General features: G+C 71.0%; 54 protein-coding genes (2 of these 54 running past the window's edge). 32 read left to right on the top strand and 22 right to left on the bottom strand.

From position 1 onward, the window contains the following. A protein-coding gene (locus tag F6J85_RS16890) for a response regulator (protein ID WP_150926862.1) crosses the window boundary here: on the bottom strand, positions 1-18 show its beginning. It extends 648 nt beyond the left edge of the window; the window shows 18 of its 666 coding nt (coding positions 1-18); it begins with the start codon at positions 16-18; its stop codon lies beyond the left edge, outside the window. Further along, complete coding sequence (locus F6J85_RS16885) at positions 11-1,258, bottom strand: sensor histidine kinase (protein WP_238706998.1); 1,248 nt, start codon at positions 1,256-1,258, stop codon at positions 11-13. The genes F6J85_RS16890 and F6J85_RS16885 overlap by 8 nt, the downstream gene beginning before the upstream one ends. A 140-nt stretch (positions 1,259-1,398) precedes the next feature. On the opposite strand from F6J85_RS16885, the gene F6J85_RS16880 reads away from it, so the two are divergent. Continuing rightward, on the top strand, positions 1,399-1,983 hold the full coding sequence (locus tag F6J85_RS16880) for an NADPH-dependent FMN reductase (protein WP_150926860.1): 585 nt from the start codon (positions 1,399-1,401) through the stop codon (positions 1,981-1,983). A gap of 158 nt (positions 1,984-2,141) precedes the next feature. Beyond that, positions 2,142-2,756 (top strand): dihydrofolate reductase family protein, encoded by a 615-nt coding sequence (locus F6J85_RS16875; protein WP_150926858.1) that lies wholly within the window; start codon positions 2,142-2,144, stop codon positions 2,754-2,756. Positions 2,757-2,765: 9 nt separating this feature from the next. Here the strand turns inward: F6J85_RS16875 and F6J85_RS16870 are convergent, their stop codons facing one another. Continuing rightward, positions 2,766-3,611, bottom strand: coding sequence for an exodeoxyribonuclease III (locus tag F6J85_RS16870; protein WP_150926856.1), 846 nt, complete (start codon positions 3,609-3,611; stop codon positions 2,766-2,768). Positions 3,612-3,832: 221 nt separating this feature from the next. Here F6J85_RS16870 and pyrE point away from each other — a divergent pair, with 221 nt between their 5' ends. Then, a complete protein-coding gene (gene pyrE, locus F6J85_RS16865; protein WP_150926854.1) occupies positions 3,833-4,411 on the top strand; it encodes an orotate phosphoribosyltransferase in 579 nt (192 codons plus the stop codon). Between the two features lie 243 nt (positions 4,412-4,654). Here the strand turns inward: pyrE and F6J85_RS16860 are convergent, their stop codons facing one another. From F6J85_RS16860 to F6J85_RS16850, 3 genes are read right to left on the bottom strand one after another with little or no spacing between them, the layout of a single operon-like run. Then, positions 4,655-5,227 carry a YdeI/OmpD-associated family protein gene (locus tag F6J85_RS16860; protein WP_150926852.1) on the bottom strand — a complete coding sequence of 191 codons (573 nt, stop codon included), beginning with the start codon at positions 5,225-5,227 and terminating at the stop codon, positions 4,655-4,657. Continuing rightward, a complete protein-coding gene (locus F6J85_RS16855) occupies positions 5,227-6,051 on the bottom strand; it encodes an HAD-IIA family hydrolase (RefSeq protein WP_150926850.1) in 825 nt (274 codons plus the stop codon). The genes F6J85_RS16860 and F6J85_RS16855 overlap by 1 nt, the downstream gene beginning before the upstream one ends. Before the next feature lie 41 nt (positions 6,052-6,092). Beyond that, positions 6,093-6,410 (bottom strand): hypothetical protein, encoded by a 318-nt coding sequence (locus F6J85_RS16850; RefSeq protein ID WP_150926848.1) that lies wholly within the window; start codon positions 6,408-6,410, stop codon positions 6,093-6,095. A gap of 78 nt (positions 6,411-6,488) precedes the next feature. Between F6J85_RS16850 and F6J85_RS16845 the strand changes: the two genes are divergently transcribed. Beyond that, positions 6,489-7,475 (top strand): SDR family NAD(P)-dependent oxidoreductase, encoded by a 987-nt coding sequence (locus F6J85_RS16845; protein WP_150926846.1) that lies wholly within the window; start codon positions 6,489-6,491, stop codon positions 7,473-7,475. On the opposite strand, the gene F6J85_RS16840 is transcribed toward F6J85_RS16845, so the two are convergent. Then, the gene (locus tag F6J85_RS16840) at positions 7,429-8,064 is read right to left on the bottom strand and encodes a metal-dependent transcriptional regulator (protein ID WP_150926844.1); all 636 of its coding nucleotides are present in this window, start codon (positions 8,062-8,064) and stop codon (positions 7,429-7,431) included. The genes F6J85_RS16845 and F6J85_RS16840 overlap by 47 nt on opposite strands. Positions 8,065-8,131: 67 nt before the next feature. On the opposite strand from F6J85_RS16840, the gene F6J85_RS16835 reads away from it, so the two are divergent. Then, positions 8,132-8,815 (top strand): TrmH family RNA methyltransferase, encoded by a 684-nt coding sequence (locus tag F6J85_RS16835; RefSeq protein ID WP_150920274.1) that lies wholly within the window; start codon positions 8,132-8,134, stop codon positions 8,813-8,815. Here the strand turns inward: F6J85_RS16835 and F6J85_RS16830 are convergent. After that, complete coding sequence (locus tag F6J85_RS16830) at positions 8,779-9,303, bottom strand: hypothetical protein (RefSeq protein WP_150926843.1); 525 nt, start codon at positions 9,301-9,303, stop codon at positions 8,779-8,781. The genes F6J85_RS16835 and F6J85_RS16830 overlap by 37 nt on opposite strands. A gap of 92 nt (positions 9,304-9,395) precedes the next feature. Here F6J85_RS16830 and F6J85_RS16825 point away from each other — a divergent pair, with 92 nt between their 5' ends. Beyond that, the gene (locus F6J85_RS16825; RefSeq protein ID WP_150926841.1) at positions 9,396-11,300 is read left to right on the top strand and encodes a heavy metal translocating P-type ATPase; all 1,905 of its coding nucleotides are present in this window, start codon (positions 9,396-9,398) and stop codon (positions 11,298-11,300) included. 6 nt (positions 11,301-11,306) lie between these two features. Here F6J85_RS16825 and F6J85_RS16820 read toward each other — a convergent pair whose 3' ends face one another. After that, positions 11,307-12,632, bottom strand: coding sequence for an MATE family efflux transporter (locus tag F6J85_RS16820; protein ID WP_150926839.1), 1,326 nt, complete (start codon positions 12,630-12,632; stop codon positions 11,307-11,309). Between the two features lie 73 nt (positions 12,633-12,705). Between F6J85_RS16820 and F6J85_RS16815 the strand changes: the two genes are divergently transcribed. From F6J85_RS16815 to F6J85_RS16770, 10 genes are all read left to right on the top strand, one after another. Further along, positions 12,706-14,670: a M13 family metallopeptidase gene (locus tag F6J85_RS16815; RefSeq protein ID WP_150926837.1), complete on the top strand. Its 1,965-nt coding sequence runs from the start codon at positions 12,706-12,708 to the stop codon at positions 14,668-14,670. 57 nt (positions 14,671-14,727) lie between these two features. After that, on the top strand, positions 14,728-15,651 hold the full coding sequence (locus tag F6J85_RS16810; protein WP_191906674.1) for a serine hydrolase: 924 nt from the start codon (positions 14,728-14,730) through the stop codon (positions 15,649-15,651). 137 nt (positions 15,652-15,788) lie between these two features. Then, the gene (locus F6J85_RS16805; RefSeq protein WP_150926833.1) at positions 15,789-16,694 is read left to right on the top strand and encodes a transporter substrate-binding domain-containing protein; all 906 of its coding nucleotides are present in this window, start codon (positions 15,789-15,791) and stop codon (positions 16,692-16,694) included. Between the two features lie 27 nt (positions 16,695-16,721). Continuing rightward, positions 16,722-17,633 (top strand): amino acid ABC transporter permease, encoded by a 912-nt coding sequence (locus tag F6J85_RS16800; protein ID WP_150926831.1) that lies wholly within the window; start codon positions 16,722-16,724, stop codon positions 17,631-17,633. After that, the gene (locus tag F6J85_RS16795; RefSeq protein ID WP_150926829.1) at positions 17,630-18,430 is read left to right on the top strand and encodes an amino acid ABC transporter ATP-binding protein; all 801 of its coding nucleotides are present in this window, start codon (positions 17,630-17,632) and stop codon (positions 18,428-18,430) included. Before F6J85_RS16800 ends, F6J85_RS16795 begins: the two co-directional genes overlap by 4 nt. Beyond that, positions 18,427-19,560, top strand: coding sequence for a CapA family protein (locus F6J85_RS16790; RefSeq protein ID WP_150926827.1), 1,134 nt, complete (start codon positions 18,427-18,429; stop codon positions 19,558-19,560). Before F6J85_RS16795 ends, F6J85_RS16790 begins: the two co-directional genes overlap by 4 nt. Then, positions 19,557-20,795, top strand: coding sequence for a CaiB/BaiF CoA transferase family protein (locus F6J85_RS16785; protein WP_150926825.1), 1,239 nt, complete (start codon positions 19,557-19,559; stop codon positions 20,793-20,795). Before F6J85_RS16790 ends, F6J85_RS16785 begins: the two co-directional genes overlap by 4 nt. Then, a complete protein-coding gene (locus F6J85_RS16780) occupies positions 20,792-21,844 on the top strand; it encodes a 2-hydroxyacyl-CoA dehydratase family protein (protein WP_150926823.1) in 1,053 nt (350 codons plus the stop codon). The genes F6J85_RS16785 and F6J85_RS16780 overlap by 4 nt, the downstream gene beginning before the upstream one ends. Further along, entirely contained in the window at positions 21,837-23,087 is a 1,251-nt protein-coding gene (locus tag F6J85_RS16775; protein ID WP_150926821.1) for a 2-hydroxyacyl-CoA dehydratase family protein, read from the top strand. Before F6J85_RS16780 ends, F6J85_RS16775 begins: the two co-directional genes overlap by 8 nt. A gap of 2 nt (positions 23,088-23,089) precedes the next feature. Continuing rightward, positions 23,090-24,277 carry an MFS transporter gene (locus tag F6J85_RS16770; RefSeq protein WP_238706997.1) on the top strand — a complete coding sequence of 396 codons (1,188 nt, stop codon included), beginning with the start codon at positions 23,090-23,092 and terminating at the stop codon, positions 24,275-24,277. An 11-nt stretch (positions 24,278-24,288) separates the two neighbouring features. Here F6J85_RS16770 and F6J85_RS16765 read toward each other — a convergent pair whose 3' ends face one another. After that, positions 24,289-24,831, bottom strand: coding sequence for a MarR family winged helix-turn-helix transcriptional regulator (locus F6J85_RS16765; protein WP_191906673.1), 543 nt, complete (start codon positions 24,829-24,831; stop codon positions 24,289-24,291). A gap of 109 nt (positions 24,832-24,940) precedes the next feature. Here F6J85_RS16765 and F6J85_RS16760 point away from each other — a divergent pair, with 109 nt between their 5' ends. From F6J85_RS16760 to F6J85_RS16750, 3 genes are all read left to right on the top strand, one after another. Continuing rightward, a complete protein-coding gene (locus F6J85_RS16760; protein ID WP_150926815.1) occupies positions 24,941-25,474 on the top strand; it encodes an HtaA domain-containing protein in 534 nt (177 codons plus the stop codon). Between the two features lies 1 nt (position 25,475). Further along, positions 25,476-26,456 carry a PaaX family transcriptional regulator gene (locus F6J85_RS16755; protein WP_191906672.1) on the top strand — a complete coding sequence of 327 codons (981 nt, stop codon included), beginning with the start codon at positions 25,476-25,478 and terminating at the stop codon, positions 26,454-26,456. A 119-nt stretch (positions 26,457-26,575) separates the two neighbouring features. After that, entirely contained in the window at positions 26,576-27,613 is a 1,038-nt protein-coding gene (locus tag F6J85_RS16750) for an ABC transporter substrate-binding protein (protein WP_191906671.1), read from the top strand. Between the two features lie 90 nt (positions 27,614-27,703). Here F6J85_RS16750 and F6J85_RS16745 read toward each other — a convergent pair whose 3' ends face one another. Further along, on the bottom strand, positions 27,704-29,893 hold the full coding sequence (locus F6J85_RS16745) for a cytochrome P450 (RefSeq protein WP_150926809.1): 2,190 nt from the start codon (positions 29,891-29,893) through the stop codon (positions 27,704-27,706). An 83-nt stretch (positions 29,894-29,976) separates the two neighbouring features. Between F6J85_RS16745 and F6J85_RS16740 the strand changes: the two genes are divergently transcribed. After that, positions 29,977-30,840 (top strand): PaaX family transcriptional regulator, encoded by an 864-nt coding sequence (locus tag F6J85_RS16740; RefSeq protein ID WP_191906670.1) that lies wholly within the window; start codon positions 29,977-29,979, stop codon positions 30,838-30,840. A 147-nt stretch (positions 30,841-30,987) separates the two neighbouring features. On the opposite strand, the gene F6J85_RS16735 is transcribed toward F6J85_RS16740, so the two are convergent. Genes F6J85_RS16735 through F6J85_RS16720 form a run of 4 tightly spaced genes read right to left on the bottom strand, consistent with a single transcriptional unit; the run spans position 30,988 to position 36,429 of the window. Then, complete coding sequence (locus tag F6J85_RS16735) at positions 30,988-32,217, bottom strand: cytochrome P450 (RefSeq protein WP_150926805.1); 1,230 nt, start codon at positions 32,215-32,217, stop codon at positions 30,988-30,990. After that, positions 32,214-33,392 (bottom strand): ABC transporter ATP-binding protein, encoded by a 1,179-nt coding sequence (locus tag F6J85_RS16730; RefSeq protein ID WP_150926803.1) that lies wholly within the window; start codon positions 33,390-33,392, stop codon positions 32,214-32,216. Before F6J85_RS16730 ends, F6J85_RS16735 begins: the two co-directional genes overlap by 4 nt. A 1-nt stretch (position 33,393) precedes the next feature. Continuing rightward, positions 33,394-35,169: an ABC transporter permease gene (locus F6J85_RS16725; protein ID WP_150926801.1), complete on the bottom strand. Its 1,776-nt coding sequence runs from the start codon at positions 35,167-35,169 to the stop codon at positions 33,394-33,396. A 57-nt stretch (positions 35,170-35,226) separates the two neighbouring features. Then, the gene (locus tag F6J85_RS16720) at positions 35,227-36,429 is read right to left on the bottom strand and encodes a cytochrome P450 (protein ID WP_150926799.1); all 1,203 of its coding nucleotides are present in this window, start codon (positions 36,427-36,429) and stop codon (positions 35,227-35,229) included. A 156-nt stretch (positions 36,430-36,585) separates the two neighbouring features. On the opposite strand from F6J85_RS16720, the gene F6J85_RS16715 reads away from it, so the two are divergent. Continuing rightward, on the top strand, positions 36,586-37,695 hold the full coding sequence (locus F6J85_RS16715) for a 5-methyltetrahydropteroyltriglutamate--homocysteine S-methyltransferase (RefSeq protein ID WP_150926796.1): 1,110 nt from the start codon (positions 36,586-36,588) through the stop codon (positions 37,693-37,695). 138 nt (positions 37,696-37,833) lie between these two features. Further along, positions 37,834-40,650 (top strand): DUF6351 family protein, encoded by a 2,817-nt coding sequence (locus F6J85_RS16710; protein ID WP_150926794.1) that lies wholly within the window; start codon positions 37,834-37,836, stop codon positions 40,648-40,650. A 77-nt stretch (positions 40,651-40,727) separates the two neighbouring features. On the opposite strand, the gene F6J85_RS16705 is transcribed toward F6J85_RS16710, so the two are convergent. From F6J85_RS16705 to F6J85_RS17840, 4 genes are read right to left on the bottom strand one after another with little or no spacing between them, the layout of a single operon-like run. Further along, on the bottom strand, positions 40,728-41,723 hold the full coding sequence (locus tag F6J85_RS16705; RefSeq protein ID WP_150926793.1) for a VOC family protein: 996 nt from the start codon (positions 41,721-41,723) through the stop codon (positions 40,728-40,730). Positions 41,724-41,747: 24 nt separating this feature from the next. Further along, a complete protein-coding gene (locus F6J85_RS16700; RefSeq protein ID WP_150926791.1) occupies positions 41,748-42,821 on the bottom strand; it encodes a 4-oxalomesaconate tautomerase in 1,074 nt (357 codons plus the stop codon). After that, the gene (locus F6J85_RS17845; RefSeq protein ID WP_202980850.1) at positions 42,808-43,518 is read right to left on the bottom strand and encodes a 4-carboxy-4-hydroxy-2-oxoadipate aldolase/oxaloacetate decarboxylase; all 711 of its coding nucleotides are present in this window, start codon (positions 43,516-43,518) and stop codon (positions 42,808-42,810) included. The genes F6J85_RS16700 and F6J85_RS17845 overlap by 14 nt, the downstream gene beginning before the upstream one ends. After that, entirely contained in the window at positions 43,515-44,264 is a 750-nt protein-coding gene (locus F6J85_RS17840; protein WP_202980849.1) for a PIG-L deacetylase family protein, read from the bottom strand. Before F6J85_RS17840 ends, F6J85_RS17845 begins: the two co-directional genes overlap by 4 nt. A 190-nt stretch (positions 44,265-44,454) precedes the next feature. Between F6J85_RS17840 and ligM the strand changes: the two genes are divergently transcribed. Then, entirely contained in the window at positions 44,455-45,861 is a 1,407-nt protein-coding gene (gene ligM / locus F6J85_RS16690; RefSeq protein WP_150926789.1) for a vanillate/3-O-methylgallate O-demethylase, read from the top strand. A 47-nt stretch (positions 45,862-45,908) separates the two neighbouring features. Here ligM and F6J85_RS16685 read toward each other — a convergent pair whose 3' ends face one another. Next, positions 45,909-46,340, bottom strand: a complete 432-nt coding sequence (locus F6J85_RS16685) for a MarR family winged helix-turn-helix transcriptional regulator (protein ID WP_150926787.1) — start codon at positions 46,338-46,340, stop codon at positions 45,909-45,911. A 202-nt stretch (positions 46,341-46,542) separates the two neighbouring features. On the opposite strand from F6J85_RS16685, the gene F6J85_RS16680 reads away from it, so the two are divergent. The 4 genes from F6J85_RS16680 (at position 46,543) to F6J85_RS16665 (ending at position 50,279) form a co-directional block, all read left to right on the top strand. Continuing rightward, positions 46,543-47,148: a hypothetical protein gene (locus tag F6J85_RS16680; RefSeq protein ID WP_150926785.1), complete on the top strand. Its 606-nt coding sequence runs from the start codon at positions 46,543-46,545 to the stop codon at positions 47,146-47,148. A gap of 79 nt (positions 47,149-47,227) precedes the next feature. Then, entirely contained in the window at positions 47,228-47,689 is a 462-nt protein-coding gene (locus tag F6J85_RS16675; protein WP_150926783.1) for a MaoC family dehydratase, read from the top strand. After that, a complete protein-coding gene (locus F6J85_RS16670) occupies positions 47,686-48,591 on the top strand; it encodes an SDR family NAD(P)-dependent oxidoreductase (protein ID WP_150926781.1) in 906 nt (301 codons plus the stop codon). The genes F6J85_RS16675 and F6J85_RS16670 overlap by 4 nt, the downstream gene beginning before the upstream one ends. A 2-nt stretch (positions 48,592-48,593) precedes the next feature. Beyond that, positions 48,594-50,279 (top strand): AMP-binding protein, encoded by a 1,686-nt coding sequence (locus tag F6J85_RS16665; protein WP_150926779.1) that lies wholly within the window; start codon positions 48,594-48,596, stop codon positions 50,277-50,279. On the opposite strand, the gene F6J85_RS16660 is transcribed toward F6J85_RS16665, so the two are convergent. Continuing rightward, the gene (locus F6J85_RS16660; protein ID WP_150926777.1) at positions 50,230-50,997 is read right to left on the bottom strand and encodes an NAD(P)-binding domain-containing protein; all 768 of its coding nucleotides are present in this window, start codon (positions 50,995-50,997) and stop codon (positions 50,230-50,232) included. The two genes, F6J85_RS16665 and F6J85_RS16660, sit on opposite strands and share 50 nt — an antisense overlap. 190 nt (positions 50,998-51,187) lie before the next feature. Here F6J85_RS16660 and F6J85_RS16655 point away from each other — a divergent pair, with 190 nt between their 5' ends. The 5 genes from F6J85_RS16655 to F6J85_RS16635 are packed head-to-tail and all read left to right on the top strand — an operon-like array spanning position 51,188 to position 55,871. Further along, complete coding sequence (locus tag F6J85_RS16655; protein ID WP_150918926.1) at positions 51,188-51,970, top strand: ABC transporter ATP-binding protein; 783 nt, start codon at positions 51,188-51,190, stop codon at positions 51,968-51,970. Further along, the gene (locus F6J85_RS16650; protein ID WP_150926775.1) at positions 51,957-52,667 is read left to right on the top strand and encodes an ABC transporter ATP-binding protein; all 711 of its coding nucleotides are present in this window, start codon (positions 51,957-51,959) and stop codon (positions 52,665-52,667) included. The genes F6J85_RS16655 and F6J85_RS16650 overlap by 14 nt, the downstream gene beginning before the upstream one ends. Positions 52,668-52,669: 2 nt before the next feature. Next, complete coding sequence (locus F6J85_RS16645) at positions 52,670-53,551, top strand: branched-chain amino acid ABC transporter permease (RefSeq protein WP_150926773.1); 882 nt, start codon at positions 52,670-52,672, stop codon at positions 53,549-53,551. Beyond that, positions 53,551-54,618: a branched-chain amino acid ABC transporter permease gene (locus F6J85_RS16640; protein ID WP_150926772.1), complete on the top strand. Its 1,068-nt coding sequence runs from the start codon at positions 53,551-53,553 to the stop codon at positions 54,616-54,618. Before F6J85_RS16645 ends, F6J85_RS16640 begins: the two co-directional genes overlap by 1 nt. Continuing rightward, positions 54,615-55,871, top strand: coding sequence for an ABC transporter substrate-binding protein (locus F6J85_RS16635; RefSeq protein WP_238706996.1), 1,257 nt, complete (start codon positions 54,615-54,617; stop codon positions 55,869-55,871). Before F6J85_RS16640 ends, F6J85_RS16635 begins: the two co-directional genes overlap by 4 nt. A 66-nt stretch (positions 55,872-55,937) precedes the next feature. On the opposite strand, the gene F6J85_RS16630 is transcribed toward F6J85_RS16635, so the two are convergent. After that, positions 55,938-56,402, bottom strand: partial view of a GntR family transcriptional regulator gene (locus F6J85_RS16630; RefSeq protein WP_150926770.1) — the 3' portion only. The gene runs 192 nt beyond the window's last position; 465 of the gene's 657 nt are visible here — the last part of the coding sequence; its start codon lies beyond the right edge, outside the window; it ends in the stop codon at positions 55,938-55,940.

The following is a 56,402-nucleotide window of genomic DNA, read 5'->3' as shown; positions in this document are numbered from 1 at the left end:
CACCCGGATCTCAGACATCCGCGCCCACCCGCCCGCTCAGCGGCACGCTCACCCGCACGAGATATCCCCCGCGCGCGCGGGGACCCATCTCGATCGTGCCCCCCGACGCCGCAGCGCGCTCGCGCATGCCGACCTGTCCCAGGCCGGGTTGCCCCGGCCGTCCCCGGCCGGTGTCGACGATCTCCAGTTCGAGCGTCTCGGCGCCGTAACGCAGCCGCACGTCGGCGGTGGCATCCGGGCCGGCATGACGCCGCGCGTTCGTGAGGGCCTCCTGCGCGATGCGGTACAGATTCAGCTGCACGAGATCCGGCACCTCCGCCTGCTCGCCGATGACGGTGAACGTGGCGTGGACCCCGGCAGCGGTCGTCTCCTCCACGAGCGCCGGCAGCCCCGCCAGCCCGCGGGTGGTGGGCCCGGTCTCGGGGTCGGGGTCGGTCCCCGGCGTGCGCAGGGTGGCCAGCAGCTGGCGCAGCTCTCCGAGCGACTCACGGGCCGCATCCTCGACGGCTTCGAGGATGCGGCGCGCCTCCTCGGGGTCGCGGCCCATCACGGCGCGCGCGGCGCCGGCCTGCACCCCCATGAGCGAGACGTGGTGGGCCACGACATCGTGCAGCTCGCGGGCGATGCGCACGCGATCGAGGGCGACCGCCTGCGCGGCGGTCACCTCGCGTTCCTGCTCGAGTTCCCGCGTGCGCTCCTCGAGTTCGCGGCGCTCGCGCATCTGGGCGTACGCGCGTTCGCCGAAGTAGTACGCGCCGCCGAAGTAGAGGACGTTGACCAGCACCGTCAGCAGCGTGAACGCGACGAACGGCGACAAGCTCCCCGCCTCCGCGAGTGCTTCCTCGGTCGCCGGTGAGGTGACGTCCTGGAAAGTCACCACGGCGAGCCACACGAACATCCCGGCGATGATGGCGATGCGCACGAGAGTGGCCCGCCGGCGGTTTCCCGACCAGGCACCCACCGTGAACAGGGCGATGAACACCGCGATGTTGCCGGCGTACAGCTCGGGGATGCGCAGGGTCACGGCGGCGAAGTACGCGACCGAGACGACCACGGCGACGATGGCGGGCCAGCGCCGCCGCACCGCGAGGGGCACGGCGAGGACGACGGCGTAGACGACGGCGAGGGCCATCTCCCCCTGCTCGTCGCCGTACAGGCCGGAGATCGACGACAGTACGGCGCTGAGGAGGGCGCCGAGGAACACCGCGACGGCGAGGATCACGTCGTTGCGCTGCTGCGCGGGGGTTATCGGGGTCACTCCTCCACCGTACGGGCGGCGTCGGCGGGCGACATCCGTCTGACGGGGGAGACGGCTGCGCGGGAATAGACCCGCCGGAGAACTACTTGCACTTGCATAGACCGCGGGAAATCCCGCAAGACCTCAACGGAAGGATCGTCGTGACCTCGTACACGATCGGCTACATCGTCGGCAGCATCTCCAGCACCTCCATCAACCGCCGCCTGGCGAAGGCACTGGAGTCCCTCGCTCCCGACAACGTGACCCTCGTGGAGATTCCGATCCAGGACCTCCCCTTCTACTCCACCGACTTCGACGCGGAGTTCCCGCAGGTCGCCACCGACTTCAAGCAGGCCATCAAGGACGTCGACGGCGTGCTCATCGTCACGCCCGAGTACAGCCGCTCCATCCCCGGCGTCCTCAAGAACGCGCTGGACTGGGCCGCGCGTCCGTACGGCGACGGCGCCCTCGACCACAAGCCCGTCGCCGTGATCGGCACCTCCGGCAGCCCGATCGGCACGGCCGCCGCCCAGCAGCACCTCAAGGCGATCCTGAGCCACCTCAACGCCCCCACCCTCGGCCAGCCGGAGGGCTTCATCCAGTCGCACCCGGGTCTGCTGACCGACGGCGGCGAGATCGCCGACGACACCACCGCCGGGTTCCTGCGCGGCTACCTGGAGGCGTTCACGGCGCTCGTGTCCCGCTACGCGGCGGGCGAGGAGCGCAGCGAGGCCCGCGCGGCCTGAGCCGCCGCATCCCGAGCCGCGAAGCCCGGAGGACCGTGTCGGTCCTCCGGGCTTCGTGCTGCCACGGGCGCTGTTGACAGGAGGGCGAGAGCTCGAACACCATCGGAGCGGGCCGTCGGATGCGTCGGCGCGCGCAATCCGACTGGAGTGAGAGCAGCATGGCCGGGACCATCCACATCGACCTGTTCAGCACCCTCGACGGGGTCATGCAGGCGCCCGGCGCGCGGGACGAGGATCCGGAGAACGGGTTCGCCTACGGCGGCTGGCAGGCGCCGATCGACGACGACGCCGTCGGGGAGGACGTCATGGCGGGCATCGAGCGCATGGACGCGCTGCTCCTCGGCCGCCGCACGTACGACATCTTCGCGGCGTACTGGCCGGTGTACGAGGGCCCGGGCTCGCAGATCGCGCGGAAGTTCAACGCGATCCCGAAGTACGTCGCATCCCGCGGTACCCCCGCCCTGGACTGGGAGGGATCGCAGCTGCTGGGCCCAGACCTCGCTTCGGCGGTGGCGGAGCTGCGGGAGCGTCACGACGAGGTGCATGTGGTCGGCAGCGTCGACTTCGCCCGCACGCTCGTGGCGGAGGGGCTGTTCGACGTGCTGCACCTGTGGGTGTACCCGATCGTCCTGGGCACGGGCAAGCGGCTCTTCCCCGAGAACGGGCCCGCGCGCGGGCTCCGGCTGCTCGAGCCGCCCGTGGCCGGTCCGCAGGGCGCGCTCCTCCTGCGCTACGGACCCGGCGGCGAGGTGGCCACCGCCGACATGGGGTGAGCTCCGGGCTCAGCCGAAGATCATCGGACGGTCATCGTCCGCCTCGGGCCCGGTGAGGTCGAGGTCGACGACGACGGGGACGTGGTCGCTGGGCACTTCGCCCTTGCGCTCGTTGCGGTGGATCTGAGCGCCGGTGACGGCCTGCGCGAACGCGTGCGACCCCAGGATGAAGTCGATGCGCAGCCCCTCGTTGCGGGGGAAGCGCAGCTGCTTGTAGTCCCAGTACGTGTAGCCGGTGGGCACGAGCGGGCGCACGACGTCGGTCACCCCGGCCGCCTCCAGAGCCGCGAAGGCCTCCCGCTCGGGCGGGGAGACGTGCGTCGTCACACCCTCGATGACGGTCGGGTCGCCGTTGTCGGCGTCGGTGGGGGCGATGTTGAAGTCGCCCGTCAGGGCGAAGGCGAGGTCGGGCGTGCGGGAGAGGGTGGCCGACGTGTACTCCTGCAGCGCGCTCAGCCAGTCGAGCTTGTAGACGTAGTGCGGGTCGCCGAGCGACCGGCCGTTGGGCACGTACAGGCTCCACACCTTGACCCCGCCGACGGTCGCGCCGATCGCGCGCGCCTCCTGCGGAGCATCCGGGCCCTCGTGCCCCTTGGCGAAGCCGGGCATGCCGGGGAAGCCGATCTCGACGTCCTCCAGCGGCTCGCGGCTCGCGATCGCGACGCCGTTCCACTGGTTCAGCCCGTGCGCGGCGATGTGGTAGCCGGCCTCCTCGAACGCCTCGTACGGGAACTGTTCGGTCTTGCACTTGATCTCCTGCATCGCCAGCACGTCGATGTGCTCGCGCACCGCGAAGTCGACGATGCGGGGGAGGCGGGCGCGGATCGAGTTGACGTTCCAAGTGGCCAGGCGCATGCATCCACCCTATGGTCGCCCGCCGACGCGCTGCAGGCGCCGGCCTGTCCCCGCCTGGCCCTGCCCACCTGCGTGGCACAACTGCGGGGATGCTGCGCGACGCGCCGGTCCGTGGCCGTGTGTGGCGGCGTGTCGCGGACGATCTCCGCCGTTGTGCGCCGCGGCATTCCGCGCTTGTGCCCGGCCGGGGAGGGGGATGCGGCGCCCATAGACTCGGGAGCATGACCGCCGCCTCCACGCCCGAGATCGAAGCCGACCGCCAGGACCTCATCCGGCTCATTTCGGACGAGGCGGTCTTCCACGGCGACTTCACGCTCTCCAGCGGCAAGCAGGCGACGTACTACGTCGACATGCGCAAGCTCACGCTCGACCATCGGGCCGCCCCCGCGATCGGGCGCATCATGCTCGACCTCATCCGCGACCTCGACGGCATCGCCGCCGTGGGCGGCCTGACACTCGGCGCCGACCCCATCGCCAACGCCGTGCTGCACGAGTCGGTGCGCGCCGGGCGCCCTCTCGACGCGTTCGTCGTGCGCAAGGAGCCGAAGGACCACGGTCGCGGCCGACAGATCGAGGGTGCGGATGTCGCGGGCAAGCGCGTCGTCGTCGTCGAAGACACCTCGACCACGGGTCAGTCCGCGCTCAAGGCCGTGGAAGCGCTGCGGCGCGAAGGCGCCGACGTGGTCGCGGTGGCCGTGATCGTCGACCGGAAGACCGGCGCCCAGGCCGCTGTCGAGGCGGCCGGCCTGCAGTGGCTCGCCGCGATCGACCTCGACGACCTCGGCCTCCAGCCCCAGTAGCCCGCGCACGCCGCCCGTCGCACGTCGCGCATGCCGAGAGTGCATCACCTCGGCGAATCCGCACCGAATCCGGTGCACTTTCGCCGGGTTGATGCACTTTCGGCGAAGCGGGGGTCGGCGAAGCGGGCGCGGGGCGTCAGTCGCGGTCGCGGCGGCGGAAGCGGATGAACTGCAGGATCACGACGACGAGGGATCCCGACACGGTCACCAGCGCGACGAGCAGGAGGAGCGTACGGTCGTCCATCAGGGTCTGCGTCCTTCCACGGCATCCGCCACCAGTTTCGCGATGCGTGCGGCGCGCGTCTCGGGCCGGCGCGCCGTGTCGACGGTCGTGATGCCGAGCTTGCGCGTCGAGGGCGGGAACGCGTCCCACGCGGCGCGTGCCTCCGGCGCCGCATCCAGTGCGGCGGCGAGGTCGTCGGGCTCGCGCAGCGCCTCCGCGTTGTCCAGGACGCTCCACGAGCCGTTCGCCTGGGCGATCGCGATGGCACGGATGCCGGCCTCCGCGAGGAGTCCGGCCGCCTCCAGTCGGGCGACCCGGGCCTTGTTGGTCGCCGCCCACCCGCTCGAGGGGCGCCGCGGCGCGAACCACAGCCCCCCGCGCTGCGCATCGAAGGTGCGCACGGGGCCGTCGATCCATCCGAAGCACAGCGCGTGCAGGATCGCGTCCTCGTAGCCGACGAGCTGCAGGCCCGACCCGGGGCGCGGACGGATCAGCCACGCACCCTTCGAGGTCGCGTGGTTCTCGGCCAGCCACGCGCGCCACACGTCGGCATCGGGCGCCTCGACGCGCTCGCCGTCATCGAGTGCACCCATCACAGTCCCCGCGCGGGGTCCGTATCCGGCAACTCCGACTCCACCGGATCCGAGCGCACAAGGTCCGCGACGGAGTCGAGCACCTCGTCGGGGCGGAACGGGTAGCGCTCGATCACGGCCTGGTCGCTGATGCCGGTGAGCACCAGCACCGTGTGCAGGCCGGCTTCGATTCCCGCGACGACGTCGGTGTCCATCCGGTCGCCGATCATGCCGGTGTTCTCGGAGTGCGCGCCGATGCGGTTCAGCGCCGAGCGGAACATCATCGGGTTCGGCTTGCCCACCACGTACGGCTCCATGCCGGTGGCCTTGGTGATGAGCGCCGAGATGGCGCCGGTCGCGGGCAGGACGCCCTCGACCGAGGGTCCGGTGGCATCCGGGTTGGTCGCGATGAAGCGCGATCCCGCGCGGATGAAGCGGATCGCCTTCGTGATCGCCTCGAAGGAGTAGTTGCGGGTCTCCCCGACCACGACGTAGTCGGGCGCGCTCTCGGTCATGATGAAGCCGGCCTCGTGCAGCGCGGTGGTCAGGCCCGCCTCACCGATCACGAACGCCGTGCCGCCGGGCATCTGCGACGCGAGGAAGTCGGCGGTCGCGAGAGCCGAGGTCCAGATGGCCTCCTCGGGCACCATGAGGCCCGATGCGCGCAACCGCGCGCTGAGGTCGCGCGGCGTGAAGATCGAATTGTTCGTGAGCACCAGGAACGGGGTGCCGTCGACCCGCCACTGCTCGAGGAGCTCGGCGGCGCCGGGGATGGGCGTGCTCTCGTGGACCAGGACGCCGTCCATGTCGGTCAGCCAGCACTCGATGTCCGCACGCGTGCGCATGGCCCCACCCTATGCCCGGCCCCGGACCGGCGGATGCGGACTCAGGACGCGGGTGTCCACTCGGCGATGTTGGGCTTGAGCAGCCCGCGGAGGGCGAAATCGTAGGTCTCGCCCACCTCGATGCCGTCGCCCTCATCGGAGTAGTAGTCCCCGCATGAGGTGACGTACAGCGTGATCTGGTTCCCGCGCCGACCGTCCTCCTCGATGATGTCGGTGACGGTGCAGTCCGAGACGCCGGGGAGCGGAATGTACGCCTGGCCGACGAAGATCGCGAACCCGACGAGGACCACGGCGGACAGCACGGTCGTGATGATCCGCCCTCTGCGCGAGGGCTGCGGATCGCGGGGAGGAGTGCTCACCGGTCCTTCCTACCAGTCTTATGCCGGAATCGGCATAAGACATGTCGGCGGCACGCCCGCCGGGGGTAGCGTAGGGGGATGACGCACGAGGTGTGGGACCTGCGGAACCTTCCCGACCTCTCCGGCCGCACCTATCTCGTCACCGGCACGACGGCCGGACTCGGCTTCTTCTCCGCGGAGCATCTCATGCGCGCGGGAGCCCATGTCATCGCCACCGGCCGCAACCCGAACAGGCTCGCCCTCGCCAAGGCGACGCTCACCGGGCGGGTCCCGCAGGCGTCGATGGAGACGCTGCTGCTGGACACGAGCAAGCTCGGGTCGGTGCGTGCCGCCGCGGCGACCGTGCGCGCGCGCGGACGGCTGGACGGTCTGCTCCTGAACGCCGGGGTCGTGCATCCGCCTCGCACGCGGGAGACGGTCGACGGCAACGAACTGGTCTTCGCCACCAACGTCCTCGGCCATTTCGCCCTCGCCGGTGAGCTGCTCCAGCCGCTCGCGGCGGCGCAGGGGCGGATGGTGTGGGTGGGGAGCATGGCGACGTCGCTGTGGCGGTACGACCCCGTGGATCCGCAGCTGGTGGCCGGTTACACCCCGTGGCGCGCATACGTGCAGTCCAAGGTCGCCACGACGGCGCTGGGCCTGGAAGCCGACCGGCGCCTGCGCGAGGCCGGGGTGCCGGTCACGAGCGTCGTGGCGCATCCCGGCTACTCCACGAGCGGCCGCACCCCCGGCATCCGCGGCATCAACGAGCCCTCGCGCAGCACCCGGTTCGTCGACAACCTGCAGGCCCCCTTCAGTCAGTCCAAGGAGGACGGCGCCGCCTCGCTCGTCCGGGCGCTCGTGGACCCGCAGGTCAACGGCGGAGAGCTGTGGGGGCCGCGCTTCCTCGTGCGGGGGGAGCCGCGCAAGGCCGTCGCCGCGGCGCTCACGCGCGATCCCGAGGTCGTCGCGCGCCTGTGGCGCACGGGTGAGGACGCGATGGGCGTGCGGTGGCCGTTCGAGAAGGCCGCGCGCGGGGCTACGCCGTCAGCCAGACGGCGGATGCCGCGCCGGCCGGGAGTGTGACGGGGGTCCCGTCCACCCGGGCGGTGCCGGCCGCTCCCACTTCGAGCGTGTGACCGACGTCGACTCCGGCATCCAGCAGCGCGCGCAGCAGCAGCGGGTCGCGGTCACTCACCCGCAGCACGCGCCCGGTGTGCCCGGGAGCCGCGTGGGCCAGCAGCACGAACGGCTCGCGGTGCACCGTGCCCGCCGCATCCGGGATCGCGTCGCCGTGCGGATCGAACCTCGGATGCCCCAGCCGCGCGTCGATGCCGGCCAGGAGCCGGTCGCTGAGGGCGTGCTCGAGCACCTCGGCCTCGTCGTGCACCTCGTCCCAGCCGTAGCCGAACTCGTGCACGAGCCACGTCTCGATGAGCCGGTGGCGCCGGATGACGCCCGCGGCGCGGCGCTCGCCGGCGGGCGTGAGCGACACCGGACCGTACGGGCGGTGGGTCACGAGCCCCTGCGCCGCGAGCTTCTGCACCATCTCGGTGACGCTCGAGGGCGCCAGCCCCAGGACACTCGCCAGCTGAGACGGCGTGATCTGCTGATCCTGCCACTCGGTGTGGTGGTAGATCGTCTTGAGGTAGTCGTCGACGGCGGGAGAGGCCACGATCCAGGCTAACCGGCCGCCCCCGGCCCCCGGTATCCGCACCGTCGGGGCGGGATAGCGTGGAGGGGTGACCGAAGACTCCGACGCGGATGGCGCACCCGAGGACGGGCCGACCCTGCCGTACGGAGTCGGCCCGTGGCCGGGCGGACCCGGCGCATGGCCGGATGACGAGCGCTACGACCCCGACCTGCTCGCGCACGGCGACCGGCGCAACGTCGTCGACGCCTACCGCTACTGGCGGATGGATGCGATCGTGGCCGACCTGGATGCGCGGCGGCATCCCTTCCACGTGGCGATCGAGAACTGGCAGCACGACCTGAACATCGGATCGATCGTGCGCAGCGCCAACGCCTTCCTCGCCGCCGAGGTGCACATCATCGGCCGGCGCCGATGGAACCGCCGCGGCGCGATGGTGACCGACCGCTACCAGCACGTCCGCCATCACGAGGACGTCGCGGCGTTCCGGGCGTGGGCGGATGCGGCGGGGCTGCCGGTGATCGCGGTCGACAACGTCGCCGGCGCAGTGCCGGTCGACCGCGCCGAGCTTCCTCGCGACTGCGTCCTGCTGTTCGGTCAGGAAGGGCCCGGCCTCTCGCCGGAGGCGGTGGCGGCGGCCGCCGGCGTGGTGGAGATCACGCAGTACGGGTCGACCCGGTCGCTGAACGCCTCGGCGGCGGCCGCCGTGGTGATGTACGAGTGGTGCCGGAGGTGGGCTCAGCTGCCCGGCTCGGTGAACGGGCGGATCGCGTAGGCGAAGACCGCCTCCGCCGTCGCCGACACTTCCAGCCCCGCGCCGGGAGCCGCGTCGAAGACCATTGCGGTCCCCGCCACCGGCGCGCCGCCGGCCCTCGTGCACGGCACCTCCACGGTGTCGGTGCCCGCCGCGCCGTCGTCCACATGGACGGTCACGGGTGACCCGTCGGCGCTCTGGCACGCGATCACCGCCTGCGTGCGGCCGGTGGCATCGCCCACCTCGACGCCCGCGCCGTCGGCTCCGACGCGCCCGGAGCCCTGCGCGCTCCACCCAGCGCCCCCGGGCCGGTCTTCGGGCAGGGCGATCGCCGCCCACTCGGCGATCTCCTCTGCGCCTGTCGGGAGGCCGGTGGGGGATGCCGGGGGCGACACGGTCAACGAGGGCGTCGGCGAGCCCGCGCCGGGGGCTGCCGGCGGCCCGGAGCACGCGGTCAGCACCGCGGCCGCGGAGAGCAGGGCGCACATCGCCCGGGAACGCCTCGTCATGCCCCGACGGTAGGCGCCGCGCCTGGGAGCAGCGTGAACCTGCAGGTCCCAGAACCCTGGTGGGGCGAGCCTTCGAGGAGCAGGGTGGGGGCATGGCCGTGCGCGGGGTGGGGTTGCGATACCCGGTGATCGCGGTGACCGTGCTGATCCTCATCGTCGTGCTGGTGCTGCATGCGGCGGACTCGGCGAGGGTGGGGCGGTGGATCGCCACGGCGTACGTCGCGGTGTTCGTCGTGTGGACGCTCGTCGGGATGGTGCGTGATGTGCTGCGCGGCCACGTCGGGCTGGACGTGCTCGCGGTGGTCGCGATGGTCGCCACCCTCGCGGTGGGGGAATACGTCGCGTCGCTCATCATCGTTCTCATGCTCTCGGGCGGCGAGGCCCTCGAGGACTTCGCCGGGCGGCGGGCGCAGCGCGACCTCACCGCCCTGCTCGACCGCTCCCCGCGGATCGCGCACGTCGTGGTGCACCCGCACGCGCCGGATGTCGACGAATTCCAGGACGTCGCAGTCGACGACGTCGTGCCCGGCGACGTGCTGCTGGTGCGTCCGGCCGAGGTGGTGCCGGTGGACGGGGTGCTGCTGAGCGACGTCGCCTCCTTCGACGAATCCTCCCTCACGGGCGAGAGCATGCCCGTGACGCGGACGGCGGGGGGAGAGGTGCTCTCGGGTGCGGTCAACGGCACCCGCGCCGTGCGCGTGCGCGCGATCCGGCGCAGCGCCGACAGCCAGTACCAGCAGATCGTGGCGCTCGTGCGGCAGGCGCAGACCTCCCGCGCCCCCGTGGTGCGCCTGGCGGACCGGTTCGCCGTTCCGTTCACCGCCGTGTCGCTCGTCCTCGCCGGTGCGGCCTGGGCGCTGTCGGGAGATGCGACGCGATTCGCCGAGGTGCTCGTGCTGGCCACGCCCTGCCCCCTGCTGATCGCGGCCCCCGTCGCATTCCTGGGCGGACTGTCGCGGGCGGCGAAGGCCGGCGTCATCATGAAGGGCGGCGTCGTGCTGGAGGGGCTCGCCCGCGTGAGATCGGCGTGCTTCGACAAGACCGGCACGCTGACCCAGGGGCGCCCCGACCTGGTCGATGTGCGGCCGGCGGCCGGATTCGACGCCGACGAGCTGCTGCGGCTGGCCGCATCCGCCGAGCAGTACTCCGCGCACGTGCTCGCCGACGGGATCCGACGGGCCGCCCGTGCACGTGGGCTGGAGCTGGAGCCCGCCGAGGAGGCCGGCGAGGTCGCCACCAACGGCGTCACGGCCGTGATCACCGGTCGCACCGTCGTCGTGGGCAAGCCGGCCTACATCGCCGCGCTCGTGCCCGGCATGGACCCGGTGGCGGTGGACGCCGGCCAGGCGGTCGCGTATGTCGCCGTGGACGGCCGGTTCGCCGGCGCGCTCGTCCTCGCCGACGCCGCGCGCCCCGAGGCGGCCGGGGTCATCGGGTGGCTGCGCGGCCACGGCGTCGAGCGCATGGTCATGCTCACCGGCGACGCGCTCCCGACGGCCGAAGCCATCGCCGCCCAGGTCGGCATCGACGAGGTGCACGCCGAGCTGCTGCCGCCGGAGAAGGTGCACCTCGCGGCGCAGCTGCGCCCGCGCCCCACCCTCATGGTGGGCGACGGCGTCAATGACGCGCCCGTGCTGGCTGCCTCCGACATCGGCATCGCGATGGGCGCCCAGGGGGCCACGGCCGCCGGGGACGCGGCCGATGCCGTCATCGTCGTCGATTCGCTCAGCCCGGTGGTCGACGCCGTCGCCATCGGCCGGCACACCCTCACCGTCGCGTTGACGGCGATCTGGATCGGGATTGGGCTGAGCGTGGCGCTCATGGTCGTCGCCATGACCGGCGTGATCCCCGCCGTGGCCGGTGCGCTCGTGCAGGAGCTGGTCGACCTGACGACGATCCTCTACGCGCTGCGGGCGCTGCGGGGGCCGGCCGCCCGGCTCACCCCGCGCCGGCCCGCCGCACAGCCCGTTCCCGCCGAGCCGGTCACGCCGCGCTGAGGCCCCTCACGAACCCACCGTCATCCACGTGCGCCCGCGCACGCGCCATCCCAGCGTGGCCAGCCGCGCGAGCATGTAGGCGCCGGAGAACGCCGCCGCAAGCCACGCGATCCCGGCCGCACCCGTGACCCCGAGCGCTGCGACCACGACGAGCGCGGGGATGAAGACGACGAGGTTGAGCGCGCCGGCCAGCGCCAGGTACCGCGCATCCCCGGCGCCGATGAGCACGCCGTCGAGCACGAACACCACCGCCGACAGCGGCTGGGCGACGGCGAGCACGAGCAGCGCCGGCTGGACGAGCGCGGCGATCTGCGGGTCGCCGGTGAAGACCAGCCCGATGACGCCGGACAGTGCCGCCACGAGAGCGCCGACGACGACCCCGAACCATACGCCCCACGCCGTGGTGCGGCGCAGCACCCGCTGCACCTCCTGCTCGTCCCCGGCACCGAGCCCCTTGCCGACGAGAGCCTGGGCGGCGATCGCGAGGGCGTCGAGGGCGAAGGCGCTCGCCGAGAAGATCGTGAACACCACCTGCCACCCGGCGAGCTCGGCCGCTCCCTGCCCTGAGGCGACGGCGACGGTGGCCAGGAGGGCGGCGCGGAGGCTGACGGTGCGCAGGAACATCCAGCCGCCCGAGCGGGCCGAGCCGCGCACGCCCTCCCGCTGCGGCCGCACGGATGCCGCGTGCGTGCGCGCGAGGCGCCCCACCACCGCGACGTAGGCGGCGACCATGCCCCATTGCGCGACGACCGTGCCGAATGCCGACCCCGCGATGCCCCACCCGAGGCCGTAGATGAACACGACGTTCAGCAGGGCGTTCGCGCCGAATCCGATCCCGGCGATCCACAGCGGCGTGACGGTGTCCTGCATGCCGCGGAGCAGGCCCGTGGCAGCGAACACGATCAGCATCGCCGGCAACCCCCACACCGAGATGCCCAGATACGTCTCGGCGTGGCCGGCGACCTCCGCGTCCGCGCCGAAGGCCCCCACCAGCAGCGGCGTCGCGAGGGAGCCGGCCAGCGCGAGCAGCGCGCCGAGCGCGAGAGCCAGCCACATCCCGTCGATGCCCACCGACACCGCACGCGTGGGGTCACCCGCGCCGAAGCGGCGGGCCACGGCGGGGGTCGTGGAGTAGGCGAGGAACACCATCAGCCCGACGATCGTCTGCAGCACCGCCCCGGCGATGCCCAGACCCGCCAGCGGGGCGACCCCGAGGTGCCCGATGAGGGCGGAGTCCACCAGCAGGAACAGCGGCTCGGCCACGAGCGCCCCGAACGCCGGCACCGCCAGCCGCAGGATGTCGCGGTTCAGCGACGCGCGACGGGTGCTCACCAGACGAGCCTAGGACGCGGAGAACCCCGCCGGCTCTCGTCCGCCGCTCAGGGCGCGCGGTTACCCTGGAACGATGACCGACACCCCTGGCTCCGGCATCGCGCTCGACGAACTCAGCGACCAGATCCGCCCGCAGGACGACCTCTTCCGCCACGTCAACGGACGGTGGCTCGAGCGCACCGAGATCCCCGAGGACAAGGCCCGCTGGGGGTCGTTCCACCTCATCGCCGAGCAGGCCGAGAAGCACGTGCGGACCATCGTCGAGGAGTCGCAGGGCGCCGAGCCGGGCACCGAGACCCGCAAGATCGGCGACCTCTTCACGAGCTTCATGGACACCGCGCGCATCGACGAGCTGGGGGCGGCTCCGCTGACCGAGCAGCTGGCGCGCGTCGACGCGGTCGACAGCATCCCGAGCCTCCTGCACACGATCGGCGGCTTCGAGCGCGACGGCGTCAGCGGGCTGATCGCGCTGTTCGTCGAACCCGACCCCGGCAATCCGAAGCGCTACCTGCCCGTGCTCTATCAGGGGGGCCTCTCGCTGCCGGATGAGAGCTACTACCGGCTGGAGAACTTCGAGGAGACCCGCGTCGCGTACCGGGGCCACATCCAGCGCATCCTCGCTCTTGCGGGGGTCGCGGATGCAGCCGCCGACGCCGACGGCGCCTTCGCGCTGGAGACCGACCTGGCCACGCACCACTGGAGCCGCGAAGACAGCCGCGACGCGGTGAAGACCTACAACCTGCGCACGTGGGACGACCTGGTCGCCGCGGCCGGCGTCGACCTGGCGCCGTGGCGGGACGCGATCGCGCCCGGATATCCCGACGCCTTCGCCGAGGTCGTGGTCTATCAGCCGAGCTTCCTGGAATCCTTCGCCGTGCTGCTGACCGAGGAGCGGCTGGCGGAGTGGAAGTCGTGGCTGCGGTTCAAGGTCGTGCACGCCGCGGCGGCGTTCCTGTCCGACCCGTTCGTGGAGGAGAACTTCGCGTTCTACGGCACGCAGCTCACCGGCGTCCCCGTCAACCGGGAGCGCTGGAAGCGCGGCGTGGGCCTGGTGGAGGCCGCGCTCGGGGAGGCCGTGGGCAAGGTCTACGTGGAGCGTCACTTCCCGCCCGCGGCCAAGGAGGCGATGGACGAACTCGTCGCCAACCTCGTCGAGGCGTACCGCGAGAGCATCTCGGAGCTGGAGTGGATGAGCCCCGACACGCGCCGGCGGGCGCTGGCGAAGCTCGACGCGTTCACGCCCAAGATCGGCTACCCCGTGAAGTGGAAGGACTACTCCGACCTGGAGATCGATCCGGCCGACCTCGTCGGCAACGTCCGCCGGGCGCACGTGTGGGAGCACGACCGCCAGCTCGCCAAGGTCGGCCAGCCCATCGACCGGGACGAGTGGTACATGACGCCGCAGACGGTCAACGCCTACTACAACCCGCTCATGAACGAGATCGTCTTCCCCGCCGCGATCCTGCAGTACCCCTTCTTCGACGCCGATCGGGATGCGGCCGCCAACTACGGCGGCATCGGCGCGGTCATCGGACACGAGATCGGCCACGGCTTCGACGATCAGGGCAGCCGCTTCGACGGCGACGGGTCCCTGCGGGACTGGTGGACCGAAGCCGACCGCACCGCGTTCGAGGAGCGCACCTCCCGGCTCGTCGAGCAGTACAACGCCCTCGTGCCGCAGGGGCTGTCGCCGGAGCACCACGTCAACGGCGCCCTCACGATCGGTGAGAACATCGGCGACCTGGGGGGCCTCGGGATCGCGATCAAGGCGTACCGGCTGCACACCGCCGAGGCGGGGGCGCCCGAGATCGACGGGTTCACCGGCATCCAGCGGCTCCTGCTGAGCTGGGCCCAGATCTGGCAGCAGAAGGGCCGTGAGGCCGAGACGATCCGCCTGCTGACGATCGACCCGCACTCGCCGAATGAGTTCCGCTGCAACCAGATCGTGCGTAACATCGACGCGTTCTATGACGCCTTCGGCGTGGAGCCCTCCGACGCCCTGTGGCTCGACGAGAGCCAGCGCGTCACGATCTGGTAGTCGCATCCGGTCACCCGGCCGCTTCCCACGGACCGCCTGAGACCCGAGGAGATCGTCGTGGCCCCCACCCCGGACTCGTCGCGCGACACCGCGCCCCTGCGGGCTTCGGGCCGCACGGGCGGGCGTCGCCCGCCGCGACGGACGGGGGCGGGGCGACGGTCGTTCACGTCGACGCTCGCCGCCCTGGACGAGCTCGCGACCTCGGGAGCGCGGGTGGCGGTGCGGGTGGCGGATCTGGATCGCGGCACCACGGTGCTCGCCGGCGACGACAACGACACGCTGCCCGTCGGGGGGCTCGGCGTCGTGCCGCTCCTGGTGGAGGTGGCCGCGGCGTTCGAGGACGGCCGGCTCAATCCGCTGGAGATCGTCGACCGATCCGCCGTGGAACCGGTGTCGGTCTCGGGCGTGTGGCAGCACCTGAAGGCGCCGGCGCTGCCGCTTGTGGATCTGGCGGTGCTCGCCGCATCCACCGGTGACGCGCTCGCGGCCAACGCCCTGCTCCGACGCGTCGGGCTTCCCGCCGTGCGGGCGCGCCTGGAAGCGCTCGGTCTGGAGCGCACAGCCCTGCTCGACCGGTTCCGCGACCGGCGCGGACCCGACGATGCGCCGCAGGTGGCCCTGGGGTCGGCGCGCGAGCTGGCCACCCTGTTCTCCGCGCTGGTGAACTCGCGAGCGGTCAGCGCGCGGGTCAGCGCACAGGTCGCCGAATGGCTGAGCCTCAACACCGACCTCAGCCTGGTCGCCTCGGCGACGGGGCTCGACCCGTTCGCGCATGAGGACGACGGCCACGGGCTGCTGTTCGTCAACAAGACCGGCCGCGGCGACGGGGTGCGCGCGGAGGCCGGAGTGCTCGCCGGCCCGCGCGCGGGGGTGTCGTACGCGCTGATCGTGTGCTTCGACGACCTCTCCATCGCGCATCGGCTGCGCGCGCACGACGCCTTCCGCATCCTGGGTCTCGAGCTCATGGAGTACGTGTTCTGACTCCGCGCGCCCGCCCGGCGCGGCCGTCTGCGGCCGTGTGCCCGGCGATCATTGACGTTTCCAATCATCAAGTTTTATGATGTTCTGACTGGAGGCCCACCCGGGGCCCACGAGATCACAACGATGTGGAGAATCTCATGCGAGCAAAGATCGCTCTCGTCCCGCTGGTGGCCGTGCTGGCCCTCGCCGGCTGCGCCTCGCCCGGTGAACCGGCGTCCGAGGGGGAGCCCGTCGTCGACGCCCCCGTGGGCGAAGACGCACCGCTGTACGACCTGCTGCCCGACGAGATCAAGGAAGCCGGCGTCATCACGATGGCCGGCGACACGCATCCGCCCTACCGCACGATCGAGGACGACGGCTCCTTCACCGGCATCGACCCCGACATGCAGGCAGCGCTCGCCGAGCAGCTGGGCGTCGAGTTCGAGATCGTGACGTCGTCGGGACTGGACGCGATGCTCACCGGCATGCTCTCCGGCCGCTACGACGCCTTCAACGGTCCCGTCCGCGCGACCCCCGAACGGGAGGCCGACTTCGACGCCGTCGTGTGGATGACCACGCGCACGAGCTACGTCTTCCCGGCCGAGCGCGCCGACGACTTCCCCGACAGCGAGGCGGTGTGCGGCCAGCGCGTCGCGGGCGTCGTCGGATCCGTCACCGAGACGCAGCTGCAGCGCCTCGACGACTGGTGCACCGGCGAGGGCCTCGAGCCGACCGAGTTCGTGGGCCTGGAGGACACCAACTCCACGATCCTCGCGCTGAACTCCGGCCGCGCCGACCTCGTCGGCACGACGCAGGCGTCCGCGATCGATCTCCTCGCCACCCAGCAGGACAAGTACGACTACGTCATGCAGACCGATGAGCAGGGCGCAGGGGTGGACCTCCTGGCGATGTTCATGCCGAAGGACTCGGGGCTCGCCGAGCCGATGCTGGCCGCGTTCGAGGCCATCTTCGACAGCGGCCGGTACGCCGAGATCATGGCCGAGTACGACATCGAGGACGCCCAGGTCGAGGCGCCCGTCCTCAACCCGAACACCGGCGGCTGAGCGACGGCCGAGCACGAGGAGCGCACCGTGACCACCCCCATCATCACACCGCCGCGCGCGGGCAGTGTGGATGTCGCCGACGCCCGCCCCCGGTTCCGGCCGTGGCGCCTGGTCATCGGCGTGCTCCTCGCGCTCGCCGTCGTCCAGCTCGCCGTCTTCCTCGCCACCAACGACCGGTTCGAATGGGGCGTGGTGGCGCAGTACCTCTTCGCACCCTCCGTCCTGCTGGGCCTGCTCATGTCGCTCATGCTCACGGCCGTGGGCATGGTGCTGGGCTCGCTGCTGGGCACCGCCCTCGCGGCCGGGCAGCTGGCGGATTTCGCGCCGGTCCGCTGGGCCTGCGTCGTGTTCGTGGGCGTCTTCCGCGGCGTCCCCCCGCTCGTGCAGCTGATCTTCTGGTACAACCTCGCCTACCTCGTCCCCAAGCTCGCCGTCGGCGTGCCGTTCGGGCCGGAACTGTTCGCGTGGAACACCAACGACGTCATCACGCCGCTGACCGCGGCCATCATCGGGCTGTCGCTGCACGAGGCGGCGTACATGGCGGAGATCATCCGCGCGGGCATCCTCTCCGTGGACCAGGGGCAGCGGGATGCGGCCAAGGCGATGGGCTTCTCGCCGTGGCGCACGTTCAGCCGCGTCATCCTGCCGCAGGCGATGCGGGTCATCATCCCCCCGACCGGGTCGCAGGTGATCGCGCTGCTGAAGGGCACGTCGCTCGTGAGCGTCATCGCGATGGGCGACCTGCTGCATTCGGTGCAGGTCATCTACAACCGCACCTACGAGGTCGTGCCCATGCTGCTGGTCGCCGTCATCTGGTACCTCGTCGTGGTGACCCTCCTCACGCTCGTGCAGCGCCGGGTGGAAGCCCGGTTCAACCGCGGACTCGCGCGCACCACGCGCGCGCGCCGCACCGTCCAGCGGCTGGAGGCTGCAGCATGAGCGTCGAACGCACCACGGTGCCCGTGCTCGAGGTCGTCGGGGTCGAGAAGCGCTTCGGCGAGCACGCAGCCCTCGACGGCGTCGACCTGCGGGTCGAGGACTCCGAGGTCGTCGCGGTGCTCGGCCCGTCCGGCTCGGGCAAGTCCACCCTCGTGCGCTGCATCGACCAGCTGGAGTCGATCGACGCCGGCTCGATGTACCTCGACGGGCAGCTGCTCGGCTACGAGGCCCACCGCGGGCATCTCCGCCCGCTCCGCGACGTCGATGTGCAGCGTCAGCGGCGCCGCATGGGGATGGTGTTCCAGCAGTTCAACCTCTTCCCGCACTGGACGGTGCTGCGCAACATCACCGAGGCGCCCGTCACCGTCCACGGGGTCGCACCCGCCGAGGCGAAGCGGCGCGCGATGGAACTGCTGGAGCGGGTCGGTCTCGCCGACAAGGCCCACGCGCACCCGCGCCAGCTCTCCGGCGGCCAGCAGCAGCGCGTCGCGATCGCGCGCGCCGTCGCGGCCAACCCGCGCGTGCTCCTGTTCGACGAACCGACCAGCTCGCTGGACCCCGAGCTCGTCGACGAGGTGCTGCAGGTCATCAAAGACCTCGCCGTCTCGGGGATGACGATGGTCGTCGTCACGCACGAACTCGCCTTCGCCCGCAGCGTCGCCGACCGCTGCGTGTTCATGGCCGAGGGCAAGGTGATTGAGGACCGGCCCGCGCGGGAGTTCTTCGAGTCCCCGCAGTCCACGCGTCTGCAGGCATTCCTCACGCGCACGGCGCAGACGGAGACGCCGTCGCGATGATCACCGTGCTCGCCACCGGCGATCTCGTGCTCGAGACGCCGGATGCCACCGCTCTGCTCGCCGCCGCCGCTCCCGTGCTGGCCGGTGGGGACGTCGTGATCGGTCACCTCGAAGTACCGCACGTGGACGTCGGTCGCGTCCTCACGACCGACGTGCCCGCACTTCCGGCACCCCCCAGCGCGCTGGACGCCGTCGCAGCCGCCGGATTCGACGTGCTCACCCTCGCCGGCAACCACGTGTTCGACTTCGGCCCGGAGGGGATCGCCGAGACCCGGCGGCACTGCGCCGAGCGCGGGATGCTGACCGCCGGCGCCGGAGAAGACCTCGCCGAAGCCCTCGCCCCGGCGATCGTCACGGGCGGTGAGCGCGAGGTCGCAGTCCTCAGCGTGAACTGCGTCGGGCCGCGGGAGACGTGGGCAACGTCGCTGAAGCCCGGCGCCGCCTACATCGAGGTGGTCACCCACTACGAGACCCGCGGGGCCAACCCCGGCGGCCCGCCGCGCATCTACACCTTCGCCGAGCAGCGCTCGCTGCAGCGTGTGGCCGACGCCGTCCGCGAGACGGCCGCCACGGGCGCCGTCGTCGTGGTGGCCCTGCACAAGGGACTCGTGCACGTGCCGGCCGAGATCGCCGATTACGAGGGCGAGATCTCCCACGCGATGGTGGATGCGGGCGCCCACGTCGTCATCGGACACCACGCACACATCCTCAAGGGGGTGGAGATCTACCGCGGCCGGCCGATCTTCCATGGCCTGGGCAACTTCGCCACTGTCACGAAGGCCCTCTCGGCCAAGCCCGGCGACGCCGCCGAGCGGTCGGCGTGGGCACGGCAGCGCGTGCGCCTGTTCGGGTTCGTCCCCGACCCGGCGATGCCGGACTACCCGTTCCACCCCGAGAGCCGCCACACCGTGATCGCGCGTGCGGACGTGTCCGAGGACGGGACGGTGTCGGCGTCGCTGGTCCCGTGCTGGATCGACGACGACGCGGTGCCCGTGCCCACCGGCGCATCCGAGCGGGGTGAGGCGGTGGCCCAGTACGTTCGGGCCATCACGGCCGAGGCCGGGTTCCAGACCGAGTTCGCATGGCACGACGACCGACTTCTGGTCGCGCAGGGAGGAGCAGCACGATGAGCACGAAGAGGGGACCCCTGCACGGCAAGACGGTGCTGGATCTGACGACGGCACTGGCCGGTCCGTACGCCACCCTCCTGCTGGCGGGGCTGGGCGCACGCGTCATCAAGATCGAGAACCCGACGCGCGGCGGCGACTCATCGCGCAACAACTCGCCCTACGTCACCGGGGAGGGCCTCAGTCTGCAGCGGACGTCGGCGCAGGACATGTCCGTGTCGATGATGGTGCGCGGTCGCAACAAGGAGAGCATCACCCTCAATCTGAAGCATCCGCGCAGCCGGGAGGTGTTCCTCGAACTCGCCCGCGAGGCCGACATCGTCGTGGAGAACTACAGTGCAGGGGTGACCGAGCGGCTCGGCATCGACTACGCCGCCGTGCGGAAGGTGAACCCCCGCCTCGTCTACACCTCCATCAGCGGCTTCGGCGCACAGGGCGGCGACGGCAAGGCGATGGACACGATCATCCAGGCCCTCAGCGGCGTCATGATGACCGCCGGCGAACCCGGCGACCCGCCGGTGCGGTTCGGCCTGCCCGTCGGCGACCTCGTCGCCCCGCTGTTCGCCGTGATCGGGACGCTGTCCGCCGTGCTGCACGCCGACAAGACCGGCGAAGGCCAGCATGTGGACGTGTCGATGCTGGGAAGTCTCACCTCCCTCGTCGCGTGCGAGCCGTTCGACGCACTCGAGTCGGTCGGCATCCCACTGCGCACGGGCGCCGTCGTCCCGCGCCTGGCGCCGTTCGGCACGTTCCGGGCCGTGGACGGCTGGTTCGCGATCTGCGCCCCCACCGACGCGTTCGCGGCAGGGCTCCTGCGCGCCATCGGGCGTCCCGACCTCGTCGATGACCCCGAGTACGCCACGCGCGATGCCCGCGTGCGCAACGCCGGAGACCTGCACGGCCGCATCCAGGAGTGGTCGGCTCGCCGCCCGCTCAGCGAGGTGCTCGCAGCCCTGGAGGCCAACGCCGTTCCGGCGGCCCCGGTGCGCGACACCGCCGAGGCCGTGCGGGACGAACTCGTCCTCTCGCGCAAGGAGGTCGTCCCCCTCGTGCACCCGGAGTTCGGATTCGTCGAGGGGCTCTACGGAAGCGGGCTGCCGGTGACCTTCTCCCGGAGCGCGACCGACCTGTCGCGCCCCGCACCCGGGCTGGGGGAGCAGACGGAGCTGGTCCTGGGCGCGCTGCTCGGCTACGACGACGCGACCATCGACCAGCTGCGGGCCGAAGGGGTGCTGTGACCGCCGGGGCGGCCGTCGGGATCGTCGGCAACGACGTCCCCCGCCAGATCGTCTTCGCCGCCGGTGCAATCCCGCACCGTCTCACGGGCAGCTGGTCCGCACCGCTCGCCGGTGAGGCGGTCGCGCACCTGGGCAGCGTCGACCCGCCGGCGGCGGCGATCCTGACGGAGCTGCTCGGCGGCGCGGGTCCTGCGCTGGACGCGATCGTGGTGTGCAACGACTCCCAGGCGAACCTGCGGCTGTTCTACGTGCTGCGCATGCTGCGCGGCGCGGGCATCCCGCCCGTGCACCTGCTGGACCTGCCGCGTCAGGACTCGCCGGCCACGCGCCGTTTCGCGCGAGCGCAGCTGGCGGCGCTCACGGCGTTCTGCGAAGGCGTCACCGGCTCCACCCCGGATGCGGCCGCCTGGCGGGAGGCGGCGAGGCAGGAGCGCGCCGTGGGCGACGCCGTCGCGCGCCTGCAGGCCCGGCGACGCGCCCAGCCGCCGGAGGTCGGCGGGACGATGGCTCTCACGGCCCTGCTGGCCGCCGCATCCGTCCCCCCCGCCGCCGCGGTCGAGCTGCTGGATGCCGCGGCCGAGCCGCGCGCGGGCGGCGTGCGCGTGCACGTCACCGGCAGCAACCACCCCGACCCGTCGGTGTACGCCGCGGTCGAGGCATCCGGGGCGACGATCGTCTCCGACGACCACGACACCGGCGACCTCTCGTGGCTCGGAGCCGCCGTCGAGGCCCCGGACGCCGACGCAGTCCACGCGGGCCTCGTCGACGCGCACTTCGCGCGGTCGACCGGCTCGGCCGTCGCCACGATCGCCGAGCGCGCGACCACGACGCGGGCGATGGCCGTGGCGGCCCACGCCGACGTCGTGCTGGCGCTCATCCGGCAGGGCGATGAGGCGCCGCTGTGGGATCTCGCCGCGACCGGCGATGCGCTCGCCGGCGCCGGGATCGCGCTGCACCGCAGCGTGGGGATCACCGCCGAGGGGCTCGACGGGGCCGTCGCCCGTGCGGTGGCCGGCGTGACCGGCGGAACGGAGGAGCACCATGCGTGAGGGCAGACTCGACAGCGCGGTGGCCGCGACGGCGTACCAGCGCGAGTGGTTCCAGTCCCTGCGGAGGACCAGCGGCCCCGACGCGCCGATCGCGTTCGTGAACGCCGACGCGCCGCACGAGGTCTTCCGGGCGATGGGCATCCCCTACGTCGTGAACCAGTGGTGGGCCTCGGTCATCGCCGCCAAACGCCGCGGCCCCGAGAGCCTCCGCCGCCTGAGCGCGCTGGGCCTGCCGGACGACAGTCGCCAGTACGACGCGCTGGCCCTGGGTGCGCAGGATCTTCCCGCGGACGAGGCGCCGTGGGGCGGACTGCCCACCCCCGCCTTCGCCGTCGCCGAGCGCGGTGGCGACGTCACCCACAAGATCTTCGAGCTGTGGGGGCAGCGCCCGGGCACCGAGACGTTCCTGCTGTCGCGCACCGCGGCCGACCCCGCACCCGAGGGCTGGTGGGAGCACGTCGCCGAAGGGTGGGAGGAGGTCTTCGGGCGCGAGCGGATCGACCTGCTCGCCGCCGAGATCGACGACCTGATCGCCTGGCTGGAGGAGCGCACCGGCCGGAGGTTCGATCATTCGCGCCTGGCCGAGATCATGGCGCTCGGCAACGAGCAGGCCCAGTGGAACCGCCGCACGCGCGATCTGCTGGCCGCCGCCCGGCCCACCCCCGTCGCGGTCACCGACTCCATCCCCAGTGTCATGGTGCCGCAGTGGCACCGCGGCAGCGAGTGGGCCGTGACCGCGGCCAAGCGACTGCACGACGAGGTCGCCGCGCGCATCGAGCGCGGCGACGCCGTGTGCCGCGACGAGCGGCGGCGACTCATGTGGATCGGCCGCGGCCTGTGGTCGGACCTGGAGATGTACCGCTCTTTCCAGGAGGAGTTCGGGGCGGTGTTCGTGTGGTCGATGTACCTCGCCATCGCCGCCGACGGGTACGCACGCTACGGCCCCGATCCCGTGCGCGCCCTCGCGGCACGGTTCGTGGGGATCACCGACCTGCTGTACGTGCCGCCGATGTCCTCCAGCTGGTACGTCAAGGAGGCTCTGGCCCACGGCGTGGACGGCGTGGTGCATCTGGTCGCCGACGACACCCCCGGCGCATCCTTCATCAGCGCGGCCCTCGAGGAGCGCGGCATCCCGGTGCTGGAGATCCGGGCGAACAACGCCGATTCGCGCTCCACCGAGGACGCCCGGGTGGGTGAACGCATCGCCGGGTTCCTCCGCACGCGCGTGCCGGCGCGGCACTGACCGTGCGCGGACTGGACGCGCTGCAGCCTTTCGGCAATCCGCGGTTCTCGCTCTACTTCGCCGGTCAGGTCGTCTCGAACACCGGTACGTGGTTCCAGAACCTGGCGCTGTCGCTGGTCATCCTCGACCTCACCGGGAGCGCGCAGGCACTCAGCGCCGTCACCATCGCACAGTTCACCCCGCTGCTGCTGCTGGCGATCCCCGCGGGGCGCGTGGCCGACCGGTTCCGCCCGCGTACGATCCTCCTGGCCACCTCCAGCGGATCGGTCCTGGTCGCCACGGGGCTCGCGGCCGCCATCGTCGCCGACGCGACCGACCTCCGGGTGATCTACGGCCTCGTGTTCGTGCTCGGATGCATCAACACCTTCGAGCGCGTCGCGGCGCAGGCGATCATCTTCGAGATCGCCGGCCCAGGAACCCTCACGCGTGCCGTCTCGATCTCCACGATCGCCCTCTCCGCCGCGCGGTCGATCGGTCCGGGCCTGGCAGGCCTGGCGTTCGCCGGTCTCGGGGCGGCGTGGTGCATGGTCATCAACGCCGCCTCGTTCCTCGTGGTGCTGGTGGCTGTCGCGTGCATCCGCCCGTCGAGGCTGCATCCGCGTCCGCGCCTCGGCCAGGCGCACAAGCGCGCCGCGGGTACCCCGCTGCGCAACCGCGACTTCGTGACGATCCTCGTCGTCAACAGCGCCATCGCCCTGCTGGCGATGAACATGATGGTCGTGATCACCTCCAGCGTGACACTCGGTTTCTCCGGTGACGCCACGATGGTGGGGGCCGCCCACGCGCTCAACGCCGTCGGGGCGATCGTGGGCGGGATGCTCGCGGCCACCCCGGTGTCGGTCTCGATGCGCTCGCTCGTGTGGGCGTGCGGAGGGTTCGGTCTGGCACTGCTGGCCAACGCGGCGGCGCCCACTCTCGCGGTCTTCCTCGTGATCGCGCCGATCCTGGGCGTCGGGATCGGCTACTACCAGGGCATCCTGCAGGCCGCAGCCCAGGCGAGCGTGCCTCCCGTGCAGCTGGGGCGGGCGATGTCGCTCGTGACCCTGGGCAGCTACGGCATGGCACCGCTGGGCGCGTTCTTCATGGGGTGGGTGATCGACGTCACGTCGTGGCAGACGTCGATGCTCATCGGGGGCGGCGCCGCGCTCGCGTGCGCGGTGTTCGTGCGCGCGCGCACGAACACCGGCTGACCGGCCCGCGCTCAGGTCGCGCGCGGGCGGCCCCGGGGTGGGCGCGCGGGGCGACGGCGTTTCGCGACCGCCTCGGCCTCGGCATCCTTGTCGCCGAAGTAGCCACCCGCCAGCACCTCCGCGGCGTGGGTCAGCACCTCGGCGAGGGAGCCCCCGAGGTGCGGGCCCAGTTCGGCGGAGAGGCGCTGCTCGCGCTCCTGCAGCTCCGCCGTGCACTCCTGCAGCTCGGCCCAGCCCTTCTCCGTGAGACTCACCAGCCGCACGCGTCGGTTGGTGGGGTGGGCGACCTTCTCGATGTAACCCGCCGCCAGGAGCTCCTCCGAGACGATGTGCGCGGCCTGCGAGCTGACGAACGTGCGCCGGGCGACCTGGGCGTTGGAGAGGGGCACGCCTTCACCGAGGACCTGCAGGATGAGCAGCTGGGGCTGGGTGATGCCGCGCGCCAGTGCGGTGTTCTCGGCAGCCCGGTTGAGTGCTCGGGACAGGCGGTACGCGGTGTAGTTGAGGCGCTCGATCGCGGGGGTCCCGCGGGGATCTGGCACGACGTCGTCCACCACTTCACTGTAGTTTCCGGGCCATCCCATCGCGGGCTGGCGCGCGCTCGCCGCCGCACATCGACCCGGCGCGTGCGAGGATCAGTGATGGAAGAGAGGGACGACCGTCATGGTGGATGTCAGCGATGCTGAGGTGACCGGACCCGCTGCGGCCGACGCATCCGGTGTCGTGCCCGGACTGTACTGGGGAGTGCGGGACAGTTTCCTCCGTTACGTCCTCGGCAATCCCGACGGGCAGCTGTACGGCGACGACGGCGTCGAGACCGACGGCGACGGCATGTTCCGCTTCCCGTTGCGCACGCTCGAGCGGACGGGAGCGTCCTGGCGCATCGCCTTCGGCGGGGAGGTGCGCTTCAGCGCCCACTTCGGCATGCTCGACGTCGTGCTCCGTCACCCGGTGGTCGAGCTGCACGAGACCGGCGGCCTGTTGAGCGTCGAGGGCGCGGGAGGGGTGCTGCCGATCGTGCGGGTCGAGCGGGCCGAGCCGGTCCTCGTCGACGAGAGCTGGCTCGTGTTCCCGCCCCTGTCCACGACCCTCACACCGGAGGGCGTCGCGGTCTTCGGCGACGTGTATGCGGCCGGCACCGCCTTCGACGACATCCGCATCGCGCTGCCCGCCGACGCTCTGCCCGAGGAGCAGTGACATGGATGACGTCGACTTCACGCTGCCGCACACCCGGACACGCCGCCTGCCCCGCCCCCACTCCGGGGGCGGTCCGCAGCACCTGCTGATCACGCTGCTCGGCGACTATTGGTTCGCTCGTGATGAACTGCTGCCGTCGGCGGCCCTCGTCGACCTGCTCGCGGAGTTCGGCGCGAACGAGAACGCGTCACGGCAGGCGATGCGCCGCCTCACCCAGCGCGGGCTGCTCGCCCAGGGGAAGCAGGGGCGCGCCACGTACTACGGCATCCCCGGCGAGATCGTCGCCAATCAGCGCCTGCGCCTCGCGCGTGCCGTCACGTTCGGTGCCGACTTCACGGACTGGGACGGTCAGTGGACGCTGGTGTCCTTCTCCATCCCCGAGGCCGACCGCGACGTGCGGCGCCTCCTGCGCAACGGTCTGAAGAACATGGCATTCGGCGACCTCCAGGACGGCGTGTGGATCAGCCCGCACGACCGGCGTGCCGACGCCGTGGCGCTGCTGGACGAACTCCGCGTCGGCGCGGGACACGTCATGCGCGCGACGTGGGGGCTGCGAGAGGGTGATCGCGTGGCGATCGCGGACGCGTTCGAGCTGGACGCCCTGGCCGGGGAGTACGGCGCGTTCGTGGCCGAGTACGCGCCGCGGCTGGCCTGGGCCGCCGGCGACACCGATCCGCGTGAGGCGCTGCTGCTGCGCACGAAACTGACCAACGACTGGCTCGCCTTCCGCCTTTCCGACCCCGAGCTGCCCGCAGAGCTGCTTCCGGAGGGCTGGCCGAGGTCCCGGGCGCGCGCGCTGTTCCTCGAGCTGTACGACCGCCTGGGGCCGAAGGCCGCGGCACACGTGAGACACCTCATCGCCCGGTACGACGAATCGCTGTCGCGCATCGTGACCCACCACGCCGTGCCCACCGTGGATGCCCGCATGAGCGAGGAGATGGCCCGGATGCTGCAGGAGGGCCGCGGCGGAGCATCCGAGTAGCACCCACCCGGCCTCTGTGCGGCATCGGGGAGAGCGCTCGTGGCGTGATTTGATTGACGTTCGAAATGACGCCCGGCTACATTGGTGTAAGTAATCTTCCTTCGACAATGGAGTCACACATGAGGCGTTCCCTTTCGGCGATGGCGCTCGTCGCCGCCGCGACCCTGGCATTGACCGGCTGCGCCGGCGGGGGTGAGGCCCCCGCGGCGACCGAGGGCGGCGGCGGCAGCGGCAGCGAGCTCGAGGAGCTCATCTCGGCGGCGCAGGACGAGGGCTCGCTCGTCTTCTACCTCACTCCGCCCGAGGCGACCGCGCAGCAGCTCGCGGACGCGTTCTACGACGAGTACGGCATCGAGGCGGAGTTCGTGCGCATGACCGGCGGTGAGCTGGCCGCGCGCTACAGCGCGGAGGTCGAGGCCGGAGCGCCGGCGGCGGATCTGGTGATGCCCAGCTACGACGAGTTCATCGACAAGGGGCTCGATGAGGGCTGGCTGACTGGTCTGGATGAGGCGGACATCCCCGGATACGACGAGTTCCCGGAGGAGGGCAAGCTTGCCGACGGCGCGGTCGCCGTCGTGCAGTTCGCCCCGAGCGGCCTGTCCTGGAACACCGAGGCGCTCGGGGATCTGCCGGCACCGGAGACCTTCGAAGACCTCGCCGACCCGCAGTACGAAGGCAAGCTCCTCCTGACCGACCCGTCGTCCTCGCAGGCCTACATCCAGTTCTGGACGATGGTGGCCGATGCCTACGGCATGGAGACGGTGGAGGCGATCGCCGGCAACGCCGTCCGCCTGTACAACTCCGTGGTCCCGATGACCGAGGCCCTGGGAGCGGGCGAGGGCGCGGTCACCGGGCCGAACGTCGGCCAGGTCGTCGCCGGTGCGGCCAAGAGCGGAGCACCGGTGGAGTTCACGGTTCCGGACCTGACCAACGGGCCGGAGATCGTCCTGTCGCTCTCCGCCGATGCGCAGAGCCCGAACGCCGCCCGGCTGTTCGCGCACTTCGTGCTCTCCGAGGCCGGCCAGGACATCATCAACGCCGCCCCCGGCAACATCTCCGCGTACAACTTCGACGAGATGCCGGCCGAGTACGTCCGCATCGATCGCGACAGCGCGCTCGAGAACGAGCAGGCGATCCTGGACGCCTTCGGCCTCTGACCCCGCCCCTTCCGCGAGACTGCACGCAGCCGTCGAGACCGCGCCATTATGTCGCGGTCTCGACGGCTCGTTGCTGTTTCGCGGAGAAGGTCAGGCGTCCAGTGTGAGCCGCGGCGTCCGGGAGCGGGAGACGCAGGGCAGGATGAGCTCGCCGCGATCGCGCTCCTCGGCGGTGAGGACCGAGTCGCGATGGTCGGGCACGCCGGAGAGGACGGGCGTCTCGCATGAGCCGCACGTGCCCTCGAAGCAGGATCCGGGCACGGTGACTCCGGCGAGGCCGCACGCATCGATGATCGACTGACCGGGGACGACCGGGACGGTGACTCCGGATCGTGCCAGCTCCACCTCGAACGCTTCGAGGGCGTCGGCGCCCGGTCGGTCGGCGCCCGGGCGGGGGGAGAACCGCTCGACGACGAGCGAGCCGCGCGGCCAGTGCGCCGTCGCCGCCTCTACCGCGCCCAGGAACTCGGGAGACCCGCACGCATACACGAGCGTGTCGGTCGGCACCTCTCGGAGCAGTTCCGCGAGGTCGGGGCGGCCGTCGACCGCCGTCACGTGCAGCGTGGTCTGCGGATGCCGCGTCAGCACGTCGGCGTACGCCATCCGCTCGCGCACCCGGCCGACATAGTGCAGCTGCCAAGAGGCACCCGTGTCGCGGACTTGCCGGATCATGGGCAGGAGCGGTGTGATGCCGACTCCGCTGGCCAGGAACACATACCGCTGTGCCGCGGCCAGTGGGAAGTGGTTGCGCGGGCCGCGGACTGTGAGCGCGTCGCCGACGCGGAGCGTGTCATGGATGTACGAGGAGCCGCCCCGGCTGTGGGGGTCCCGCTGCACCGCCACGCGCCAGGTGTCGCGCTCGGACCGGTCGCCGCACAACGAGTACGGTCGGGACACGCCGTGCGGCAGCGCGATCTCGACGTGCGCCCCGGCGCTCCATGAGGGGAGGTCGGCCCCATCCACCCGGCCCAGGACGAGTTCGACCACGTCGTCCGCGACCGGACGGATCTGCTGGATCGTCGCCGTCAGACCTTCGCCGCGGGGATCGCGTGCCGATGCGGTGTCGAGCGCGCGACGACGCGGAAGCAGGCGCACCGGGAGCGCGCTCGGGCCGATGTGCGGCCATCCGGCGTCCTCAGCGGTTCCCGCCGGCTCGATCCACTCCGTCACCGCGAACAGCTCCTCGATCGCGATGCGCAGCTCGGCGCGCGCGAGCGGTGCGCCGAGGCACGTGTGGATGCCGTGGCCGAAACCCACATGCCGGTTGGGGCGCCGGTCGAGGTCGAACGTGTCGGGGTCGTCGAAGGCGTCGGCGTCGCGATTCGCGGATGACCACATGAGGGCGATCTTCGACCCGGCGGGGATGAGCCGGTCATGCAGCTCGACGTCGCGCGTCGTGGTGCGTGCCAGCAGACGAGCCGGGGTCCACACCCGCACGAGCTCTTCGATCGCGGGGGCGATCAGGTGCGGCTCGGCGCGCAGTCGTCGCTGGATGTCGGGCCGCTCGGCGAGGAGGCGGATGGCGCTGCCCAGGGCGTTGGTCGTCGTTCCGTGGCCTGCCTGCAGCAGCAGTCGCAGGACGGCCGAGACCTCGTCCGTCGTGAGGGGCCTGCCGTCGATGCGCGCCTGCAGGAGGCCTGAGACCGGATCGGACTCCGGGTCCTGAGGCGCGTCGCGCCGCTGTGCGACGAGGGCGTCGATGTACGCGTAGATGCGGTCGTTGGCGGCCTTGTGGGCGGTCGTATCGCCCCGGTGTGCGGCCGAGAGGACCTCGTTGGCCATCGTCTTGATGTGCGCGCCGTCCGACGCGGGGATGCCCAGGAACGTGCACAGCACCTGTGCCGGCATCGCGTAGGTGATCTCGGCCACGGCCTCGACCGGGCGTCCGGTCGCGGCGGCGGAGACCAGGTCGCGCGCGATGCGGCGGATGGCCGGTTCGAGCGCCCGGATGCGGCGAGGGGCGAAGTACTTGTTCAGGAGGGTGCGGAATTGACCGTGCCGCGGCGGATCGGTCTCCAGCGGCGGCCTCGGCGGTCTGCTCGGACCGGTGGTGTCGGGGATGGTCGTCTTCTGCGCACTCGAGTAGGTGACGGGGTCGGCGGCGGCGGCCAGGATGTCGCTGTAGCGGGAGAGCGTATAGAAGCCGCCCCACCGGCGGGTGAATGCCACCGGATGCTCTTCGCGAAGCCGTCGGTGCGCGCCGGTGGGCTCGGTCTCCGATCCCGGCGTGAGCGGATCCCAGTCCTCGCCCACGGCGGTGTCGGTCGGCATCGTCGCCATACGCGCACTCCTCTGTTTGCACTTGATAATACCGAGCGGACATGGAACTGCAAGCTCCCGTGCAGGACGGCTACAGTGAGGCCATGACCGCGCCCGGAGACCTCCCGCGGGACCAGGAGGGGCAACAGCCGCAGCGGCTCCTGGGCGCACTTCTGGCCGATTACTCGTTCGACGCCGGTCCCGGGCTCACCTCGGCGTCCATCATCCGCATCCTGGGTGAATTCGGCGTGACCGAGAGCGGAGCACGTTCGGCGCTCAGCCGTGCGACCCAGCGCGGGCTCCTGGAGGCGAGCCGCGGATCGGGTGCCACGCGCTATCGACTCGGCGAGTGGGGGCGGAGCGTCCACCAGGATCGCCTGGTGCGCGTGCTGCGCTTCGGCGAGGCCACGGAATGGGACGGAAGCTGGACGGTGGGGATCGTGCCCGCATCGGTCGGAGACCGCGTGGAGCGCCGGCGGTGGCGTCAGCGCCTCGAGGATGTCGGATTCGGCTCGCTCGCCGACGGGGTGTGGATACACCCGCGATCCACGGTGGACGACCTCCGGGCGCTCGCAGCCGCGCAGGGTGTTGCGCTCGCCGCCTTCCGGGGGCCGCTCGAGCTGGACGGCGTGTCGGCGACGGATGCGTTCGACCTCCGGAGCCTGCGCGCCGCCTATGCGCGCTTCCTCGACGAGTACGGCTCGTTCGCGACGGCGGCGACGAGCGTGGACGGGGGGACGGCCCTGCGCGTGCGGACCACGGTGCTGCGCGACTGGCGGCGCCTCAGTCTCACCGACCCCGACCTGCCCGCCGCCGTCCTGCCCGCGGATTGGCCGCAGTCGCATGCGCGCGAGGTGTTCTTGACGGTGCGGCGCCTGCTCGCGCGTACCGCGCTGGCGCACCTGCGCACCCTCGTCGACGCGGATGTGGCCGACCATGTCCGACCCGTCGAACCCGACGGCGCGTGACCCCGCGGACCAGGCGCCCGCGAGACTGCACGCAGCCGTCGAGACCGCGCCATTATGTCGCGGTCTCGACGGTGGGTTGCAGTCTCGCGGGGTGAGGTCGCGGGGGACGTGAGGTCGCGGGGACGGGAGGCGGGGGATGGGGCGGGGTCAGGCGCGGACGAAGTCCAGGGGGACCGAGCGCGTGCCCCACTCGGCCCAGATCGCCATCTCGGGCTCGTCCGTAAGGCGCCAGGACGCGGTGCGGGCGAGGGCCTCCTCCAGCGTGATGCACATCATCATGCGCGCGAGCGGCGCGCCGGGGCAGCTGTGCGTACCCCGCCCGAAGGCGATGTGCCGCTGGATGTTCTCGCGGTCGAGGATGAACCGCTCCCCGTCGGGGAACACCTTCTCGTCGCGGTTGGCCGAGGTGTACACGAGGGCGATGGGGTCGTCCTTGCGGATGAGCTGGCCCGCCAGCACGACGTCCTCGCGTGCGGTGCGCGCCATCCCGCGGTACGGCGAGTACAGCCGCAGCATCTCCTCGACGGCGGCCGGGATGAGCGACGGGTCGGCGCGCAGAGCGTCCTGCAGGCCGGGGTCGCGGCTCAGATGCACGAACATGTTGCCGGTGAAGACGCTGGGCGCGACCATCCCGGTCACGATGAGCTGACGCACGCATCCGAGGATCATCGCCGCCGGCAGCGGCTCGCCCTCGTGCCGCGCGGCCAGTAGTCCCGCGGTCAGGTCCTCCTCGGGATCGAAGTCCCCGGCCACGCGCTCGTCGATGATGCCCTGCGCGATCTCGTAGAGCCTGCCGCTCAGTGACTTCACGGTGTCGTGGTCGAGCACCTGGATGGCGTCGACATAGGTGCCGCTGACGTTCTTGATGAGCTCGGACGTGGCCACGTCGAGATTGAAGAACTTCGCGAACACGTATGCGGGGAATCGGTGCGCGTACTGCTTGCACACGTCGATCCAGCGCTCGGACAGCAGCGGATCCAGCAGCGAGACCGCCGCCTCCCGCACGTGCGGCTCGAGCGCCCGCATACGCGGCGGCGTGAAGAACCGGTTGATCACCCGGCGGTACGCCGTGTGCTCGGGGGGATCGAGGTGCAGCGGCGGCCGCACGCCCGTGAAGGCGAACTTCGGCACGGCGTTTTGCTTGCGCGTGGTGAAGTGCTCGATGTCGGTGATCACCTGGAGCACTTCGTCATATCCGACCGCCGCCCAGAATCCGTCGTACTCCTGGCTCCGGGCCAGGCCGTCGTGGCGCTGCCGCAGCTGACGGAACTCCTCGTGCGCGCTCGTGAAGGTCTCGCCCGGGCGCACCGGATCGAAGTCGTGCTCGTCGCGGCGTCGCTCGTCGTCCCGCGTGCCGGGAAGGTCGGAGATCGTCATGCGCTCACTCCCGTCGAGCCCTCGGCCAGGACGCGCAGTCGCGCGGCCGGGACGAACAGCGTGATGTCGTCGCCGTCGCGGTGGGCCGGCTCCCCGAGCGTCGTCACGCGCACGCGCTGGTCGGTTCCGCCCAGCCGCACGACCGTCTCGGACGTGGCGCCGAGGAACAGGACCCGTTCGACGATCCCGTCCCACACGTTCCCGTCTTCCCGCCGCTCGTCGACGATGCCGTACTCCGGGCGGAAGCACGCCACGACCCGGTCGCCGACGGTCAGGCCGTCGGAGGCCCGGATGCCGCGGGCCTGACCCGCGGGCGTGTCCAGGACCACCGTCTCGCCCTCCAGTGCCTGCACGGTCGCGGGGATCTCGTTCGTGGTGCCGATGAAGTTCGCGACGTAGCGGCTCGTGGGTGCCGAGTACACCTCGGTGGGAGGTCCGAGCTGGCGCACTCTGCCGGCGCCCATGACGGCGACACGGTGCGCGAGCTCCATCGCCTCATGCTGATCATGCGTGACGTACACGGCGGCGAAGCCGAGGGTGCGCTGCATCTCGAGCAGTTCGCGCCGCAGCGTCTCGCGGACCTTCGCGTCGACGTTCGAGAGCGGCTCGTCGAAGAGCACGAGATCGCCGCCGTCCACCAGCGCACGCGCGAGCGCGACGCGCTGCTGCTGCCCGCCCGACATCTGGCCGGGGAACTGCCGGCCCAGCTCGCCGACGCCCACCAGCTCGAGGACGCGGTTCACCTTCTCGGCGATCTCCGCCTTGGAGTATCGCTGCCTGCGGCTGCGCAGCGGATAGGCGACGTTGTCGAACACGGTGAGGTGCGGCCACAGCGCGTAGGACTGGAAGATCATGCTGAGGTTGCGCTTCTCCGGCGGCAGCTCGATGCGCCGCTCGTGGGAGAACACCGTCGCCCCGTGGATGTCGATCTCGCCCTCGTCCGCGCGTTCGAGGCCCGCGATCGTCCGCAGCAGCGTGGTCTTGCCGCATCCGGAGGGCCCGAGAAGCACGACGAATTCGCCGGGCATGACATCCAGCGTCACACCGTCGATCGCGTTCGCGACGGTGCCGTCGGCCCGGCGGAACCGCTTGGCGACCTCGCGCAGGCGCACGACGGGAGCGGTGCCCTCGTGCGCGCCGGCGCCGGCCGTGCGGGTCTTGAGCGTCTGCATCATGTCAGCTGCCTCCGAGGCTGTGGTGGTTCCAGCGTGCGAGGCGCCGAGACACCACGAGCACGCCGATGACGATGACGGCGCTGAGCACCGTCAGGAAGGTGGACACGGCCGCCAGTTCGGCGTATGAGCCGTTCTGGTAGATCTCCAGGATCCGGAAGCCGATGACGTTGTTGCGCGTGCCGGCCAGGATGGAGGACGCGGTGAGGTCGCCGATCATGCGGACGAACAGCATCGCCCAGCCCAGGACCAGGGCGGGGGCCATGAGGGGCAGGAAGACGCGGCGGATGGTGCGGGCCTCGCTCGCCCCCGACACGCGCGAGGCCTCGGGCAGCTCCCTGCCCACCTGGGCCACCGCCGTGTCGGCGCTGACCGAGGCCTGCGGGATGTACAGCGCGAGGTAGGCGCCGATCATGATGATCGCCGTGCCGCCGAGCTGGAACGGCGGGCCGGCGAACGCCAGGACGAAGCCGACCGCGATGATCAGGTGCGACAGCATCGCGGGGAACTTGATGGTGCCGTCGAGGAACCTGGCCGCGCGGCTGCGTGAGCGGACGATCCACAGTGACGCGAGCGCGACCGCGGCGATGCCGATGATCGAGCCGATGACGCCGAAGGTGAGGCTGTTCGTCAGGGCCCGTCGCGTCGAGCGGTCTTCGAACAGGGCGTTGACGAACGCCTCGAAGCTCAGAGCGGTCCAGTCGATGTTGAGGGTCCAGAAGCCGTTGAGGGAGACGATCAGCAGTGCGAGAACCGGGGCGATGGTCGTGAAGAAGATGTACAGCACGACGCCCGCGCGCACCCACGGCCGTGCCTTGCCCAGGCGGATCCGCGTCGCGCGCTGCCCCTTGCCGCCGATCGTGGCGAACCGGCCGCGCTTGAGCGTCGTGGTCTGGACCCACCAGAACACCGCCACGAAGGCCACGAGGATGAGGCTCAGCCCGATCGCCGCGCCCGTCTGCGCCGGGAAGGTGAAGTTCAGCAGGTGCACGATGCGCGTGGAGAGGATCGGGATGTCGGCACCGCGGCCGATCACGCTGGGGATGGAGAACAGCCCGAAGCTGCTCATCAGGATGAGCATCGTGGCGCCCAGGAGGCTGGGGAGCATCGCCGGCAGGGTGACCTTGCGCAGGGTCCGCAGCATCGGCGAGCCGCTCACACGGCTCTGCTCCTCGAGGGACGGGTCCATGTTGCGGAGGCCGGTCGTGCACATCATGAAGCTGTAGGGAACCGCGTAGATCGTGTAGACGAGGATGAGGCCGTACCACGTGTAGATGTCGAAGGGACCCTGCTCGGCCTGGATCCCGAACAGGCCCAGGAACCACCGCAGGATCCCGTTCAGGAACCCCGCCTGCGGCGAGAGCAGGAGTACCCAGCCGATCGAGCCGGCGATGGGCGGCAGCATGAAGGGGATGAGCGGCATCGCCTCGGTGATCAGGCCCATGCCCGCATCCGTGCGCTCGTTGATCCACGCGAGCACCGCGCCGATGACGAGGGCGATGACGGTGCTGACCGAGACGACGATGAGGGTGTTGCGCACGAGGCCGACGACGTCCTCCTTCGCCAGCGCGTCGAGCACCTCCTGGCCCTGCGTGACCGCGCTGACGGCCACGGCGACGAGCGGGACGACCCCGAGGGCGCCCATGGCGGCGGCCACGACGATGCAGACGATCGTGAACGGCGACAGCCGGCGCCGGGCGCGGCCGACCGGCACCGCACCGAAGGGGACCGTCGGCGGCCCTGTGGGCGGCGGGGCGGTCGGGGGAGACAGCGTCGTCATCGGGGTCCGTCTTCGTCGAATCGGATACGTTACCGAAAAGCTAACGACCGGACATCGTTAAGTCAAGGATAGGGCGGGCTCTCCGGCCGGCACGACCTGCACCGGCACGGCGGTGAGGCCGACCTCGGGCATGCGCGCGTGTTCGAACGGGCCGACGGCGCGGATGGCGGTCGTGGCGCCCAGCAGCTCCTCCAGCGCGATCGTGATCATCATGCGGGCCAGCGGCATCCCCGCGCAGCGGTGGCGGCCGCGCCCGAAACCCAGGTGCTGGTGGATGTTGGGACGATCCATCACGAATGACTCGGGGTCGGGGAACATCGCGGGGTCGCGGTTGGCGGCGGCGTAGGCGAGGGTCACCGGGACCCCCGGCTCGATGGTGCGCCCGTGGAGGGTGACCGGGTGCGACACCGTGCGGGCGAACCCGCGGTAGGGCGTGTACAGGCGGATGAACTCCTCGACCGCCGCGGGCAGGAGCGACACGTCGGCGCGCAGGGCGTCCTGCAGCGCGGGGTCGTCGGAGAGGTGTCGAACGATGGAGCCGAGGAGGATCGGTGGGGCGACCATCCCCACGACGAGGCTCTGGCGCAGCGCCCCGACGATGTGCTCCTCGCCCAGCGGTGCCCCGTCGACGCGTTCGGCGAGCAGGGAACTGGCCGGATCCTCCTCTTCGGGGAGGGGATCGGCGCGTCGGCGGACGACGAGGTCTCGCGCGATGTCGTACATCTTCTCGCTCATGGCCGTGACCGTCGCGCCGTCCTGCTCGCGCCACGCGTTGACCCAGGCGAAGGACGTGCGCGCCAGGTGCGGCGCGACCTCCGGTTCGAGGTTGAGCCACGTCGTGGTGACCCAGGCCGGGAACTGCACGCCGAATCCCGTGGCGATGTCGCCTTCGCCGGCCTCCAGCAGCGGACGCAGGGCCTCGCGCGCCCGCATCCGCAGCTCCGGTTCCAGGCGCATGAGTCTGCTGCGCTGAAGCGTGCGATCCAGCGCCCTTCGGTAGGGGGTGTGGGCCGGTGCGTCGAAGTTCAGGGGAGGCCTGCGCAGTCCCCGCGGGTCGCTGGGCACCACCGCGCGCACGGACGAGATGAAGGTGCGGGGGTCGGATGCGGCATCCCGGACATCGTCGTATCGAGTGAGGGCGTAGAACCCGCCGTACGCCGAGGAGTACGCGACCGGGCACGCCTCCCGCAGGCCCGCGTACATGGCGTGGGTCTCGGCGGGGTCATCGGTGGTGGTGGGGTCGAAGTCGTCGACGCGCATGTTCTCCTCGCCATCGAGAATAGAGCCACAGAAATTGTTCCGCTCGTCCATCATCGTGTCACACAATCCGTCCGGACCGGCACGATCGGCGGAGCCGCATGACGCCGCGTGACGCCGCCCCGGCACCGCGCGCACCGCGGTCGTTACGCTCGCAGGGTGTCCACTCCTCCCTTCCGTGCCGATGTGGTCGGCAGCTTCCTCCGTCCCGCAGCCCTCGCCGATGCGCGGCACCGACATGCCGAGGGGGCGCTGGATGACGACGGCCTGCGCGCCGTGGAGGATCAGGAGATCGCCACCCTCGTGCGCCGGCAGGCCGAGAACGGACTGCAGGTCGCCACGGACGGGGAGTTCCGACGGTCGTGGTGGCACTTCGACTTCTTCGGGCTGCTCGACGGCGTCGACATCGTCGAACTCGATCACGGCATCCAGTTCCAGGGAGTGCAGACCAAGCCGCGCGGCATCGAGATCTCCGGGCCGATCGGATTCCCCGCCGATCACCCGTTCCTCGCCCACCTGCGGGCCCTTCAGGATGACGCGGCCGCGACCGGGGCGACGCCGAAGTTCACCATCCCCGCGCCCACGGTGCTGGATTTCCGCGTCGAACCGGGGCACATCGATCCCGCGGTCTACGACGGTCACGCCGCCATCACCGACGACCTGGTGCGCACGTATCGCGACGCCCTCGCCGCCTTCTACGACGCCGGCGCGCGCTACCTGCAGTTCGATGACACCGCGTGGGCGTACCTGTGTTCCGACGTCGAGCTGGCCAAGGCCCGGGAGCGCGGCGTCGACACCGACGGCATCGCCGAGCGGTACGCGACTCTGCTGAACCGCATCCTCGACGGCAAGCCCGACGACCTGACCGTGACCACGCACGTGTGCCGAGGCAACTTCCGCTCGACGTGGATCTCCTCCGGCGGCTACGAGCCGGTGGCCGAGCAGCTGCTGGGCAACACCGCCTACGACGGGTACTTCCTCGAGTACGACAGCGATCGCGCGGGCGGCTTCGAGCCGCTCCGGTTCCTGCCCGAGGGCGACAAGACCGTCGTGCTCGGCCTGGTCACGACCAAGACCGGCGCCCTCGAGGACGCGGGCGACGTGCGAAGCCGCATCGACGAGGCCGCGCAGTACGCGCCACTCGACCAGCTCGCACTGAGCCCGCAGTGCGGCTTCGCGTCCACCGAGGAGGGCAACACCCTCACCGAGGATGAGCAGTGGGCGAAGGTGCGGCTCGTCGTCGACGTCGCCGGCACCGTCTGGGGCTGACGGCGGGCGCTCGCCGCGCCGCCCGTCGTACCCGTTCTCGGGCGGATTGACGGCCGGTGCGACGACTCTTTAACGTGTGAGCAGCGGGGCCAAGGACGGCACCGGGGACGATGTCGTCCCACGCGATGAAGGGGCGCCATGAAGACACCCGGGTTCTCGGCGACCAGAGCGGGAGCGCTCCTGGGCGCTCTCACGCTGGTCGCGACCTTGCTGACGACACCCGCCGCCCAGGCGGCCGCCGTAGAGATCGAGATCCTCTCGGGGAGGGCCGATAGCGTGTCCGGCGGCAACGCCCTCGTCTCGATCACCGGCGCCGGAGACGGCGCGCGGATCACCGCCGCCGGCGTCGACGTCACCGAGGGGTTCGCGCCGCGTGCCGGCGCCCTCGTCGGCCTCGTCGAGGACCTGCCCCTCGGCGTCAGCGAGATCGAGGTCTTCGAAAGCGGAGCGGACGTCGCGTCGCTCGAGGTCGTCAATCATCCCCTCACGGGCCCGGTCTTCTCGGGACCGCAGCATCCGATGTACTGCACCGCATCGGGAGCTCCCTGGAACCTGGGCGCCCTCGACGCCGACTGCCACGCCCAAGCCGCCGTCGTGACGTATCGGTATCGCACGACCGCCGGCGGCTTCGCCGACTACCCCGCCGACGGGACGCGGCCGGCGGACCTCGCCACCGCGACGATCGACCGCGTTCAGGTGCCCTACATCGTGCGCATCGAGAGAGGCACGATCAACCGTGCCGTGTACGAAGTGGCGTTGCTGCACGAGCCCGGCGCCCCCCTGCCCACGCCGTGGGCGGATGCCCCGGGGTGGAACAGGAAGCTCGCCTACACCTTCGGCGGTGCATGCGGCGTGGGGTACTGGCAGGGCACCAGCACGGGTGGCGTGGAGAATCACTCGCTGCTCAGCCGCGGGTATGCGGTCGCATCCTCGACCCTCAACGTCTACGCGACCAACTGCAACGACGTCACGAGTGCGGAGACCGCCATGATGGTCAAGGAGCACGTCATCGAGGCCTACGGTCCGGTTCGTTTCACGATGGGCTCGGGCGGCTCGGCCGGCACGATGCAGCAACTGCTGCTGTCCAACAACTATCCCGGGATCCTCGATGGCGTCCTGGGCGAGATCGGTTACCCCGACGAGCGCTCGACGACGCAGGCCGGGCACGATTGCCGCGGGCTCCAGAACTTCTGGGGGAGCCCCGCCGGCGCGGGATGGACCGACGCGCAGAAGACCGCCGTGACGGGGCAGGCGGTGCCGTTCACGTGCGTGGGGTTCACGTTCTTCGACGGCGTGGACGACCCCAACCGCGGATGTGCCCCGGCAATCCCCGCAGGCGACCGCTGGTCGCCGACGAACCCGGATGGGCTGCGGTGCACCATCTCCGACATGGTGCAGAACGTCTACGGCACCGATGAGGAGGGCCGCGGGCTCCGGGCCATCCCGGACAACATGGGACTGCAGTACGGTCTGGGGGCCCTTGATAACGGAGACATCGACGTCGAGCAGTTCCTCGCGCTGAACGAGAACATCGGCGGCATGGATGTCGACGGCAACCGGACACCGGAGCGCTCCGAAGCGAGCCTGGCCGCGATCCGGCGGGCGTACGAGACCGGCCGCATCAACATGATGACCGGCGGTCTCGAACACATCCCGGTACTGGAGATCCGCGGCTACAGCGACCCGCGGGGCGACTTCCACGAGCGCTACCGTTCCGCGATCATCCGCGAGCGGATGCTGGCCGCCCACGGAGACGCCGGCACCCATGTGAACTGGACGAGCCCGGAAGGAGCCGTCAACAACATCATGCGCGAGGAGGCGATCGACTACCTGGACGACTGGCTCGAGGCGATCGAGGCCGCCGGTGGTGCGGCCGATCGCGCCCGCACCGTCGCCGCGCGACCCGATGGACTCGTCGACGGCTGCTTCGACACGTCGGGCGCGTTCGTCGCCGAGACGCTCGACTACGATGACGCCTCCAGCACGTGCAACACCCTGTACCCGTATCACTCCGAGCCCCGCGCGGTGGCCGGAGAGGGGCTCATGCGCGACGTTCTCAAGTGCGAGCTGGCGGCGCCGGTCCGAGCGGATTACCCCGTGCTGACCGACGCGCAGTGGGATCGTCTGCGGGCAGCGTTCCCCGAGGGGGTGTGCGATTGGACGAAGCCGGGCCAGGGGGCGGCCGAACTGGTGGGCACATGGCTGGACTTCGGCGACACGACGCCCGTGCAACTCGACGGCCCTGCGATCACGGGCGACGCCCAGGTCGGCGCGACGCTGTCGGCGACGGCCGCCTCGGCCACGCCGGGGGCCGAGTTGACGTACCAGTGGTTGGCCGACGGGCAGCCGATTTCCGGTGCGGTGTCGCCGAGCCTGGAGGTGGCCCCATCCCTGTTGGGTTCGGAGCTCACCGTGCGGGTCACGGCGGCAGCGGACGGCTTCGTCACCCGCACCGCGGTGTCGGCCGCATCCGCAGCTGTCCGCGACGCGCCCGGCCCGCCTCCGACTCCGACCCCGACCCCCGATCCGACGGGGTCTCCCGATCCGTCGGACCCGGATGACTCCTGGGCGGTTGTCCGGGTGTCGCCGCGGACGGTGGAGCAGGGCGGTTCCGTGTCGGTCGAAGTGACCGGACTGCGGGCGGGACAGACGATCGGTGCGACGGTGTTCAGCGATCCGATCGTGGTCGCGGGAATCCCGGCCGCCGACGGGACGGGCCGAACGTCGTTCACGGTGCGCATCCCGGCCGATTTCGCGCTGGGTGCTCACACGCTGGAGGTGACGTCTGCGGGGGAGACCCCCATCCGGGTCGGTTTGACCGTGGTGGCGGCAGGAAGCCTTGCCGCCACCGGCGCTCAAGTGCCGTGGATGCTCGCGTTCCTGGCGGCCGCGCTCTGCGTCGCGGGCGGCCTGATCACCGTGACGCGCAGGCGGCGCATCGGTTCCCGCGCGTAGCAGCCGCCACCGCACGTGAGACGGGTCCTCTCCCGAGGGAGAGGACCCGTCTCACGTGCTTCGCGGTGCGTGGGCGGTCAGAGCTCGCCGGCGAGGGCCTTCCGGTCCAGCTCCTCCTGGCCCTCGACGTACGGCGTGCCGTGGGTGTGGAACGTGGGGATCGTCTTCATGCCCCACGCCTGACCCTTCGCGCGCTCGGCCTGCGTCCACTCCACGACGGGCCAGTCGGGGTCGAGGATCAGCCGCGCGCCGGCGTTGGCGAGCTCGATGCGGTTGCCGCCGGGCTCCCACACGTACAGGAAGAACGTCTGGTTGATGGCGTGCTTGTACGGGCCGTACTCGATGTGCACGCCGTTCTCGAGGAAGATGTCGGCGGCCTTGAGGATGTCTTCGCGCGTGTCGGGGGCGAGGGCGAAGTGGTGGAAGCGCCCGCGCTGCTTCGTCCAGTCGTCGGAGTACACCACGTCGTACGACTTCTGGTTGAACCGGAACCACCACGCCCCGTACCGCCCGTCGTCCAGCCGCACGCGCTCGGACTCGCGGGCGCACATGACGTCGCGCCAGAACTCCCCGGCCGCGTTCACGTCGGCGGCGAGGTAGTTGATGTGGTCCATGCGCCGCACGTTCACGCCGCGACCGGGGAACGCCGAGGCCTGGTTCTTCAGTGCCGGCCGGTCCTCGTCGTCGGCGACGTACAGCTCGGTGTCGTAGTAGATGCCCATCAGGTGGCCGTCCGGGTCCTCGAACTCGTACGAGCGCCCGACTCCCACCTCCGGATCACGCCAGCCGTGCCCGAGCCCGGTCTTCTCGATCGCTGCGACACGGCGCTCCAGCGCCTCCGGGCCCGACGCGCGGTACAGCGTGCGTCCCACCCCGTTGGTGTCGGATGCCGTGAGCTTGAGCGTGTACAGCTGGTACTCGTCCCAGCAGCGCAGGTAGGCGGAGTCGCCGATGCGGGCGACCTCCCGCATCGCGAGCAGGTCGCGGAAGAAGTGCAGGCTCTCCTCGAACTTCGGGGTGAACAGTTCGACTCCGCCGAGGTGGGCGATGTCGTAATTCTCGCTGGTGGCCATGAAGGGGTCCTCTCTGACAGGTGTTCAGGGGCGCGGCCGGGGAAAGACCGTGCCGTCGAAGATCTTGCGGGCGGTGCGCGTGGAGACCGATGACGCGAGCCAGCGGCCCTCGTCAGCGTGCGACACCGTGACAGTGGCGGGGAAGGTCCCCGTGGGGTGTTCGATGTCGGTGACGTCGCCGGTGAGCTCGGCGAGGTCAGCGCCGACGGCGCCGGGCAGTCGGATGCCGGCGGCCACCGACGCCGCCATGAGCACGCCGATCGAGGTGTGCACGCGGGAGGGGATGAACGCGCGCGTGGCGATGGCCCCGCCGTGCGTGGGCGGGGAGAGCAGGATCATCTTCGGCACGGTCTGGGCGGTCACATCCCCCAGCCCCATGCGCCGGCCGGCTTCGAGGCGGACGCTCTCGAGCGCATCGTGCAGGTCGGGGCGCGCCTCCAGTTCTTCCGGGCTCTCGTCGCCGGCGACCCCGAACTCGTCCGCCCGCAGCAGCACCACCGGCATCCCGTTGTCGATGAGGGTCACGCGGTGCCCGGCGATCTCCTCGCTCACGTGTCCGGTGGGCAGGAGCGCCTTATCGCCTCCGGTCACCTCGAGCGAGATGCCGCCGGCCGTGCCGGGCACGCCGTCGATCGCGACGTCGCCGTCGTACTCGGGTGCGCCGCCTGGCGTCGCGAACGTCGCCGAGGCGACGTCGCCGGTGTTCAGGAGCCGGATGCGGACGGTGGTGCGGGGCTCGGAGGCGGCGACGAGCCCGCGCTCGAGGGCGAACGGACCCACGGCGGCGAGCAGGTTGCCGCACGTCTGGGCGTCGGCGACGACGGGCTCGTCCACCGCGACCTGCAGGAACAAATAGTCCACGTCGATGTCCGGATGCGTCGATCTCGAGACGATCGCGACCTTGGAGGTGAGCGGGTGCGCGCCGCCCAGCCCGTCGATCTGGGTGGGGTCGGGGCTGCCCATGACACGCAGCATGAGATCGTCGCGTACGGCGGGATCGGCCGGCACGTCGTCGGCCAGGAAGAACGCGCCCTTGGAGGTGCCGCCGCGCATCAGCATGCAGCGGATGCCGGCGCCGAAGCGGTCAGCTGCCGCCATCGTCGTACTCCGCCTGCGTGAGGTAGGTCACGCCGAGTTCCGCCAGGAGCGGGCGCAGTCCCTTGCGATCCAGGCTCAGCTCCCGCCCGCTGCCGTAGGCGTCGCGATCGGCCGACTCCTTCGCCACGCGTGCGTCGGCGGCGGTCAGGGCGGCCTCCGCGTGGGCGCGCGGTACGACGACGACCCCGTCGTCATCGGCGATCACGACGTCCCCGGCGTGGACGACGGCCCCCTCGACCACGACCGGGACGTTGACCGATCCCGGCGTCGCCTTGACCGTGCCCTGGGCGTGGACCGCGCGCGACCAGACCGGAAAGCCCATGTCGCGGAGATCGGCGATGTCGCGCACGCCGCCGGTGGTGACCAGGCCCCGGACGCCGCGCGCCGTCAGTGCCGTGGCGAAGAGGTCACCGAAGGCGCCGTCGGTGGAGGGCGAAGTCGTGGCGACGACGAGGATGTCACCGGCCCGGCACTGCTCGATGGCCGCGTGGATCATGAGGTTGTCGCCCGGTGCCTGCAGGACCGTCACGGCCGTGCCCGCCGTGCGGACGCCGTCCTGGATGGGGCGGATGCCGGGCCCCACGAGGCCGGTGCGGCCCATCGCCTCGTGCACCGTCGCGACGCCGTGCACGGCGAGCGCATCGACCGTCGCCGCGTCGGCGCGGGGGATGTCGGTGACGATGACGGGCCGGTTCACGCAAGCGTCCCGGTGACCTGCGGGAAGTAGCGCATGTACGCCTCGCCCATCGTCTCGTGAGCGAGACCCAGGTTGGGGCCGGCGTTGCGCTTGAGCTGCACGCCGCGGCGCACCGCGAGGTCGGTGTAGTAGGTCCACATGTGCTTCTGCGCCGGCAGGCACTCCATGGCGGCACGCTTCTGCGCGAACGCATCGGTGATGTCCAGCAACACGTCGGGGCGGAAGTCGCACTGCTCGGGCTGGTGGGGCTCGAAGAAGAACACCGGAGGCGCCCCGATGATCTCGTCCTTCGTCGGGAACGAGCCGTCCGAGTTCGCCACGCCGATCGCCTGCGCGAGCACCCGCGCTTCCAGCGCCATGCGCGCGGCGGCGGGGTGGTCGCCGTTGTACGGGTCGGTCAGGGTGTGCGTGAGGACGACGGTGGGCTGCACGCGGCGGTAGACGTCGACGAGCCGCGCGACGGCCTCGGGGCTCTCGCGCAGCGGGTAGTCGCCCAGATCGAGGAACTCGATGTCGGCGCCCAGGGCGGATGCCGCGGCTTCGGCCTCTCCGCGGCGGATCTGCTTGATCTCCTCGAGCGACTTGCCCTGCAGCCACTGGCTGGCCGACTCGCCGCGCTCGCCGTAGCTCAGGCACACGACCGTCGCCCGCTCTCCTCGCTGCGTGGCTGCGGCGATGGCGCCGGCTGCACGCCAGACGAAGTCGCCCGCGTGAGCGCTGATCACCAGAAGCGCGTCCTCTGCCATGTCCACTCCCGTCGCGGATCGTCACCGGCGCACGCCGCGATGCGTGCCCGGTCGATCCGGTGACAGCGAACCACACTCCCGTCCCCGGAGCAAGATTCTGTTGACAATCTTGGTTACCAAAACCACTATGGGCAGAGGGAACCGGTGCGCCGGACCCCATACGACGGACGACGAGGTCGAGGGAGCCGACATGGCGGACAATCTGCAGCAGCTGATGGACGAGCGAGGGAGCATCGTCCAGATGCTCCGTGACTCCAAACTCGGCACCTACATCTACCCGGTGGTGCCGGCCGAGTTCACGAACTGGCGGCGCGAGCAGAAGGCATGGCGTCACACCGCCGTGCTGTACGACCAGACCCACCACATGGTCAACTTCTTCATCTCCGGCCCCGACGCCCTGAAGCTCCTGAGCGACACGGGCATCAACAGCTTCGCGAACTTCCCCGTCGGCACCGCGAAGCAGTTCGTGCCCACCGCATCCAACGGCGGCGTGATCGGCGACGGCATCCTGTTCCACGAGACCCAGGGCGAGTACGTGTACGTCGGCCGCGCGCCGGCGGCGAACTGGCTGCAGTTCCACGCCGAGACCGGCGGATACGACGTGCAGTTCCGTTACGACGACCGCTCCCCGTCGCGCCCGTACGGCAAGGCCGTGCACCGGGAGTACTACCGCTTCCAGATCCAGGGGCCGAACGCGTGGGCCATCATCGAGAAGCTCAACGGCGGGACCCTGGAGAAGGTCAAGTTCTTCCACATGGGTCACCTCACCATCGCCGGCGAGCAGGTGAGCACGCTCCGCCACGGGATGGCCGGAGCCCCCGGACTGGAGCTGTGGGGCCCGTACGAGCAGCACGAGAAGATCCGCGACGCGATCCTCTCCGCCGGCGCCGAGTTCGGGATCGAGCCGTGCGGTTCGCGCGCCTACTCCTCGAACACCCTGGAGTCGGGCTGGATCCCCTCGCCGCTTCCCGCCGTCTACAGCGGAGGCGACATCGAGCGCCGGTACCGCGAGTGGCTGCCGGGCAACAGCTACGAGGCCATCAACGCCCTCGCGGGATCGTTCGTCTCGGCCGACATCGACGACTACTACCTCAACCCGTGGGAGCTGGGGTACGGCTCGTTCGTGAAGTTCGACCACGACTTCATCGGTCGTGAGGCACTCGAGAAGATCGACCCGTCGGCGCAGCGCCGCAAGGTCACCCTCGCCTGGAATGACGAAGACCTCACCAAGGTGCTCGCGAGCGTTCTGGACCGCGAGGGCCCGGGCTACCAGTTCTTCGACCTGCCCAACGCCAACTACGGCTCGTCCAACTACGACGCCGTCATCGACGCGGACGGCAACACGGTCGGCCTGTCGCTGTTCACCGGCGTCACGGCGAACGAGAAGCGCGGCCTGTCGCTGGCGACGGTGGATGCGGATGTCCCCGTGGGTGCGGAAGTGCGCGTGGTGTGGGGTGAGCCCGACGGCGGCTCCGGCAAGACCACGGTCGAGCCGCACGAGCAGATCGCCATCCGCGCGATCGTGAGCCCGGTGCCGTACGCCGAGACCGCGCGCACCGAGTACCAGGGCGGCTGGCGCACCGCCAGCGCCAAGTAGGACGACGCGCGCCGGCGGACGAGGGCGAAGCCCCCCGCCGGCGCGTGTCAGCGGTGCTCGTCGCGCATCGCGTGGCGGGCCCGGCGGAGGTACTCGGCGAACTGCGCGCGCTCGTGCTCGTCCAGGTCGGTCAGAAGCGTCTGCTCCAGCTCGACCACGCGCGGCTCGAGCAGGTCGATCGCCCGTACGCCGGCGTCGGTGAGGAACAGCCGGATGCGGCGGCGATGCCCCGGATCGGGTTCGCGGCGGACCAGGCCCTGTTCGATCAGCGGCTCCAGCGTGCCGGCCATGGTCTGCGCCCGCACGAAGGAGCGGCGCGCCAGGTCGGAGCTCGTGGTCCCCGGCCGCCGGCGCAGCACCGTCAGCGCGGTGAACTGCGCCGCCGTCATCCCCGCCTCCGCGCACGCCGCCTCCAGGCGGGGCCGGAGGGCGAGTTCGAGCTGCTTGATCACGTAGACGAATCCGCCGGCCTCGGTCATGCGGGACGGCTCCGGGGCCGCACCGCGACGGCACGGAGGAGGATGGCGGCGAGGATGGTGCTCACGACGGAATGGACGGAGCGCGTTCGCTCTGGTCTATCGGGCACGGCGTCAGCTTACGTGGAGGTCCGCTCGATTCGGATGCTCGGGCGGGGCGGTCAGGTCCAGTGGCGGCGGGGTGGGGTTCGCTACGGTCGATGGCATGGCCGGTGGCACCGTGGAGCTCGATGAGTCGGGATGGCACACCCCCGCTCGAGACTTCGTTCCCGCGACCCACCGAGATCTGCCCATGCTGCGCGTATATCTGCCGTTCATAGACCGCGACGGGAACACCGTGCGCTGGTCGCGGTACGTCGACGTCGAGGAGCACTCCGCATCGCTGAACTGGTTCGAAGCGACACGTGACCTCTCGCAGGAGCAGCCCGCCATCCGCGACCTGGCCTCTTGCATGGGCCAACCGGACGAGACAACCGCGGAAGCACTTCGCGACGCCATCGGCGATCTGCCGCTGCGATGCCTGCGCTGGGTGGGGTACGGCGAGGTCCCCACCGACCCATCCGTCCGCGTGTTCGGCGAAGACTATTCTCCAGCCGACCTCGTGCCCGCCGACCTGGAAGCAGGACGCCGGATCCCGGAGTTCGCGTGGGATGCAGAGAAGCGGTTGGCGTGGGGTGGCCGGCTGTACCCGGATTCCCTCATCGTCGCTGCGGAGCTCTCGATCTTCCGGCAACTCCGCAACGACCCCCGCTTGGATTCCGTGTCCGTCCGCGTCGACCGGGACATCCTGCCGGGAAGTGCCGGAGACTGAGCCCGCAGGTGGTCGCGAAGCGAATGGGTTTCAGCTAGCCTGATACTGATGCGCAGATGCATCGGGCGAAGGAGCCGGGATGAGTGCGAACGCGGTGCGGGTGCCGATCGAAGAGTTGCCGACCCTGACGGGGGTGACGTTCGGGCCGAGCGAGTGGATGACGGTGCCCCAGGAGAGCGTCGACCAGTACGCCGCGGTGACGGGCGATCGCAACCCGATCCACCTGGACGCCGACTTCGCGGCGGCCACGCCGTTCGGCACACGCATCGCCCACGGACTGCTCACCCTCGGTCTGGTCGTGCCCATGATGGCCGAGGTCTTCGAGGTCACCGGCGCGAGCATGGGCGTCAACTACGGCATGAACAGGGTGCGCTTCCCCGCGCCGGTGCCGGTCGGCTCGCGCATCCGCGTGCGCGGCGAAGTGGCGACGGTCTCGGAGGTGCCCGGCGGGTGGCAGATCGAGACACCCGTGACCTTCGAGATCGAAGGCGGGACAAAGCCGGCCTGCGTGGCGGAGCTCGTCCTGAGGTACTACGCATGAGCGGGGGGATCAGACTGGGCGGCCGGGTCGCGATCGTGACCGGCGCCGGGCGCAGCCTCGGCCGCGCGTATGCGCGAGCGCTCGCCGCCGCCGGCGCGGCCGTGGTCGTCAACGACCTCGACGCCGACGCCGCCGAGGGCACCGTCGCCGAGATCGCCGACGCCGGTGGGCGGGCTGTGGCCGTCCCCGGCGCGGTCGGGCCGGCGGCCACCGCCGACGCACTGGTCGACGCGGCCGTGCAGTCGTTCGGCCGCCTGGACGTCATGGTCGCCAACGCCGGGGTGCTGCGCGACCGCGTGCTGTGGAAGATGTCGGATGAGGACTTCGACCTCGTCATCGACACGCATCTGCGGGGCTCCTTCACGTGCGGGCGCGCGGCGGCCGTGCGCATGCGCGAGCAGGGCGACGGCGGACGGATCGTGCTCATCGGCTCGCCGGCGGGGCAGTTCGGCAGCTTCGGCCAGACCAACTACGCCGCGGCGAAGGCGGGGCTGGTGGCGATGGCGCGGACGTGGTCGCTCGAGCTGGCACGCGCAGGGATCGCCGTCAACGCGGTCATCCCCACCGCCCTGTCGCCCATGACGGCCACGATCCCCGCCTACACCCAGGTGTACGAGGATTTCGTCGCGACCGGCAGCATCCCCGCCGAGTACCGGCGCGAGCATGCTCTGGGAACACCCGAGGATGTGGCTTCCCTCATCGTGTGGCTGGCATCCGAGGCGTCGGCCTCGGTCACCGGGCAGGCGATCGGCATCGGTGGCGACCGGCTGACGCTGTACGCCCACCCTGCCGTGCTGCGGACCGTCGACCGCGAAGGCGGGTGGAGCGCCGAGGAGATCGACGCCGCGTGGCGCGGCGAGCTCTCGCACCTCGCCCAGGTCTCAGGACCGGAGGCCGGCTGAGCATGCGCGCACCGTACTCCGACCTGTGGCAGGCCGTGGCCCGCGCTGTGCCCGAGCGCATCGCCATGATCACCGCCGCCGGGGAGGAGTGGACGTACGCGCGCCTGACGGCGGACGCGGCGGCCTTCGCCGCAACGCTGCGCCGGCACGGGGTGAGCCGCGGTGAGCGCGTGGCCATCCTGCTGTACAACCGTCCGGAGTTCCTCGTCACGTTCTTCGCGTGCCTGGCGATCGGCGCGACGCCGACGCCGATGAACTTCCGATTCCGCGCCGGCGAAGTGCGCGAGCTGCTGGACGACTCGGATGCGGCCGCACTGGTGTTCCCCACCAGCGCGGCCGGCACCGTCGCCGGCGCCCTCGGGGAGGCGGCCCGGACGCCGCTGGCCGTGCACGTACCCGACACCGACGAGGAGGAGGTGGTGCCCGGCATCTCGTGGCAGGAGGCGGTGGCCGCGCCGGGGGAGCTGCCCGCCTCAGCCCCCGACGACGGAGAGCTGTGGATCTACACCGGCGGCACGACGGGGCGTCCCAAGGCCGTCCGCTGGAACGTCGGCGACATGTTCGCCGCGCAGCTGACCCCCACCTACGCCATGGCAGGTCTGCCGTTCCCGGCCACGCTGGAGGAGGCGGTGGCCATCGCCGTCGACGCAGCCACCCCGCGCGTGGTGAATCTGCCGCTGGTGCCGTTCATGCACGGCACCGCGCTGACGACATCGATGAACACCTTCTCCCTCGGCGGCACGGTGCTGACGACCTCGTCGGCCGCCTTCGACCCGGACGCGGCGCTCGATCTGGCTGCCGCCCATGGTGCGAACCGGCTGATCGTCGCCGGCGACGCCGTCGCGCTTCCCCTCGTCGCGGCGGCCGAGCGCCGCAGCATCCGCCTGCCCGCCCTGCGCGTCGTGCAGAGTTCGGGCATGCGCTTCAGCGCGGCGGCCAAGCGCGGGCTGCACGCGATCGCTCCGGTCACGATCTTCGACATGCTCGCGTCGACCGAGGGCGGATTGTTCGCGCTGACCACGACGACCGGTCCGCAGGACCTCCCGGGCCGGCCGCGGCTCGTGCCCACCGCGACGGTGCGGGATGCCGAGGGGCGCGAGGTGCAGGACAGCCCGGGCGCGGTCGGGGTCCTCGCCCAGCGCGGCGCGCTGCCGCTGGGATACCACGGCGACGAGGAGAAGACCCGGGCGGGCTTCCCCGTCATCGACGGGGTGCGTCACGTCGTGCCGGGGGACTGGGTGAGGGTGCTGGAAGACCGCCACATCGAACTGCTGGGCCGGGGCAGCGGCGTCATCAACACCGGTGGCGAGAAGGTGTACCCGCAGGAGGTGGAGGAAGCACTCCTCGCGCATCCGGGGGTCGGCGATGCTGCCGTCGTCGGCGTGCCCGACGACCGGTTCGGCGAGATCGTCACCGCCGTGGTGACCCGTCGCGATCCCGGTCTGACCGCATCGGCCCTCATGGAGCACGTCGGATCTGCGCTGGCCGGGTACAAGAAGCCGCGACACATCGTGTTCCGCGGCTCCCTCGAGCGCACGCCGACCGGAAAGATCGTCCTCGACCGGCTTCGCGAGGAAGTCATCGCCGACCGCGCGCACCGCGCCGCCGACGGCGACACGTCCGCCGCCGAGGGAAGCCTCAGCGCTCCGCGAGAATCCGGTCGTACCACGCCAGCGTCGCCCGCGTGATGTCGGCGTGCCGGCCCTCCGCCTCCAGGATGGCCAGGGCGTCACGCACCTCCTGCTCGCGCCGCTCGATGTGGCGGTGGGTGCCCGTCACCAGGTGATCGACCTTCGCCGCCCCGCCGGGCCCGAACTCCCGCGCCATCTGCTCGCGCAGCCACTCCTCCGTGCCCGTGGCGCGCGCAGCCTCCAGCCCTTCGATCACGAGCGCCGCGAGCCCTTTCATGAAGACGCTGCGCAGGAGTTTGCGCTTGGCGGCGTCACCGGCCGGTGCATCCAGCACCTCCACGGGTGCCCCCAGCGGCCGCAGGAAGTCCGCGAAGAGGGAAGCGCCGGCACCGCTGGCCAGCAGCGCCGTGCGCTCGCCGGCCCGCGGCACCGGTGCGAGCACCGCGACGTCGGCCACGGCCACGCCGTGTGCGTCGCCGATGGCTGCGACGCGTTCCTTCACCTCCGGAGCCGCAGTGTTCAGGTCCGCGTAGACGGCGCCGCGCGGCAGGAGCGGGATGACGCGCTCGGCAGCGGCGACCGCGGTGCGGGCCCACACCAGGCTCAACACCACATCCGCGCCGGTGACGGCGTCGGCCGGTTCGTCGTACTGCGCGACGGCGTCGTCTGCCCGCACGTGCGGATCGTATCCGCGCACCTCGGCGCCGGATGCGCGCAGGCCACGGGCATACAGGGTGCCCGCCTCACCCAGTCCGATGACCGCGATCTTCGTCATGGGGCCTCACCCTAGCGACGTCCCACAGATTGACGCCACTATCGTCGACAATCGCCGCGACCGCTTCCCCGCGCTACGCTGTGGGAACCGCACCAAAATCGTTGACAATCCCAACTCGAATCCGTACGGTCCCATAAGGCCCTCTGGGCTACTGTCGCGAGCATTGACGCAACGACCCGAAAGGCGGCCGATGGCGGCGCAACTGACCCTGCACGACCTGAATCTGCGGTTCGGTGGAATCACAGTGCTGGAGGACGTGTCCTTCCAGGTCGAGCCCGGGCAGATCCTCGGACTGGTCGGGCCCAACGGCGCGGGCAAGACCTCCCTCTTCAACTGCATCAGCGGGCACTACCGACCGACGTCCGGCACCATCGCGATCGACGGCAACGCCGTGGAAGGCAACGCGCCCGCGACCCTGGCCGCGCACGGACTGGCCCGGACGTTCCAGCATCCCGCGCTGCAGCTGGAGGCCACCGTGCTGGAGAACGTCCTGCTCGGTGCGCACACGCGTCTGCCCGGTGGACCCCTGCAGTGGGGCATGCGGCTGCCGCGCACCGTGCGCGGCGAGCGTGCGCGCCGCGCCGAAGCGGTCGAGCTTCTGGAGCGTCATGGCCTGGGCTGGGCGACCAAGATGCGCGCGGACGAGCTCTCCCACGGGCTGCACAAGGGCGTCGAGCTGTGTCGCGCGCTGCTGTCGCGGCCTTCACTGCTGCTGCTGGATGAGCCGGCTGCCGGCTTGCCGCACGCCGAGGTCGAGCACCTCATCACGACGGTGCGCCGCATCCGCGACGAGGACGACATCACCGTGATCGTCGTCGAGCACAATATGGGACTCATCTCCGCGCTGACCGACCGCGTCGTCGTGCTCGACCACGGGCGCAAGCTGATGGAGGGCACGGCCGCGCAGGCGCAGTCGGACCCGCGGGTGATCGAGGCGTACCTCGGGAAGGACGCGACCGATGACGCTGCTTGAGCTGGATGAGGTAACCGCCTTCTACGGACCCGTGCAGGTGCTCGAAGGCGTCTCGCTGAGCGTGCCCGAAGGGGGTGCCGTCGGCATCCTGGGCGCCAACGGGGCGGGCAAGACCACCACCCTGCGCGCCATCAGCGGCGCCGTGCGCGCGGGGGGACGCATCGTCTTCGACGGCAAGGACATCCGCGGCAGGCGTCCCGAGCAGGTCGCCGGCATCGGCATCGCCCACGTGCCGGAAGGGCGCGGAACGCTGGGCGGTCTCACCGTCCGCGAGAACCTGCGCGTCGGCGCCTATCAGCGCAAGGATCGCAAGGGCGTCCAGACCGACATCGACTACATGCTCGAGCTGTTCCCCAACCTCAAGGAGCGGTACAAGTCGCATGCCTCGGCGCTCTCGGGCGGCGAGCAGCAGATGCTCGCCGTCGCGCGCGCGTTCATGGCCCGTCCCCGCCTCCTGCTGCTGGACGAGGCGTCGCTGGGGCTGGCGCCCAGCACCGCCCAGAACGTGTACGCCGCGATCGCGCGCCTGCGGGCCGAATCCGGGATCGCGATGCTCATCGTCGAGCAGAACGCCAACCTCGCCTTCTCGCTCGTGGACACCGCGACGGTGCTGGAGACCGGCCGGAGCGTGCTCACCGGCACGTCGGCCGAGCTTCGCGGCATGGACGAGATCCGACGCGCTTACCTGGGAGGCTGACCGTGGGGACCTTCATCCAGCTCGTCGTGGACGGGCTCTCGACCGGATCGATCTACGCGGCGCTCGCGCTGGCGATCGTGCTCGTCAACCAGGCCACGGGCCTCATCAACTTCGCGCAGGGCGGCATGGCTGTGCTCGCCGCCTACGTGGCCTGGTGGTTCACGGGCATGGGGGTTCCGTTGATCCTCGCGATCCTCTTCTCGGTCCTGATCTCGTTCGTCCTCGGCGCCCTCATCGAGCGGTACGTGATGCGCCGCTTCGAGCGCGGTGACCCCGACACCGCGGTGGTCGCCACGATCGGCCTGCTGACCCTCATCACCGGCATCTGCGGCTGGCTGTTCACCTACAACAACCAGCAGTTCGCGTCGCTGTTCCCGCTGGACACGGTGCAGTTCTTCGGTGCGTCCATCAGCATCCGCTCGATCGGCACGACCGTCGTCATCATCGCGATCATGCTCCTCCTGCAGGGCCTGTTCCTCGGGACCAAGCTCGGGCTCGCCCTGCGCGCGGTTGCGATCAACCCGCAGTCCGCCTCGTACTCCGGGCTGCCGGTGGGCCGGCTGCTGATGACCGGATGGGGACTGGCGGCGGCACTGGGCGCCGTGGCCGGAGCGCTGGTGGCGCCGCAGCTGACCCTGACCCCCGGCATGATGGACACCGCGCTGGTCTATGCACTGGCCGCTGTCATCCTGGGCGGGCTCACCAGCCCCTTCGGCGTCGTCCTCGCGGCATGGCTGATCGGTGTGCTGGAGAACCTCGCCGCCGTGTACGTGCCGTTCATCGGCTATGACCTGAAGGTCGCGGTTCCGTTCGCGCTCATCTTCCTCGTGCTGATCCTTCGACCTCAGGGCCTGTTCGGCCGGAAAGCGGTGGTGCGCGTCTGATGTCCGCAGCAGCAGAACTCTTCTCCCGCGCATGGGTGCGGTGGCTCCTGGTCGCGGTGGCGGTCGTCGCGCTGGCCGTGCTGCCGCTGATCCTGCCCGAGTTCGCCAACCAGACCCTCGCGCGCATCGGCGTCTTCGCGGTGGCCGTGCTCGGCCTGAACGTCGTCATGGGCTATGCCGGTCAGGTCTCCCTCGGCCAGATCTTCTTCGTCGGCGTCGGAGCGTACGTCACCGCGTACGGGGTGCAGCAGGAGTGGAACATCGTTCTGGTGTTCGTCCTCAGCATCCTCATCCCGGGGATCATGGGCCTTTTCATCGCGCTCGCCGCGGCGCGGCTGGGGGGCCTCGCCATCGCGATGGTCACGATCGCCCTGCCGATCATCGGAGTGCCGCTGGCCAAGCGGCTGGCCGATGTGACGGGGGGATCCCAGGGGCTCTCCTCCCGGTTCTCCGACTCGCCGTGGCCGGCGCTGTACAACGACCAGTGGCAGCTGTACCTGGTCATCCTCATCGGCGGGATCGTGTTCCTCCTCACCCGCAACCTCGTCCACGGCAAGTACGGCCGGGCGTTCGCGATCGTCAAGTCCAACGAGGCGGTCGCCTCGTCGATGGGCATCTCCCCGTACCGCTACAAGGTGCTGGCCTTCACCGTCGCCGCCCTGATCGGGGGCGTCGCCGGCTTCCTGTACATGGTGGTCGTGCAGTACACCTCGCCCGAGACGATGAGCTTCGGCCACTCGATCACGCTCCTGGCCTCGATGGTCATCGGCGGCGCCGCGAGCATCGTGGGGTCGCTGCTGGGAGGTGCGTACTACGTGCTCGTGCCGCAGCTGACCAACGTCATCGATCCCAACCTGACCGCACTGCTGCAGGGTGCACTGCTCCTGCTCGTACTGTTCGTCCTCCCCGGCGGCCTCGTGTCGCTGCCGCGCGTGATCGCGCGTGCCCGGCGAGGCGGACGCCGTGGCCCCGGCCCCGCCGGGACACCCCCGACCTCCCCGACCCGCTCCGCCTCGGAGCAGACCATCGCCGAGGGCACCAACACAGAGAGGCAAGATCAGGCATGAACATGCGAAAGAGCACGAGGACGGCGGTGGGCATCGTCGCCCTGACCTCCGCGGTCGCACTCACCCTCGCGGGCTGTTCGCGCGGCGGTGCGGAGGGGTCCGAGGGCGGCGGCGCGGCCAGCCCCGGGATCACCGACGAGACCATCACGCTGGGCATCACGACCCCGCTCAGCGGCGGCACCGCCGGTCCGGGCACCTGCACCGTGGCCGGCATCACCGCGTACTTCGGTGCCGTCAACGAAGCCGGCGGTGTGGAGTTCGGCGACGGCAAGACCCGCACGGTCGAGATCGACGCGCTGGATGACGGGTACGACCCGCAGAAGGCCAAGTCCAACTACGACCAGCTCAAGGACAGCGTCTTCGCGATGACGGCGGGCCTGGGCACGCCCACCAACCGCGCCTATCGCGACGCGGCGATGGCGGACGAGGTGCCGCAGGTGCTCGTCATGACCGGCGACCCCATCTTCAGTGAAGAGGGCGAGAGCCCGTGGCAGCTGGGCTTCGTGCCGATCTACCAGAACGAGGGTCAGGCCTTCGGCGAGCTGCTGGCGGCGTCGGGCGAAGACCACAAGGTCGCCATCCTGGCTCAGAACGACGACTACGGCGAGGGCTACGTCGAGGGCTTCATGGCCGGCATCGAAGGGGCGGACAACGTCGAGGTCGTCAAGGAGCTGACCTACGAGGCCACCGACACCTCCGTCGACGCGCAGCTGACCGAGCTGGCCTCCACCGACGCCGACGTCTTCTTCAACGCCATGTCGATCACGCCGCTGGCGATCTCGGCGCTGCAGAAGGCGCAGCAGCTGAGCTGGCTGCCCAGCTGGTTCCTGCCCTCCAACACGTCGAGCCCCGCCGCGATCGTCGAACCCGGTGGCGGCGCGGCGTTCCCGGGCGTCTACACGGTGGCGTTCGCGCAGGCCGCGGCCAGCCCGACGTTCGCCGACGAGGAGGGTGGCCAGCAGTTCCTGGACGACCTCAAGGAGTACGCCGACTACCAGGACGTGCCGGCGTTCCCGCACTGCGTGTGGAGCTACCAGGTGGGCGCCACGCTGCAGGAGGTCTTCGAGAACATGACCGAACCCACGCGGGAGAACTTCATGGCGGAGCTGCGCGCGATCGAGGACTTCCAGGCGCCGTTCATGCTCGAGGGCACCGCGGTCAACACCACCGAGGACGGCATGCCCGCCGTCTCGACGGTGGTCGTGCAGAAGTTCAACGGCAAGGGGTACGCGACGGTCGAGGACTTCGGCTGACGCATCCTCACGTGCGATGACGGACGGCCCGGGCTGCGACAGCCCGGGCCGTCCGCCGTGCCAGGGTCATTCCAGCGTCTGCAACACCTCGACGATGCCCCGCAGGTGCGCGCGTGTGGCCGACTCCGCGGCATCCGGGTCACGGGCGAGCACGGCGTCGATGATGGCGATGTGCTCCGGCGCCGACTGCAGGGCGCGCCCCGGCTGGAAGGCGAGACGGAACTGATGGCGGGCGGACTGGGCGCGCAGGCGCTCCAGCAGGAGTGTCGCGGTGGCGTGGCCGCTGAGCTCGCGCAGCAGGCGGTCCATGTCCTGGTTCAGCCGCGAGTACGCGAACAGGTCGCCCGCCGCGACGGCTGACCGGATGTCGTCGCGCACGCTCCGCAGCTGCGCCTCGCCGTCTTCGGTGAGGTTCTCCGCCGCCTTGCGCGCGCACAGCGATTCCAGCCCGATGCGGACCTCGACGATCTCCACCGCCTCCTGCACGGAGATCGCCCGCACGCGCGCGCCGCGGTTGGGGAGGCGCTCGAC

The sequence above is a fragment of the Microbacterium lushaniae genome (genome assembly GCF_008727775.1).
Classification (GTDB): domain Bacteria; phylum Actinomycetota; class Actinomycetes; order Actinomycetales; family Microbacteriaceae; genus Microbacterium; species Microbacterium lushaniae.
This window is presented reverse-complemented; position numbering and strand designations above follow the sequence as displayed.

Coding starts and splice junctions, on each gene's coding strand:
- F6J85_RS16750 (WP_191906671.1), top strand. CDS start 26,576: ATGAGGCGTTCCCTTTCGGCGATGGCGCTCGTCGCCGCCGCGACCCTG.
- pyrE (WP_150926854.1), top strand. CDS start 3,833: ATGACCGCCGCCTCCACGCCCGAGATCGAAGCCGACCGCCAGGACCTC.
- F6J85_RS16635 (WP_238706996.1), top strand. CDS start 54,615: ATGAACATGCGAAAGAGCACGAGGACGGCGGTGGGCATCGTCGCCCTG.
- F6J85_RS16720 (WP_150926799.1), bottom strand. CDS start 36,429: ATGCGCGTCGACGACTTCGACCCCACCACCACCGATGACCCCGCCGAG.
- F6J85_RS16725 (WP_150926801.1), bottom strand. CDS start 35,169: ATGACGACGCTGTCTCCCCCGACCGCCCCGCCGCCCACAGGGCCGCCG.
- F6J85_RS16855 (WP_150926850.1), bottom strand. CDS start 6,051: ATGCGCACGCGTGCGGACATCGAGTGCTGGCTGACCGACATGGACGGC.
- F6J85_RS16740 (WP_191906670.1), top strand. CDS start 29,977: ATGACCGCGCCCGGAGACCTCCCGCGGGACCAGGAGGGGCAACAGCCG.
- F6J85_RS16795 (WP_150926829.1), top strand. CDS start 17,630: ATGAGCGTCGAACGCACCACGGTGCCCGTGCTCGAGGTCGTCGGGGTC.
- F6J85_RS16685 (WP_150926787.1), bottom strand. CDS start 46,340: ATGACCGAGGCCGGCGGATTCGTCTACGTGATCAAGCAGCTCGAACTC.
- F6J85_RS16660 (WP_150926777.1), bottom strand. CDS start 50,997: ATGACGAAGATCGCGGTCATCGGACTGGGTGAGGCGGGCACCCTGTAT.
- F6J85_RS16655 (WP_150918926.1), top strand. CDS start 51,188: ATGGCGGCGCAACTGACCCTGCACGACCTGAATCTGCGGTTCGGTGGA.
- F6J85_RS16700 (WP_150926791.1), bottom strand. CDS start 42,821: ATGGCGGCAGCTGACCGCTTCGGCGCCGGCATCCGCTGCATGCTGATG.
- F6J85_RS16730 (WP_150926803.1), bottom strand. CDS start 33,392: ATGATGCAGACGCTCAAGACCCGCACGGCCGGCGCCGGCGCGCACGAG.
- ligM (WP_150926789.1), top strand. CDS start 44,455: ATGGCGGACAATCTGCAGCAGCTGATGGACGAGCGAGGGAGCATCGTC.
- F6J85_RS16745 (WP_150926809.1), bottom strand. CDS start 29,893: ATGGCGACGATGCCGACCGACACCGCCGTGGGCGAGGACTGGGATCCG.
- F6J85_RS16760 (WP_150926815.1), top strand. CDS start 24,941: ATGGTGGATGTCAGCGATGCTGAGGTGACCGGACCCGCTGCGGCCGAC.
- F6J85_RS16790 (WP_150926827.1), top strand. CDS start 18,427: ATGATCACCGTGCTCGCCACCGGCGATCTCGTGCTCGAGACGCCGGAT.
- F6J85_RS16870 (WP_150926856.1), bottom strand. CDS start 3,611: ATGCGCCTGGCCACTTGGAACGTCAACTCGATCCGCGCCCGCCTCCCC.
- F6J85_RS16860 (WP_150926852.1), bottom strand. CDS start 5,227: ATGGGTGCACTCGATGACGGCGAGCGCGTCGAGGCGCCCGATGCCGAC.
- F6J85_RS16665 (WP_150926779.1), top strand. CDS start 48,594: ATGCGCGCACCGTACTCCGACCTGTGGCAGGCCGTGGCCCGCGCTGTG.
- F6J85_RS16775 (WP_150926821.1), top strand. CDS start 21,837: ATGCGTGAGGGCAGACTCGACAGCGCGGTGGCCGCGACGGCGTACCAG.
- F6J85_RS16735 (WP_150926805.1), bottom strand. CDS start 32,217: ATGACGATCTCCGACCTTCCCGGCACGCGGGACGACGAGCGACGCCGC.
- F6J85_RS16640 (WP_150926772.1), top strand. CDS start 53,551: ATGTCCGCAGCAGCAGAACTCTTCTCCCGCGCATGGGTGCGGTGGCTC.
- F6J85_RS16650 (WP_150926775.1), top strand. CDS start 51,957: ATGACGCTGCTTGAGCTGGATGAGGTAACCGCCTTCTACGGACCCGTG.
- F6J85_RS16815 (WP_150926837.1), top strand. CDS start 12,706: ATGACCGACACCCCTGGCTCCGGCATCGCGCTCGACGAACTCAGCGAC.
- F6J85_RS16680 (WP_150926785.1), top strand. CDS start 46,543: ATGGCCGGTGGCACCGTGGAGCTCGATGAGTCGGGATGGCACACCCCC.
- F6J85_RS17840 (WP_202980849.1), bottom strand. CDS start 44,264: ATGGCAGAGGACGCGCTTCTGGTGATCAGCGCTCACGCGGGCGACTTC.
- F6J85_RS16755 (WP_191906672.1), top strand. CDS start 25,476: ATGGATGACGTCGACTTCACGCTGCCGCACACCCGGACACGCCGCCTG.
- F6J85_RS16710 (WP_150926794.1), top strand. CDS start 37,834: ATGAAGACACCCGGGTTCTCGGCGACCAGAGCGGGAGCGCTCCTGGGC.
- F6J85_RS16830 (WP_150926843.1), bottom strand. CDS start 9,303: ATGACGAGGCGTTCCCGGGCGATGTGCGCCCTGCTCTCCGCGGCCGCG.
- F6J85_RS16785 (WP_150926825.1), top strand. CDS start 19,557: ATGAGCACGAAGAGGGGACCCCTGCACGGCAAGACGGTGCTGGATCTG.
- F6J85_RS16670 (WP_150926781.1), top strand. CDS start 47,686: ATGAGCGGGGGGATCAGACTGGGCGGCCGGGTCGCGATCGTGACCGGC.
- F6J85_RS16705 (WP_150926793.1), bottom strand. CDS start 41,723: ATGGCCACCAGCGAGAATTACGACATCGCCCACCTCGGCGGAGTCGAA.
- F6J85_RS16805 (WP_150926833.1), top strand. CDS start 15,789: ATGCGAGCAAAGATCGCTCTCGTCCCGCTGGTGGCCGTGCTGGCCCTC.
- F6J85_RS16825 (WP_150926841.1), top strand. CDS start 9,396: ATGGCCGTGCGCGGGGTGGGGTTGCGATACCCGGTGATCGCGGTGACC.
- F6J85_RS16675 (WP_150926783.1), top strand. CDS start 47,228: ATGAGTGCGAACGCGGTGCGGGTGCCGATCGAAGAGTTGCCGACCCTG.
- F6J85_RS16845 (WP_150926846.1), top strand. CDS start 6,489: ATGACGCACGAGGTGTGGGACCTGCGGAACCTTCCCGACCTCTCCGGC.
- F6J85_RS16875 (WP_150926858.1), top strand. CDS start 2,142: ATGGCCGGGACCATCCACATCGACCTGTTCAGCACCCTCGACGGGGTC.